Source organism: Paraburkholderia unamae (genome assembly GCF_003096875.1).
Lineage (GTDB): Bacteria > Pseudomonadota > Gammaproteobacteria > Burkholderiales > Burkholderiaceae > Paraburkholderia > Paraburkholderia unamae.
Genome location: NZ_QEOB01000006.1, coordinates 340,926 through 397,555, shown reverse-complemented (window position 1 = coordinate 397,555; position 56,630 = coordinate 340,926). Strand labels below are relative to the sequence as shown.

The window sequence follows — 56,630 nt, the reverse complement described above, 5'->3', positions numbered from 1 at the left end:
CCGAGCCAGAAGCCCGCGCGAAAGCCGTGTGTGAGCGTGAGCGAAATGATGGCGACGTTGACGAGACCGATGTCGAGGCACAGCGAAAGCGACAGAAAAAAGCCGTCGGAAAGCAGGGAGACGTGAGGCATGAAAACGATTTCTTGTTGGTATGGACTGCGCGCCGGCGCCGCCCGCGTGCGAGAACGCGGGCGATGCGCCGGTCAGTGGTTCAAGTGAATCTCAAACCCCGATGCACAGGTATTTGAGCTCGACATATTCGTCGATGCCGTACTTCGAGCCTTCGCGCCCCAGGCCCGACTGCTTGACGCCGCCGAACGGCGCGACCTCGTTCGAAATGAGCCCGGTGTTGATGCCCACCATGCCGTATTCGAGCGCTTCGGCCACGCGCCAGACGCGGCCAATATCGCGGCTATAGAAGTAGGAGGCGAGGCCGAATTCGGTGTCGTTGGCGAGGCCGATCACCTCGGCTTCGTCGCTGAAGCGGAACACCGCGGCGACCGGTCCGAAGGTTTCCTCACGCGCGATCAGCATGTCGCGCGTGACGTCGGCGAGCACGGTCGGCTCCACGTAGCGGCCCGAGCTGACCTTGCCGCCCGCTACGAGCTTCGCGCCCTGGGCGGTCGCATCGGCAATGTGCTGCGTGACCTTCGCGACGGCTGCGTCATCGATCAACGGCCCCTGATTCACGCCATCCTCGAAGCCGTTGCCGACCTTGATCTTGCGCGAGGCGGCGGCGAGCTTTTCGACGAAGGCGTCGTAGACCTTCTCGTGCGCGTAGAAGCGGTTCGTGCAGACGCAGGTCTGTCCCGCGTTGCGGTATTTCGAGATCATCGCGCCTTCCACGGCGGCGTCGAGATCGGCGTCGTCGAACACGATGAAGGGCGCGTGGCCGCCCAATTCCAGCGCGACCTTCTTGACCGTCGGCGCGCACTGCTCCATGAGGATCCGGCCCACCGGCGTCGAGCCCGTGAACGACAGATGGCGCACGACGTCGCTCTCGCACAGCGCTTTGCCAATCGCGATGGAGTTCGCCGAGTCGGCCGTGACCACGTTGAACACGCCCTTGGGCACGCCTGCGCGCTGGGCGAGTTCGGCGAGCGCGAGCGCCGATAGCGGCGTTTGCTCGGCCGGCTTCACGACGATCGTGCAACCCGCGGCGATGGCGGGCGCGACCTTGCGCGTGATCATCGCGATCGGGAAATTCCAGGGCGTGATGGACGCGCACACGCCGATCGGCTGCTTGAGCACGACGAGCTTGCGGTCGGCGGCCGGGCTCGCGAGCACGTCGCCGTTCACGCGCTTGGCCTCTTCGGCGAACCACTCCAGGAACGATGCGCCGTACAGCACTTCGCCGCGCGCTTCGGCGAGCGGCTTGCCTTGCTCGGCGGTCATGATCGCGGCGAGGTCGTCGGCGTGCTCGATCACGAGGTCGAACCAGCGGCGCAGCACCGCTGCGCGCTCCTTGCCCGTTTTCGCGCGCCACGCGGGCAGCGCGGCGTTCGCGGCGGCGATGGCGCGCTGCGCCTCGTCGGCGCCGAAGTCAGGCACGCGCGCGATCTCGGCGTTGTCGGCGGGGTCGAGCACGGCGAACGTGGCCGCACCGCCGCTCCACTCGCCGTCGATATACGCGCGCGTCTTGAAGAGGGCGGGGTCGTTCAGTTGTGTCAGGCGCTCGGATGCGGACAAGCTCATCTTCGTGTCTCCTCAGGTTCACTGGCATCGCGCCTCGTGCCTGGCACGGGCCGCGATGCGGGAAGCGCGGCGTCGCGAATAGGGCGTCGCGGATGATTCGGCCGGCGCGCCGGGTCGCAAGCCGCATGCGATGGCTAGCCGCGGCCGAGGCCAAGCTCGTCGTACAGGCGATCGACGCGCGTCTTCACGGCCGCGTCCATCTCGATCGCGCGGCCCCATTCGCGGTCCGTTTCGCCGGGCCACTTGTTGGTCGCGTCGAGCCCCATCTTCGAGCCGAGGCCCGCCACCGGCGACGCGAAATCGAGATAGTCGATCGGCGTGTTCTCGACGAGCACCGTGTCGCGCGCTGGGTCGATACGCGTGGTGATCGCCCAGATCACCTCCTTCCAGTCGCGGATATCGACGTCATCGTCGACCACCACGATGAACTTTGTATACATGAACTGGCGCAAGAAGCTCCACACGCCGAACATCACGCGCTTGGCGTGCCCGGCGTAGCTCTTCTTCATCTGCACGATCGCCATGCGGTAGCTGCATCCCTCGGGAGGCAGATAGAAGTCCGTGATCTCGGGAAACTGCTTTTGCAGGAGTGGCACGAACACTTCGTTCAGCGCCACGCCGAGCACCGCGGGCTCGTCGGGCGGTTTGCCCGTATAGGTCGAATGGTAGATGGCGTCGCGGCGCATGGTAATGCGCTCGACCGTGAACACGGGAAACCACTCCTGCTCGTTGTAGTAGCCCGTATGGTCGCCGTACGGGCCTTCGAGCGCGTGCTCGTAGGCGGCGCTCGCGCCCTTCGCGGGGCGCGGCGGTGCGCCGGCGGGCGCGGGGCCCGGCTCGCCCGCCTGCGGGTAGATGAAGCCTTCGAGCACGATCTCCGCGCGCGCGGGCACCTGGAGCGTGTCGACGCCGGGCGTCAGGCACTTCGCGAGCTCGGTGCGGCCGCCGCGCAGCAGGCCGGCGAACTGGTACTCCGACAGCGTGTCGGGCACGGGCGTGACGGCGCCGAGAATGGTGGCCGGATCGGCGCCCAGCACGACCGCCACGGGGTAGGGCTTGCCGGGATGCTTCAGGGCGAATTCGCGAAAATCGAGCGCGCCGCCGCGATGCGCGAGCCAGCGCATGATGAGCTTGTTGCGGCCGATGAGCTGCTGGCGGTAGATGCCAAGGTTTTGGCGGGTCTTGTTGGGGCCGCGCGTGACGGTCAGTCCCCAGGTGATGAGCGGGCCGGCGTCGCCGGGCCAGCAGGTCTGGATGGGCAGTTTCGCGAGATCGACGTCGTTGCCTTCCCAGACGATCTCCTGGCAGGGCGGCGCGCTCACGGTTTTTGGCGCCATGTCCCAGACGGCCTTGGCAAGCGTGAAGAGCTTGCCGGCATCCCGCAGGCCGCGCGGCGGCTCCGGTTCCTTCAGCGCCGAGAGCAGGCGCCCCACGTCGCGCAGCGACTCCAGCGCGGCGCTATCGTCACCTTTGCCGCCGTCGTCGCTGCCGGGCGCGTCGATGCCCATGCCGAGCGCGACGCGCCGCGGCGTGCCGAACAGATTGCCGAGTACCGGGAACGCATGCGTCGAGCGGTTCTCAAAGAGTAGGGCCGGTCCGCCCGCGCGCAGGACGCGGTCGCACAGTTCGGTCATTTCCAGCACGGGGGAGACGGCTTGCGGGACGCGGCGCAATTCGCCGAGCGTCTCCAGGCGACCAACGAAGTCGCGCAGGTCTTTGTATTTCATCGGGAGCCAGTCGTGGGCAACTCGGTGGACAACTCGGTAGCCTGCCCGCGTGGCCAACTTGAGGGCCGCATCGGGCGGCTGCGGGATCCGCGGCCGGCGCGAAAAGCCGGACGAAACGCGGTGTAACGATTGTCGATTTTACCTGTGTTGGCTGGCACACGCTGGCGGCTAATCCGCATAACCGCCGCAGACGTACTTGGCGCGCGGTTTCCAACGGAATGAACACCGTTCATCATTACAATTAGTTATAGTTTTGACATTCTATAGTATTGACGATCTATAAAACGCTGATAGAATCCGTCCACACTGGTTGCAGGGCTTGCAATTTTTAGCCACTTCCCGGTCCTTCAGACGCAACGCGTCGCCGTATAGCCGAATCCCTGCACGGCTTGTTCACGGTCTAGATTGGCTGTTCTCGCCAGCGCCTCTTTGCGCTGGCTGTTCGCGTGAGAACTCCGTGTGCGCACATCGCGTGCCTGGTCATACCAAAGGAGTTCCACACACGGCGTACTTGCCGTTTTCCCGACACCGCTGCCGCACCAGCCAGGGCGCGCGGTGTCTTGATCCTGCGATTGGCCGTCAGCTTCGCGCCGACCCCACTGCCGGATCATGCAACATGGGGAGATCTGTAGATGAATACCTGGTTATCGTGGTGGCGCGCCGACGAGCGTGTAGCTCTTGGCCTACGTGCGCTGCTGCGCCGTGGCACCCGCCTGAGCCATCACCTGTTTAGTATTGTTGGTGGTTGTGCCGTTCTGCTCGCGCTGGCCCTTTGGCTGTTGCCCACGTGGCGCGGCACGCTGGCCGCGCGTCTGATGCCGTTCGTCTCGGCGGCCGTTCAGGCCGGTCCGGCGCGTCTGCTGCAAGGCAACCCGCTGCCTTCGTTCACGCCTCCGGGCGTGACCACCAACGACGACAACGCCGACGGCGCGACGCTGCCCACAGCGCTCGTGCCCGAAGCGGGCAACGCCGGTGTTTCGCCGGCCGGCTCCAACGGCACCGTCGCCAAGGTCGCGACCTCGGTTTCGAACGGCGGCATCGCCACGCTCGACGCGGTCACGCTCAATGGCCTCGACCCGCGCGCGCTGCCGAGCGTCGGCTCGCTCGCCCGCATGATCCCGCCGCAGCGCATCACCCCTGACGCCCGCGACGACCGCGTGCTCGTCTCGGCGCGCGAACAAGCGCTCGTCGCCACGTATCTGGCGCGCCGCTACCGCGTGGCGCAGGAACCCGTTGGCGAACTCGTGAAGGCGGCGTTCGACACCGGCCGCGAAGTGGGTCTCGATCCGCTGCTGCTGCTCGCCGTGATGGCGATCGAATCGGGCTTCAACCCGTACGCCGAGAGCGGTGTGGGTGCGCAGGGCCTGATGCAGGTCATGTCGAAGGTCCATTCCGACAAGTTCCGGTACTTCGGCGGCCAGAGCGCGGCGCTCGATCCGCTCGCCAATATCAAGGTCGGCGCACTGGTGCTGAAGGATTGCATCGCGCGTGGCGGTTCGCTGCCCGGCGGCCTGCGCCTCTATGTCGGTTCGACCTCGCCGGACGACGGCGGCTACGGCGCCAAGGTGATGGCCGAGCGCGGACGTCTGCGCGACGTGGCCCGCGGCCGCAACGTGCCGATCAACGCGCCGCAGGCGCCCGTCACCTCGACGGCCAGCACGTCCGCGCCGCAGAAGGTTGCAAGCATCAACGGCGACAAGCGCGTGCATGTGACGCTTGACGGCGCGCATGCGCTGGAAGACAAGGCGTCCGCCGCGAAGGGTGCGTCCGACCAGGACGACGCCAGCGCGAGCACGACCGCCCAGAAACACGGCTCGTCCGAACTCGGCGCGTGATCGATGTGACGCGGTGACGTGACGCGTTGACGTGATGCGTTGACGTGATGCGTTGACGTGATGCATGCGTAGCGGCAAGCCCGCACGCAACAAAAAAGGCACCCTCGGGTGCCTTTTTCTTTGTCTGTTGCCCGGCCCGCGGCGATCAGCGGCCGAAGAACGTATGCAGCCGGGTGACCGCTTCCTCCAGACGCTCGTACGCCGTCGCATACGACAGCCGCACGTACTGGCGCGGCGCGGCCACGCCGAAGTCCATGCCCGGCACCATCACCGTGCCCGCGTCGTGCAGCATCGCGCGGGTGAGCGCGTCGCTGTCGCCGGCGGCGGGGTGCGCGACGTTCGAGCAGTCGGCGTAGACATAGAACGCGCCATCGGGCATCACGGGCACCGTGAAGCCGAGCGATTCGAGCGCGGGCGCAATGAAGTCGCGGCGGCGCTTGAATTCGAGGCGGCGCGCTTCGTAGATCTTCAGCGTGTCCGGCTCGAAGCACGCGAGCGCGGCGTGCTGGGCGAGCGCCGAAGCGCAGATGAACAGATTCTGCGCGAGCTTCTCGAACGCGCCGACGAGCGAAGGCGGCACCACGAGCCAACCCAGACGCCAGCCGGTCATGTTGAAGTACTTCGAGAAACTGTTGACGGTCACCACGTCGTCACCGAACGAGAGCGCGGAGACGGGCGGCGCGTCGTACGACAGCCCCTGGTAGATTTCGTCCACGATCGTGAAGCCGCCGCGCGAGCGCACGCTCTGCACGATGCGCTTGAGTTCGTCGGGTTCGATCGAGGTGCCGGTGGGGTTCGACGGCGAGGCGAGCAGCACGCCGCGCGTGCGCGCCGTCCACAGGCGCTCGACATCGGCGGCGGTGAGCTGGAAGCGCGCCTGCGGGCCGCTCGGCACGAGCACCGGCTTGCCCTCCGCGGCGGCCACGAAGTGCCGGTTGCACGGGTAGCAGGGGTCGGGCATCAGCACTTCGTCGTCACGGTCGACAAGCGCCGTGCACGCGAGCAGGAGCGCCGCGGAGGCGCCAGCCGTCACGACGATGCGCGCCGGATCGACCGTGAGGCCGTACGCGTGCTGGTAGTGGGCGGCGATCGCTTCACGCAGCGCGTGAATGCCCAGCGCGCTCGTGTATTGCGTGACGCCGCTGCGCAGCGCGGCGGCCGCGGCCTCGACCACGGGCTCGGGCGCCGTGAAGTCCGGCTCGCCGATGCCCATGTGGATGATGTCGCGTCCGGCGCGCTCGAGCCTGGCGGCTTCCTTCGCCAGTTCCATGACGTAGAACGGCTGAATCTCGTCGACGCGCGCGGCAAGCCGCAGCAGCGGTTCGGCAACGGTGTTCATGCGGGTGTTTCCAGTACAGGCAGATCACGCGGCGCGCGGGGCGGGGCGCTGTGCTTCAGGGCGCCCGGTTGCCCCGGCGGCTCGCGCTATTACGACTTGCGGGCGTTTTGAGCTTCGGTGGCGCGCAGTTGCGCCGCGAGCTTGTCGAGCACGCCGTTCACATACTTGTAGCCATCCGAGCCGCCGAAGGTCTTCGTGAGCTCGACCGCTTCGTTGATCACGACGCGATACGGAATGTCGACGTGATGCTTGAACTCGTAGGTCGCGACGAGCAGCACCGCGCGTTCGACGGGCGAAAGCTGCTCGATCGGACGGTCGAGGCACGGCGTGATGGAGGCGGACAGTTCGTCCGACTCGCGAATGACGCCGTGCAGGATCGCGTCCAGATGCTCGTGATCGGCCTTGTCGTAGCCCTGCGAACCGCGCAGTTGCGCGTCGATCTCGCCGGCGGGCACACCCGACAGCAGCCACTGATACAACCCCTGCGTGGCCAGTTCGCGGGAGCGGCGGCGCGCGCTCTTCATTGCTGTTCCTCTTCGTCTTCCTCGTCTTCTTCATCGTCGTCGCCGCCGTCGAGCTGCTCCAACGCCACCGTCAGGTTCGCCATTTCCACGGCGACGCGCGCGGCGTCACGACCCTTTTCGGTCATGCGCGCCACGGCCTGTTCGTCGTTCTCGGTGGTGAGCACGGCGTTCGCGATGGGCACGTTGAAGTCGAGCGAGACACGCGAGATGCCCGAGCCGCTTTCGTTCGAGACGAGTTCGAAGTGGTACGTCTCGCCGCGCACGACCGCGCCGAGCGCGATCAGGGCGTCGAACTGGCCGCTTTCGGCGAGCTTTTGCAGCGCGAGCGGGATTTCGAGTGCGCCCGGCACGGTGACGAGCAGCACGTCTTCGCCCGTCACGCCGAGGCGTTCGAGTTCTTCGATGCAGGCGTCGGCAAGGCCGTTGCAGACGGGTTCGTTAAAGCGCGACTGGACGATGCCGATGCGCAGTCCGTCGCCGTCGAGGTTCGGTTGGTATTGTCCGATTTCCATGTGGTGTCCGTAGGTTCGGTTGAGCGTGGTGACGCGTAAAAGGGGCGCGATGCGACTTCAGCCGCGCGACGACGTATGGTCAGCGGTTTCGGGCGCGCAGGGCGCTTGCGTGTCGCCGCCTGGCATCGGCACGAAGCCCGTGACTTCCAGGCCGTAGCCCGACATGCTGCCAAGACGGCGCGGCTTCGAGAGCACCTGCATGCGGCCCACGCCGAGTTCGCGCAGGATCTGCGCGCCGATACCGTAGGTCTTGAAGTCCACGGGCCGGCGGGCGAGCGCCTCCGCGCGCTCTTTCTGGTCGAACGCCTTGAAGACGTCGATCAGGTGTTCCTTGGGTTCGCCGCAGTTGAGCATGACGATCACGCCCACGTCGCGCGAAGCGATCTCGCGCATGGCGGCGTCGAGCGTCCACGAGTGCGTGGACGAGCCCGTTTCGAGCAGGTCGAGCACCGAGAGCGGCTCGTGCACGCGCACGGGCGTGTCCTCGCCGGGCTTGGGCGTGCCGCGCACGAGCGCGATGTGCGGCGTGCGCGTGGGGTGGTCGACGTACATGACCGCGCGGAACGGGCCGTGCGCGGTATGCATGGTGCGCTCGGCCACGCGCTCGACGATCGACTCGGTGCGGCTGCGGTAGTGGATCAGGTCGGCGATGGTGCCGATCTTCAGGCCGTGCTCCTTGCCGAACTCGATGAGGTCGGGCAGGCGCGCCATCGTGCCGTCGTCCTTGATGACTTCGCAGATCACCGCGGCCGGCGTGAGGCCCGCGAGCGCCGTGAAGTCGCAGCCCGCTTCGGTGTGGCCCGCGCGCACGAGCACGCCGCCGGGCTGCGCCATGATCGGGAACACGTGGCCCGGCTGCACGATGTGCTCGGCACGCGCGTCGTGCGCGACGGCGGCCTGGATCGTGCGGGCGCGGTCGGCGGCGGAGATGCCGGTCGTCACGCCTTCCGCGGCTTCGATGCTGACCGTGAACGCGGTGCCGTACTGCGTGCCGTTGCGGTAAGTCATGAGCGGCAGGTTGAGCAGCTTGCAGCGCTCCTGGGTGAGCGTGAGGCAGATCAGGCCGCGGCCGTACTTCGCCATGAAGTTGATGGCTTCGGGCGTGACGAATTCCGCTGCAATGACGAGGTCGCCCTCGTTTTCCCGGTCTTCTTCGTCGACGAGGATGACCATCTTGCCGGCTTTGAGTTCGGCGATGATCTCAGGGGTGGAGGCGAGCGTCATGTTGGGATTCTGGCTGGAAAGCGCACATTTTACGCCACGCGGGCGGGCGCGTCGCCCAGAACGCGGGAGCGCGCAATGCCTTTTGACCGGTGGGCCTGTCTACCGGTGCGCCGGCGCGGCGACGCGCGGCTGCCCGTGTTGGCCGAACGGCTGACTGGTGCGTGAATCGCACATATTTCACATTGGTAACGCTTGACGTTAATAACGTGAGACGTTACTATCCATGACGATTACTTCCTTTGCTTGCCGCGAGACCGCGGCGCTCTTTGCGGGGCGGCGCATTGCCCGCTTCATCGCCATTGAAACGGTCGCAATGCGCAAGCTTCAGCAGATCCATGCCGCCGCTACGCTCGCGTTCCTGAGGGCGCCGCCGGGCAACCGGCTGGAGAGCCTCAGCGGGGAGCTGGACGGCTGGTACAGCATCCGCATCAATGCGCAGTGGCGCATCTGCTTTCATTTCGCGGGCGACGAGGCATCGGACGTACGCATCGTGGACTATCACTGAGGAGCAAAATCATGGCACGTGAAGTACCGCTTGCCACACCAGGCGAGATCCTGAACGAAGAATGGCTCAAGCCGATGGGCGTCAGCCAGTACGCGCTTGCCAAGGCCATTGGCGTGCCGCCTCGCCGTATCAACGAGATCGTGCTTGGCAAGCGCGCCATCACGGCGGATACGGCCGTGCGCCTCGCGGTTTATTTCGGCACCGACGCACGCAGCTGGATGGCGCTCCAGACGCATTACGACACCGAGATCGCGAACGAGGCGCTTGCCGAAGTGCTCGCGCGCATCAAGCCTCACCCGCGCGCCGTTCCCGCCTGAGCCTGCCTCGGGCGGGAGGGCGCGGCGGTTCAGCGCAGGATCACGTCGTCGGCGAGCCCCTTCGTCAACTCCAGCGCCTGGCGCTCGAACAGGCGCCGGTAGAGTCCGTTCGCGCGCCGCACGAGCGCGTCGTGCGTGCCTTCCTCCACCACGCGCCCGCGCTCCAGCACGAGCAACCGGTCGAGCGCGCGCACGGTGGAGAGCCGGTGCGCGATCACGACGGTCGTGCGGCCTTCCATCAGCCGCTCCATGGCCTGCTGGATCAGCACTTCGCTTTCGCTGTCGAGGCTCGAGGTCGCTTCGTCGAAGATCAGGATCGGCGCGTTCGCGAGGAACGCGCGCGCAATCGCCACGCGCTGGCGCTCGCCACCCGAGAGTTTCACGCCGCGCTCGCCAACCAGTGTGTCGTAGCCGTGCGGCAGCGCCGCGATGAAGTCGTGCGCGCTCGCGAGCTTCGCCGCGCGCTCGATTTCGGCATGCGTGGCGCCGGGCCGCGCGTAGGCGATGTTCTCCGCGAGCGAGCGGTGAAACAGCACGGGCTCCTGCTGCACGATGGCGATCTGCGAGCGCAGCGACGCCTGCTGCACGCGCGCGATGTCCTGGCCGTCGATCGTGATGCGGCCGTCCGATATGTCGTACAGGCGCTGGATCAGCTTGACCAGCGTGGTCTTGCCGGACCCCGAGTGCCCGACGAGGCCCACGCGCTCGCCAGGCGCGATGCGCAGCGAGAGGTTTTCGTACAGCGCTCGATCTTGCGCGCCATAGCGGAACGTCATGTTCTCGAAACGGATGTCGCCCTGATCGATCACGATGGGCGGCGCGCCGGGCCGGTCGTCGATGCCGAGCGGCTCGGCGTCGAGCGTCACGAGTTCTTCCATGTCGTTGACGGAGCGTTGCAGGTTGCGCACGTGCATACCCACGTCGCGCAAATAGCCCTTGAGCAGGAAGAACAGCGTGAGCGCGAACGTGATGTCGCCCACGCTCGCAAGACCGCGTGCCCACAGCAGCAGCGCCGCGCCGAGGATGGCGGCCTGCATGCCCACGAGCAGCGCGCCCTGCACGCCGCCGTTGAGCGTGCCGCGCTGCCACGTGCGCCGTGTGCGGCTGTTCCACTTCGAGACGACGCGCGCAAGCCGCGCTTCCTCGCGCGCTTCCGCGCCGAAGGCCTTGACCACGGCGTTGCACGAGATGGCGTCGGCCAGCGCGCCGCCCATCTTCGTATCCCACTGGTTCGCGAGCCGCGCCGAGGGGGCGACGTAGAACAGCGAGAGCGAGACGGTGATGGCGAGGTACAGCGCCGAGCCGACTCCGACCACGAGACCCATGACGTGCCACTGGAGCGCGAGCAGCAGCGTCGAGCCGACCAGCATCACGAGCGAGGGAAAGAGGGCGACGAGCAGCGTGTCGTTGAGCAGGTCGAGTGCCCACATGCCGCGCGTGACCTTGCGCACCGTCGAGCCCGCGAAGCTGTTGGCGTGCCAGTCGGTCGAGAAGCGCTGCACGCGGTGAAACGCCTGCGTGGCGATGTCGCTCATCATGCGCAGCGTGAGCACGATGATGTTGCGATACGCCGCCTGGCGCATGATCGTGCCCCCAAGCCCGAGCGCCGTGAGTGCCCAGAACGCGACGACGGCCGCATGCCATGCGCTGCCGCTGGCGGCTGCGCCGTCGCGGGTGAGGGCGTCGACGAGCTGGCCCGCGTAATGCGGCGTGAGCACGTCGGCGAGCGCGCCGAGCAGCGAGGCGAGCGCCACGGCCGTGACGCGTACCGGCTGGCGCGACCAGTGCCGGAAAGTGAAGCCGAGGACCTTGCGGAACGTTTGTCCGCCCGAGTCGGGTTTTTTGTTTGGCTCTGTCATGGACAGCGTGCTCCGGGCGCGACGCCCGAAGACTCTCCTGAATGAAGCGTTAAGTGTTGAGGCCGAAAACGGAATGCGCGCGCCCGGGCAACCATTGCCGGACGGCTCGACCTCGAAAAACGCGGGAACAAACGCGGGAACTACAGAACGGCGACGGCGCGGCGCTGGAAAACAAGCCGCGCGGGACGCGCTATGGCTGTGCCGGAAGCGGGAAGGTTGCGTAGTGACACGCAACATGCAACATCACCCGGATCGGCATGGCGGCGCTCGTGTCAATTGTTGCCAACTGTGCCTCCTTGTTCGATGCGGGTGAGGGGAACGCGGCGCGCCGTGTGGCGTTCGCGTGGGGAAAAGCTAGATTCTAGCAGCGCCCCGGCGCGCGTGCTTGCGCACGCACGGGGCTTGCCTTGCGCTGCTGGCTCAGCGGCTTTTAGTCTTGCGCGGCCTGATTGCCTGCTTTCTCGGCGGAGAGCATGCGCTCCACGTAGCGCGCAATCAGATCGATCTCCAGATTCACCTTCGTGCCCGCCCGAAGATGCTTGAGCGTGGTGACTTCCACCGTGTGCGGAATCAGGTTGATCGAGAATTCGCAGCCGTCGGCGCGGTCATCCACCGAATTGACGGTCAGGCTCACGCCGTTCACCGTCACCGAGCCCTTGTAGGCGAGATAGCGGCCGATCTCGACGGGCGCGAGAATGCGCAGCTCGTGCGACTCGCCCACGGGCGCGAAGCGCGTGACCGTGCCGAGGCCGTCCACGTGGCCCGAAACGATGTGGCCGCCGAGGCGGTCATGCGCGCGCAGCGCCTTTTCGAGGTTCACCTCGCCCGTTGCCGCAAGGCCCACGGTGCGGTTCAGGCTTTCGCGCGAGACGTCGACGTCGAAGCTCGTCGCCGACTTCTCGATGACGGTCATGCACGCGCCCTGGATCGCGATGCTGTCGCCGAGCTGCACGTCGTCGAGGCCGAGACCGCCCGCGTTGACGGTGAGGCGCACGCCGGCGTCGGCTTGCGTGCCGAGCGGCTTGATCGATTCGATGCGGCCCACTGCCGCGACGATTCCGGTAAACATCGTGCTGTTCCTTGTGTTCAGGTGCATCCGTGAGTGTCAGGCGTCTTGCGTCGTGACAACGCGCGCGAGGATGCGCAGGTCGTTGCCGAGACGATCGACGGAATGAAAAGCGAGGCGCGTGCGCCCTTCGAGCGTCGTGGGCGCGGCGATGTCGATCATGCCGAGCGCGTTCGTGCCGAGCAGCGAAGGCGCCACGTACACGAGCAGCTCATCGACGCAGCCTTCGCGCAGCAGCGACCCGTTGAGCTTGTAGCCGGCTTCCACGTGCAGCTCGTTCACGCCGCGCGCGGCCAGTTCGCCGAGCATGGCGGGCAGGTCGACCTTGCCGTGCTCGTTGCCGAGCGCGACGATCTCCGCGCCGCGCGCGCGCAGCGCTTCGGCGCGTTCTTCGTTGGCGGCGTCGAGCGCCGCGCAGAACACCAGCGTGGGCGCGCCCACGAAGATCTGCGCGAGCGGCGAGGCGTCGAGGCGGCTGTCGATCAGCACGCGCCTCGGCTGGCGCGGCGTGTCCACCGCGCGCACGGTCATGCGCGGATCGTCCTCCTTCACCGTGCCGATGCCCGTGAGGATGGCCGAGGCGCGCGCGCGCCAGGCGTGGCCGTCGGCGCGCGCGGCTTCGCCCGTGATCCACTGGCTTTCGCCCGAAGGCAGGCCCGTGCGGCCGTCGAGCGACGCCGCCACTTTCATGCGCACCCACGGGCGCTTGCGGGTCATGCGCGAAACGAAGCCGATATTGAGTTCGCGCGCCTCATGGGCGAGCAGCCCGCAGCGCACGTCGATGCCCGCGTCGCGCAGGATCGACAGGCCGCGCCCCGAGACGAGCGGATTCGGATCTTCCATGGCCGCGATCACGCGCGCGACTTTCGCGTCGATCAGCGCGTTCGCGCAAGGCGGCGTGCGGCCGAAGTGGCTGCACGGCTCGAGCGTTACATAGGCGGTCGCGCCGCGCAGATCGTGGCCGCGCGCGCGGGCGTCCTTCATCGCCTGGATTTCGGCGTGATCCTGGCCGGCCGGCTGCGTGAAGCCTTCGCCGATCACCACGCCGTCCTTCACCAGCACGCAGCCCACGCGCGGGTTCGGGTCCGTGGTGTAAAGGCCGCGCTGCGCGAGGGCGAGCGCACGCTCCATGTGAACGAAATCGGATTGCGAAAACATCGTTGAGCTTTCTCTTCGGCGGCGTTCGGGGTGGTGCGGGCGAGGCGGGGCGCGCCTCGCGTGCGCGGGTGTTTATTGACCGGCGGCGAAGGCGCGGCGTGCCGCGGCGATCGTCTCGTCGATGATCGCGTCGTCGTGCGTGCTCGACACGAAGCCGGCCTCGTAAGCCGAGGGCGCGAAATACACGCCCGCGTCCAGCATCTGATGGAAGAAGCGGTTGAAGTGCGCGATGTCGCTCTTCGTGACTTCGGCGAAGCTGCCCGGCACCTTGTCGGCGAAATAGAGGCCGAACATGCCGCCCACCGAATCGGCGACGAATGGCACCTTGGCTTCGCGCGCGGCTTCCGAGAGACCCTGGGCGAGACGCGCGGTTTTGGCCGTGAGCTGCTCGTAGAAGCCGGGCGCCTGGATCAGTTGCAGCGTCTTCAGGCCCGCCGCCACCGCGATCGGGTTGCCCGAGAGCGTGCCCGCCTGGTAGACGGTGCCGTTGGGCGCGAGGTGATCCATGATGTCGCGACGGCCGCCGAACGCCGCCGCCGGCATGCCGCCGCCGATCACTTTGCCCAGACACACGAGGTCGGCCTCGACACCGTAGAGCGCCTGCGCCCCGCGCAGGCCCACGCGGAAGCCGCACATCACTTCGTCGAAAATCAGCACGCTGCCGTGCTTCGCGGTGAGGCTGCGCAATGCGCCGATGAACTCGGGCGTGGCCTTCACGAGATTCATGTTGCCCGCGACCGGTTCGACGATCACGGCGGCGATCTCGTCGCCGAACGCCTTGAACGCTTCTTCGAGCGCCGCGACGTTGTTGTATTCGAGCACCGTGGTGTGCCTGGCGATGTCCACCGGCACGCCCGCCGAAGTCGGGTTGCCGAACGTGAGCAGGCCCGAGCCGGCCTTCACGAGCAGGCTGTCGGCGTGGCCGTGGTAGCAGCCTTCGAACTTCACGATGCGGTCGCGCTTCGTGTAGCCGCGCGCGAGACGCAGCGCGCTCATGGTCGCTTCGGTGCCGCTCGACACCATGCGCACCTGCTCCATCGACGGCACGATCTTGCAGATTTCCTCGGCGATCTCGATCTCGGCCTCGGTCGGCGCGCCAAACGAGAAGCCATTGGCGAGCACGCGCTGCACGGCTTCGAGCACGTCCGGATGCACGTGGCCGACGATCATCGGGCCCCACGAGCCGATGTAGTCGATGTAGCGCTTGCCTTCGGCGTCCCAGAAGTACGGCCCTTGCGCGCGCTCGATGAAACGCGGCGTGCCGCCGACCGAGCGGAACGCGCGCACGGGCGAATTCACGCCGCCCGGAATGGTGCGCTGGGCGCGCTCGAAGAGGGCTTCGTTGCGGTTCTGCGTGCTGGACTGGGTGTTGGACATGAGTGCTGGACCTGCGAAAGTGGTGTGGCGGGTGCCGGGCGCGGCGCTTGACGGACGTGGCCGGCGGGCGGACCCATGCGGCGCCGCAAGGGCGCGGGCGATGGGGCTATTCTGTCGAAATTGTACCGGACTCGCGCGGATCGGGCCGGGGGGCCAGGACCGGCCCAGCCGGGCTGAAACGCGCCGAGGCGCGTCGAGCCCGCGTCACGCGGCAGGGCGTCAACGCGACGGTGAGCGACGCCTCGTGGTTCCCGGCGCGGGATGCGGCTTCGTGTCGCGCGCGGCCCCCGGCGCCGGGTCGGCCGCCGCCGGTGGTGGCGCCGCCAGTTGCGCTTCGTGCAGCGCCTGCATGGCCGCGAGCGCCGGCGCGGGCATCGGCCGGCGGCCGGTCAACTCCGCCCAGCGCTTTTCGAGCGCGCCTTGCGCGATGGGCTTGATGAGGGTGCCCGAACTCTGTGCGTCCCAGGTTTGTACCGAAAACGGATGAACCCGCAAGTCGTCGCGCGCGATCACGACTTGCTCGCCCGCGTCGGCAAGCCAGTCATAGACGAAGTCGATGCACAGCCGGTAGCCGCGCTTGTACGCGGCGTCGGGCACCTCATAGGGCGCGCGCGTGACATAGCCCGAGCCGAACAGGCCGCGCGGCTCGGCGGCCACCCGGTGCAGGAACACGCGATCGCCCGGCAGGATGCCGCGCGCGAAGCCGCAGCCCCATGTATCCGCGACGGCTTCCCCCGCGCGCACGCGCCGTGCGAACTCCGGCAACTCGGGCCAGGGCCACTTCTTGGGGCTCCAGATCAGCAGGAAGGCGGTCATGTCGGCGGGGCGAGGGTGGACGAAAGCGGGCAGCTTAGCGCAAAGCGCAGGAAAAGCCGCATGCGGGGCGGCGCAAGGCGGCCGATGGGCCTCAGGTACAATGCGGCGGCAGCGTTAGCGCTTTTTTCGCCGCTTTCTTGCCGCTTTCTTGCCGCCTTCTTGCCTCTTTTCGCCTGCCCGATGCTGCCAGTTCGTCGCCAGTTCGCGGCCAGGGTGCAGAGGTGGCCCAGAGCACCGGCGCAGGAAAGCGGTCCATGACATTGAGATCGCGCCAACCGCGCGCGTTCCGCCGCCATCCACATCCATGTCCCATTCTCCGCGCCGCCGGCCCGATGGCCGGCTGATCCTGTTGCTCGGCGCACTGGCCGCCTGCGGCCCGCTCGCCACCGACATGTACCTGCCGAGCCTGCCGGCCATCGCGCAGTCGTTCGGCGTGAGCGCCGCCGCGGCCGCCTCGACGCTCACGAGCTTCATGGCCGGCTTCTCGATCGGCATGCTGCTCTACGGTCCCGTTTCCGACGCTTACGGGCGTCGCCCCGTGCTGCTCGGCGGCATCGCGCTCTTCACGGTGGCGAGCATCGCCTGCTGGTTCTCGTTCTCGGTGGGCGAACTCGTGATCGTGCGGTTTCTCCAGGCGCTCGGCGCGGGCGCGGCCTCGGTGCTCGCGCGGGCCATCGCGCGCGACGCGCACGAGCCGTCCGACGCCGCCAAAGTGTTGTCGATGGTCGCCATCGTCACGTCGATCGGGCCGCTGCTCGCGCCGCTCATCGGCGGCCAGTTGCTGCTGATCGGCGGCTGGCGCGTGGTGTTCGTCGCGCTCACGTTGTTCGGCCTCGCGTGCGCGGTGGCCGCGTATCTGCGCGTGCCCGAGACCTGGCCGGCCGAAAAGCGCGAAAGCGCGGCCGTGCTGCGCTCGTTCGCGGCGTATGGCCGCCTGCTGCGCGACCCGCTCGTCTGGGGGCACATGCTCTGCGGCGGCATGGCGTTCGCCGCGATGTTCACCTATATCTCGGCCACGCCCTTCGTCTATATCGAGTATTTCCACGTTTCGCCGCAGCACTACGGGCTTTTCTTCGGCGTGAACGTGTTCGGCATCATGCTCGGCAATTTCCTCAACACGCGTTTCATCGGGCGCCAGGGCACCTTGCGCATGATTTCGTTTGCGTCGGCCGTCAGCGTCGTCGCGTCGTTCTTCGTCGCGCTCATGTGCGTGACGGGTTGGGGCGGTCTGTGGTCGATCGTGACGGGTCTTTTCTTCGTGGTGAGCGTGGTGGGGCTGCTCGGCGCGAACTGCGCGACCGATCTCATGTACCGCTATCCGAAGAACGCGGGTGCGGCGGCGGCCGTGTTCGGCGCGACGCAGCTTGGCCTCGGCGCGTTCGCGAGCGCCGTGGTGGGATGGTTCCCCGGCGTCTCGCCGTTCGGCATGGGCGTGACGATTGGCGTGTGCGGCGCGCTCACGTGGGTTGGGCGTGCGCTCGTGGTGAAGTGGCACGGCACGCCTGCGCCGGGCGCCACGTAAGCCGCAACGCCGTGAGCCGAACCAGTCGCTAAAGAAAAATGGGATGCCGAGGCATCCCATTTTTTTTGTCGCTCATTGTTCGTGGCTCACCACGCCGAATGAGCCGGCTTTCGCCTTCAGTCGCGCGCCGTGGATGACGCCCCGTGGCTCAGCCAGTCGAGCACGGCCGATGCGTCGTCGTCGGCATGCTCGCGCGCCTTGGCAACGGCGTTGCCCAGATCGGCGTCGGGCGAAGCGCGGCGAATCGCGACGCCCACCGCGAGGATGTCGATCATCAGCAGATGCAGAATGCGCGAGATCATCGAAAGCTGCGACTCGCGCATCTCGATGTGATCGGTTTCGAGCGCCACGGTCGCGCGCTTGGCGAGCGGCGTGTTGCTCGACGTAATCGCAATCACCTTCGCGCCCGCCTGCATGGCGACGTCGAGCACGCGCAGCAGTTCCGGCGCGCGGCCCGACTTCGACACGGCCACGATCACGTCGCCCTTGCCGAGCAGCGCGGCGGAGGCGGCCTGCATGTACAGGTCGCCGTAGGCGATCGTCGGGATGCCGAAGCGAAAGAACTTGTAGTGCGCGTCCTGCGCGACGATGTGCGAGTTGCCGAGGCCATAGAACTCGATGCGGCGCGCGCCGTTGAGCAGCGTGATCGCATTCTCCACATGCTCGAAGTTCAGGTGCTCGCGCAATTGCAGGATGGCCGACACGGTGTTGTCGAGCACCTTCGCGCCGAAGTCGGTGGCCGTGTCGCCCAGATGCACCTGGCTGTGGCTCACCGGAATCGTGCCCGTCAAGCCCGTGGCGAGCTTGAGCTTGAAGTCCGAGAGACCCTGGCAGCCGAGCGAGCGGCAGAAGCGGATGACCGTGGGCTGGCTCACGTCGGCCTTGCGCGCGATGTCGACGATCGGGTCGTTGATGATCGAGCGTGGATGGTTGAGCGCGAGGTCGGCCACGCGGCGCTCGGCAGGCGTGAGCGCGTCGCGCATCTGGCGGATGCGCTCGAACACGGCCGACGAGCCGCCGCCCGCGCGATTCGACAACTGCTCCTGGAGAATCGCGGAGACGCCGAGGAACGCCGGATACTCGGCCGTGATGACATAGGTCGGCACGTTGGCGAGATAGGTGTCGAAGCGGCCCTTCGCCTCGAAGCGCTGGCGAAACGACGAGCGCGTGAACAGTTCGCCCAGACGCGGCACGACGCCGCCGCCGATATAGATGCCGCCGAGCGAGCCGAGCGTCATCGCGATGTTGCCCGCGAAGCTGCCGAGAATGCCGCAGAAGCATTCGACGGTTTCGATCGCGAGCGGCTCGCCCTCATGCGCGCGCTTGACGACTTCCGCCGTGTCGAGCGTCGCGGGCAGCTTCTTCTTGTCGCGCGCCGCGAGCGCGCGATAGATGACTTCGAGGCCGGGCCCGGCGCACACGCGCTCGAACGACACATGCGGCCACTTCTTGCGCGCGAACTGCAAGACGAGGTCTTCGCGCTCGTCCTGCGGCGAGAAGCTGGCGTGGCCGCCTTCGCTGCCGAGCGCGATCCAGCGGTCGTCGGCGGGAATGAGGCCCGAGACGCCGAGACCCGTGCCCGGCCCGAGCAGGCCGATCACGCTGTTCTGGCGGCGCTGGCCGCCGCCCACCTGCACGCGCTGCGCATCGGTCAGGCCGGGCAGCGCCATGGCGAGCGCGGTGAAGTCGTTCACGACCAGCAGCGTGTCGAAGCCGAGCGCGCGGCGCGTGGCCTCGATCGAGAAGGTCCAGTCGTGATTGGTCATGCGCACCTGGTCGCCGTCGACCGGATTCGCAATGGCGATCGCCGCATGATTCACGCGGCCGATCTTCGTGTCCTTCAGGTATTGCTGGATCACCTCTGCCACGCCCGGATACTGCGCGCACGGATACACGCGCACCTGGCCGATGTCGCCAGGCGAGGTTTCCAGCGCGAAGCGCGCGTTGGTTCCGCCGATGTCGGCGAGCAGCCTCGGTCCGTCGGCGTGCTGGCCCGCCCCAGGGGCGTTTTTATTAGGCGCACCAGTAGACATCGAGTCTCACTCCCTTGTCGTTCGCCAGCTTCGAGATGGCGTTGTTTTGTTCGGCCGCGGCGGCCTGTTGCAGCACTTCGAGCTTGCGTTGCCCGGCGATCAGCAGGAACAGGCGATCGACCTGGCGCAGCGCCTGCATCGACCACGAAACGCGCGCATGGGGCGCCGCCTGGGGATGCACGGCCACGAACGGGCGCGCCGTCGTGATGGCCTCGTGCCATTCGGGCGCGTCGGCGAAGATCGAGGCCGTGTGGCCGTCCTCGCCCATGCCGAGCACGGCGACGTTCGGCAGCCTGCGCGCCGGGTCGGCGTTGAGCGCGGCCACGTGCGCGTCGAGATCCTGCGCGACATCCACGAGCGGCAGGAAGCGCGCGTTGGTCGCTTCGTGCGTGAGCAGCGTTTCGCGTGCGAGGCGCGCGTTGCTCGCGGCATCGGTGTCCGGCACCCAGCGGTCGTCGACCAGCGTGACGTCGATGTGCGCCCAGTCGAAGCGGTGCGTCGACAGGTTTTCGAGGAAGGGGCGCGGGCTCGTGCCGCCGGAGACGGCGAGCGTTGCACGGCGCGCCGCAGCACCGGGCGCGGCTTGCTGAGCGGCGAGCGACGCATGTAACGCGTCGCCCACGGCTCGCGCCAGCGCGTCGGATTGGACGCGCGGGTCGTCGAATACGTGAAGCTCGATCACTTCTCCTCCATGCTGCTTTTTTGTAGGTCTGCGGTGTAGTTCATCGGTCCGTTCCGGCGTCGCGCAAGCGCTGCGCGCCGCCTTGCAATCACATCAGTTCTCTTCTTCGAGCCAGCAGGTGCCGTGCTGCGCGAGCATCGCGCTCGACGCAGCCGGTCCCCACGTGCCCGCCGCGTACGGCTTGGGCGCGCGCGGCGAGGCGGCCCATTCGTTCAGGATCGGCTCGACCCATTTCCATGCCGCTTCCTGCTCGTCGCGGCGCACGAACAGCGCGAGGCGCCCGTTGATCACGTCGAGCAGGAGACGCTGATACGCCTCCATCTGCCCTTCGCGGAAGAACTGGTCGAACGCGAGGTCCAGATGCACGCTCGCGAGATTCATGCCTTCGCCGGGCTGTTTCGCGAGGCAGTAAAGGCGGATGTTCTCGTTCGGCTGCAAGCGGATCACCAGGCGGTTCGCGCCCGGTCGCAGCGCCGGCGCGCCAAGCGCCGAATGCGGCACCGGGCGGAAGTTCACGACGATCTCCGCCACGCGGTCGGCAAGGCGCTTGCCGGTGCGCAGGAAGAACGGCACGCCCGCCCAGCGCCAGTTCTCGATCTCCACCTTGAGCGCCACGAAGGTCTCGGTGTGGCTGTCGGGCTTCACACCGTGCTCGGTCGCGTAGGCCGGCACCGACTGCCCGCGGATCACGCCCGCATGGTACTGCCCGCGCACCGCGACCTTGCTGATGTCGAGCGGGTTGATCGGCTTGAGCGCGCGCAGCACACGAAGCTTTTCATCGCGCACCGAATCCGAGTCCATCGAATGCGGCGGTTCCATGGCGACGATCGAGAGCAGCTGCAACAGGTGATTCTGCACCATGTCGCGCAGCGCGCCAGTGTTGTCATAAAAATCGCCGCGCGCTTCCACGCCCAGTTCTTCGGCAATCGTGATCTGGATGCTCTCCACCCACTCGCGGCGCCACAGCGGCTCGAAGAGCGCGTTGCCAAAGCGCAGCGCGAGCAGGTTCTGCACCGGCTCCTTGCCGAGGTAGTGGTCGATCCGGTAGATCTGGCCTTCGGTGAAGATTTCGCCCACGGCGTCGTTGATCGCGTTGGACGACTTGAGGTCGTAGCCGAGCGGCTTTTCCAGCACGATGCGCGAGTTCTCGTTCAGACCCACGGCCGCGAGCGCGCGGCAGATCGGCACGAACAGCGACGGGCCCGTGGCCAGATAGAACACGCGGATGCCGGGCAGCGACGCGATGCCGTCGCGCAGGTGCGTGAAGTCCTCGGCGCGCGAGAGGTCGAGCTTCACATAAGCGATGCGTTCGAGAAAGCTTGCCCATGCGTTTGCATCGAGACCGCCGTTCTTCGCGACGTGCGGCTTGACGTGTTCGTCGACCCACTGGATATAGGCCGCGCGATCTTCCTCGTGGCGCGCGACGCCCACGATCTTGCCCGACTCCGCGAGCATGCCTGAACGGTGTGCTTCATACAGCGCGGGGAGAATCTTGCGCATCGACAGGTCGCCGGTGGCGCCGAAGAGCACGAACGTGAAACCTGAATCGGTCGGGTTTTGCATGAGTCTCCGTCACTGTCCTGGGTGGCCGCAGCAGGGTACATCGGGTGCCCGCAGATGTGGGCATTCAGGCGGCCGTAGTCCGATAAAATTTTTTTTGACACTGAATTGTAGTTTAACTACAATCCAAATCAAGAGGTAACGTTCATTCGATGAAAAAAGCGTGCGGCGCAGCCACCAAGGCGGTCTTGCGCGGTTTCCCGAGCGGACGGAATGCCCCCATGTTAACGGAGAACAATGCGGGACCCTGTCCGGCTCGACACTGTGCCGGGCGACCGGTTCTCCGCGTGCTGCGGGGCGTCAAGGCCGTATGACGCAAGCGGCGCCTCGGCCGGCCAGACCGCCGGTGAAAATCAAAAGAGGAGACAGTCAGTTGCATCCCGAACCACTCATCTCTTGAGCGTCCTGCGGCCGGTAACCGGCACGCGGCCCTCGCGCATCCAACGAAAAGTACGCGCGTGTGGCACTCCGGCGCCCGTCCGTCCAGTGTTTTGCCTGTTTTGCCTGTGTAACCAACCACCGCACCCTGGCGATCAGGGGCCAATCGTTTTTTGTTCAGGTGTCTGGAGGAGATAAGCAATGAAATTCCGAGCGATCATGGGTGCCCTGTGCGCCGCAGGTCTGATGGGCGGCGTCGCCACGGCGCAAGCGGCCGAGTCTCTCGAGGTGCTGCACTGGTGGACGTCGGGCGGCGAGTCGAAGGCCGTCGGCGTGCTCAAGGACGACATGCAGAAGCAGGGCTACGTGTGGAAGGACTTTGCGGTCGCCGGCGGCGCGGGCGCGGCGGCCATGACCGCACTGAAGACCCAGGTGATCTCGGGCAACGCGCCGACGGCCGCCCAGATCAAGGGTCCGCTGATCCAGGAATGGGCGGAGCAGGGTGTGCTGGTGCCGATCGACGCGGCCGCGACCGACTGGAAGGCCAACCTTCCGCCGCAGATCGACAAGATCATGCACGCCGACGGTCACTACGTCGCCGCGCCGTTCTCGGTGCACCGCGTGAACTGGGTGTGGATCAACAAGGCAGCGCTCGACAAGGTGGGCGGCAAGCCGCCGACCACGTGGCCGGAATTCTTTGCGCTGGCTGACAAGCTCAAGGCTGCCGGCATCCAGCCGGTCGCCGCAGGCGGCCAGCCGTGGCAAGACCTGACGCTGTGGGAAGACGTGGTCCTCTCGCAAGGCGCGGACTTCTACAAGAAGGCGCTCGTCGACCTCGACCAGAAGACCCTCACGTCGCAGCAGATGGTCGGCGTGTTCGACACGGTCCGCAAGATCGAGTCGTACATGGATAACGGCCGCACGGGCCGCGACTGGAACCTCGCCACGGCCATGGTCATCAACGGCAAGGCCGGCATGCAGTTCATGGGCGACTGGGCCAAGGGCGAATTCGCGAACGCGAACAAGCAGCCGAACACGGATTACATTTGCGCGCCGGTGCCCGGCACGGCGAAGGCCTACACTTTTAACGTCGACTCGTTCGTGTTCTTCCAGCAGAAGGGCCAAAAGGCGGCAACGCCTGGCCAGATCGCGCTGGCCAAGACGATCATGAGCCCGGCGTTCCAGGAGCAGTTCAGCCTGTACAAGGGTTCGATCCCGGTGCGTCTGGGCGTGGACATGAGCAAGTTCGACGAGTGCGGCAAGAAGTCGTATGCGGATGAGCAGACCGCGATCAAGGCCGGCGGCTATGTGCCGTCGCTCGCGCACGGCATGGCTCAGGCCGACGCCACGGCGGGCGCCATCACCGACGTCGTGACGAAGTTCATGAACTCGAACCAGGATTCGAAGAGCGCGGTGGAAGCGCTCGCGAAGGCTGCGAAGACGAAGTAAGTCGGGCAGGTTGGTGAGGTAAGACGGGGTGCGCCACACGTGGCGCACCCCGGGCATGACGGTTCACCCTCTGAACCCCATCATCGTGCGAAAGCTGTTTTCGCACCGTTCCAGGAGTTGCGCAGTGACTGCTTCTCTTAGCGGCAACGGCAAGGCGGCCACGCCTGCTACCCGCCGCGCGTCGCCGATGGCGGCGCTCGCAGACCGCTGGATCCCGAAGCTGGTGCTTTCGCCCAGCATTCTGATCAGCCTTATATTCGTCTACGGTTTCATACTGATTACCGGGTATTTGTCGCTTTCGACTTCGCGACTGATGCCTCGTTATGATTTCGCGGGCCTCGAACGTTATCGCGAGCTGTTCGCGAACGACGTCTGGTGGACCTCGGCGCAGAACCTCGGCTGGTTCGGCATCCCGTTCATCGCGATCTGCGTCGCGCTCGGCCTGTTCCTCGCGATCCTGCTCGACCAGCAGATTCGTCAGGAAGGCGCGCTGCGCGCGGTGTTCCTCTATCCGATGGCGCTTTCGTACATCGTCACGGGCACGGCCTGGCAGTGGATTTTCAATCCCGACCTCGGCATTCAGCAGGTGATGCACAGCCTCGGCTGGACGAGCTTCCAGCTCGACTGGCTGAACAATCCGGACCGCGCCATTTTCTGTATCGTGGTCGCGGCCGTCTGGCAGTCCACGGGCTTTTGCATGGCGCTGTTCCTCGCAGGCTTGCGCGGCGTGGATAGCGAGATCTTCAAGGCCGCCCAGGTGGACGGCGCGACGCTGCCCACGATCTATCGCAAGATCGTGATTCCCAGCATGCGTCCGGTGTTCTTCTCCGTGCTGCTGATCCTGTGCCACATCACGATCAAGACGTTCGACCTGGTTGTCGCGCTCACGGCGGGCGGCCCGGGTACGTCGTCGTCGCTGCCGGCCATCTTCATGTACACGTTTTCGTTCAACCGCGGGCAGCTCGGTGTCGGCGCAGCGTCGTCGATGATGATGCTCGCCACTGTCGTGGCCGTGCTCGTGCCGCTCATGTATCTGGAATCGAGGAGCACGCGCAATGCAGCCTAAGATGACTGTGAGCCGCGTGGTCATTTACGCGGCGCTGATCCTGTTCGCGTTGTACTTCCTGTTCCCGCTCTACGTGATGCTGTCGACGTCGTTCAAGTCGCTCGACCAGATTCACTCGGGCACCATGCTTTCGCTGCCCACGAGCCCGACCTTCGCGCCGTGGATCAAGGCGTGGAGCGAAGCGTGTACCGGCGTGCGCTGTGACGGCATGCAGCCGTTCTTCATGAACTCGGTGAAGATGGTGATTCCGGCCGTTCTGATCTCGTCGATCATCGGCGCGTTCAACGGCTACGTGCTCACGCACTGGCGCTTTCGCGGCGCGGATGCGCTCTTCACGATGCTGCTGGTGGGCTGCTTCATTCCGTTCCAGGCCATCCTGCTGCCGATGGCGCGTCTCGAAGGCTTCTTCGGCCTGTCGAACACGATCGGCGGTCTGGTGCTGGTGCACGTCGTGTATGGCATCGCGTTCACCACGATGTTCTTCCGCAACTTCTACGTGAGCGTGCCCGCCGAACTCGTGAAGGCCGCGCGCATCGACGGCGCCGGTTTCTTCATGATCTTCACGCGCATCATGATGCCGATCTCGCTGCCCATCTTCATGGTGTGCCTGATCTGGCAATTCACGCAGATCTGGAATGACTTCCTGTTCGGTATCGTGTTCTCGGGCGTCGATTCGATGCCGATCACGGTGGCGCTGAACAATCTCGTGAACACGTCCACGGGCGTGAAGGAATACAACGTCGACATGGCCGGCGCGATCATCGCCGCGCTGCCCACGCTGCTCGTCTACGTGATCGCCGGCCGCTACTTCGTGCGCGGTCTCACGGCGGGCGCGGTGAAGGGCTAAGAAGCTCTATTCGATTAAAAGGATTCATAGCATGGCAAGCCTTTCCATTCGCGACGTCTACAAGACCTACCCGAACGGGGTGCCGGTCCTCAAGGGCGTGAACATCGACATCGAAGACGGCCAGTTCCTGATTCTGGTCGGCGGCTCGGGCTGCGGCAAGTCGACGCTGCTCAACATGATCGCGGGTCTCGAAACCGTGACCAAGGGCGAGATCATGATGGACGGCAAGGTGGTGAACAACCTCTCGCCGAAGGATCGCGATATCGCGATGGTGTTCCAGTCGTACGCGCTCTATCCGTCGATGACGGTGCGCGAGAACATCTCGTTCGGTCTGAACATCCGCAAGGTGCCGAAGGCCGAGCAGGCGCAGATCGTCGACCGCGTGTCGAGCATGTTGCAGATCCAGCATCTGCTCGACCGCAAGCCCGGCCAGCTCTCGGGCGGCCAGCGCCAGCGCGTGGCGATGGGCCGCGCGCTCGCCCGCGACCCGATCATGTTCCTGTTCGACGAGCCGCTCTCGAATCTCGACGCCAAGCTGCGTATCGAGATGCGCTCGGAAATCAAGCTGCTGCATCAGCGCGTGGGCAAGACGATCGTCTACGTGACGCACGACCAGATCGAGGCGATGACGCTCGGCGACCGCATCGCGGTGATGAAGGACGGCATCGTGCAGCAGTTCGGCGCGCCGCAGGACATCTACGATTCGCCGTCGAACCTGTTCGTCGCGGGCTTCATCGGCGCGCCGCCGATGAACTTCATCGAAGGCAAGCTGGTGGAGCAGGGCTCGGGCATCGGCATCGAACTCGACACGGGCGTGGCGCGCAACGTGCTGAACCTGCCGTTCGAGGCGAACAAGGTGCGCGGCCACATTGGCCAGAACGTGGTGCTGGGCCTGCGCCCCGAGCGCATCACCGACGCGCGCAGCTCGCACGACGGCCACGGCCACGAACTGCAACGTCACTCGGTGAAGGTCGACGTGATCGAGCCGACCGGTCCGGACACGCTCGTATTCGCGCAGGTCAACGGCAAGCGCATCGTGAGCCGCGTGCACCCGGGCGCGAATCCGCAGCCGCTCAACAACATGGAGCTGCTGTTCGACGTGTCGAAGGCCGTGCTGTTCGACCCGAAGTCGGAAGCGCGCATCGCCTGAGTTTCGCGCAAGCGAGTCGCGAAAAAAACCCGTTGACTGCGAGAGCAGCAACGGGTTTTTTCATATCGATACGGCGAAAACGGCGAATACGGCGGCGCTCAGGGCGCGTGATGCTGCCCGTGTCCCACCGTATGCGGCTGCAACAGCACGAGCACCGCGCCCGCGCCGCCGTCGTGCGGGCGCGCCTGGCAGAACGCGATGACTTCTTCCTTCTGCACGAGCCACGCGCGCACCTTGCCCTTGAGCACGGGCTCCTTGCCCGCCGAGCCGAGCCCCTTGCCGTGGATCACGCGCACGCAGCGCAGCCCGCGCTTGCCGGCCTCGCGGATGAACGTCTGCAACGCCTCGCGCGCTTCTTCGCGGCGCATGCCGTGCAGGTCGAGCTGCGCCTGCACGATCCACGTGCCGCGCCGCAGCTTCTTTACGACCTCCTCGCTGATGCCGGGGCGGTGGTAGTAGAGCGAGTCGTCGGTGTCGAGGTACGCCTCGGGGTCGAATTCGTCAGAGATCGCTTCGTGCAAGACGGCCTGCTCGTCGAGACGCGTTTGCAGCGGCAGCGGCACGGGCGCTTCGCGGCGCGGTTGCGCGCGCGGCGGCTGCTTGAGCGGCGCGATTTGGCCGATCTCGCGGCGAAAGAGGTCGCTGTCGGCGGCGGCTTCCACGCGCGCCGCCTGGGCGACCGCGCGTTCGCGCTCGCGCTGGCGGGTCTGCACCTTCAGCGCGTCGCGCAGGCTGCCGAGACCGGCAAAGCCCGTCGTCTTGCCGGTGTGGGTCTCGTCCGCCGCCGCAGCGGGGGCGGGCGCCGGAGCAGGGCGCGCGGGAGTGGGGCGCTTGGGCTCGCCCGGGTGGGGCACGTTCTTGGGCATGGCGAAAGACGCTGGTAAATCGGTCGTTTGCGTGGGCGGCTACAGGCTTGGCACGCTCGGCACGCGCGGTGGAGCGCGCCGCGGCAAAAGAAAAGGGCCGCCGGCTGGCTCGCCGCGGCCCTCGCTGCCGGTGCGCCGCCGGGTTTCAATCCGCTATTTTAGCGGCGTGACGCCCGGCTCGCTGCGCTTAGCGATCGGCTTCGGCGCTCATCACGTGCGCCTGGCCGAGTTCGTTGACGGTCTCGAGATAGCGCTGCGCGTCGAGCGCGGCCATGCAGCCCGTGCCCGCGCTGGTGATGGCCTGGCGATACACGTGGTCTTGCACGTCGCCGGCCGCGAACACGCCCGGCACGCTCGTGCCGGTGGCGTTGCCGCTCAGGCCGCCGTTCGTGATGATGTAGCCGTTTTTCATCTCGAGCTGGCCTTCGAAGATGTCCGTGTTCGGCTTGTGGCCGATCGCGACGAACAGGCCCTGCAAATCGAGGTCGGTGGTCTCGCCCGTCTTCGCGTTCTTGATGCGCAGGCCGTTGACGCCGCCTTCGTTGCCCTTCACTTCGTCGAGCACGTGATCCCACTTGATCTCGACCACGCCTTCCTTTTCCTTCTCCAGCAGGCGGTCGATCAGGATCGGCTCGGCGCGGAACTTGTCGCGGCGGTGAATGACCGTGACCTTCTTCGCGATGCCGGAGAGGTACAGCGCCTCTTCAACGGCCGTGTTGCCGCCGCCGACCACGGCCACATGCTGGTTGCGGTAGAAGAAGCCGTCGCAGGTCGCGCAGGCCGAAACGCCGCGGCCCATGTACAGCTCTTCGCTCGGCAGGCCGAGATATTGCGCCGACGCGCCCGTTGCGATGATGAGCGAGTCGCAGGTGTACTCGCCCGAGTCGCCGATCAGGCGGATCGGCTTTTCGTTCAGCTTGGCCGTGTGGATGTGATCGAACACGATTTCCGTGTTGAAGCGCTCGGCGTGCTCCAGGAAACGCTGCATCAGTTCGGGGCCTTGCACGCCGTTCGGGTCTGCGGGCCAGTTCTCGACGTCGGTCGTGGTCATGAGCTGGCCGCCCTGGGCGAGACCCGTGACGAGCAGCGGCGACAGGTTCGCGCGCGCCGCGTAGACGGCAGCCGTGTAGCCGGCGGGGCCGGAACCGAGAATCAGGACTTTGGCGTGTTTGGTTGCAGACATGATCGAATTCCGTAGAAAGGCGCTGCGTGGCGCGATATATCGGCCGCCCGGCATTGCGGCGGGGCTCACGCAGGTAGTTGGGCATCAGCGCGCAATTATAAAGGCGGGGGGAGTTCGCCGCTTGTCGATCCGAAGTTAGCGCTTCAGCGCTTACTTCGGTCCCATGCTGCGCGGCGGCCGATGAAGCTTCCTCATCGCGGCGATAGCCGCGCTCTTGCGGCGGCCCGGCGCCCCGCGCACCGGCGCATACGGCACAGCCGGACGCGGCGTGGCGTCGCGCCCCCGGCGTTGTCAGTTACCGTCATTTACAGCGAGGGGCCGCCGGGGCCGAAACAACCTGTTTACAATAGCCCGGATCGGACGACGGCGGCCGCGCCCGTCTGCCCGGGGTTTTCGGGCATACGCAAGGACTGGCAGACCGCAAACGCATCAAGAATCAGCCCAGGATCAATGGCAAAAGCTCCCTTTTCCGCGCAGGCGCAGGCATTGCCTCACCGCATGTCGCGCCTTTTCACCGAAATCCGCTGGATTTTGCAGGTCGCGCTCGGCGTGTTCCTGCTCATGGCGCTCATCAGCTACAGCCGCCATGACCCGAGCTGGACCCACGCCGCTCAGGTCGACCATATCTCGAACTGGGCGGGGCGCGTCGGCGCGCGCGTCTCGGACATCCTGCTGCTGCTGTTCGGCCTCTCCGCGTACTGGTGGATCGTGCTGCTCGGGCGCCTCATTTCGGCGAACTACCAGCGCATCACGCGCCACGAGGCGATTGCCGACGATGACGACGACAAGCCGCGCGACATCAGCTGGCTTGCAGAAGGCCTGTCGTTCGTGCTTGTCATGCTTTCGAGCTGCGGCATCGAAGCGCTGCGCATGTGGTCGCTCAAGGTGCAACTGCCCCAGGCGCCCGGTGGTGTGGTGGGCGGCGCCGTCGCGCGCGGCGTCTCGCACGCGCTCGGCTTCACGGGCGGCACGCTCGCGCTGCTGATCGCGCTGGCGATCGGCCTCTCGCTGTACTTCCGTTTTTCGTGGCTCTCGGTGTCCGAGCGGGTGGGCGAATCCATCATCAACGCCGTGACGATGGCCCGGCTGCGCCGCGAGGCGGGCCGCGACCGCAAGCTCGGCGAAGCGGCGGCCGTGAAGCGCGAAGGCAAGGTCGAGCGCGGCCGCGTGAAGATCGAGGAGCACGAGCCGGTCACGATCGTGCCGCCCGTGGTCACGCCGCAGCGCTCCGAGCGCGTGGAAAAGGAACGCCAGGTGCCGCTTTTCAAGGACCTGCCGGGGGACTCCACGCTGCCCGCGATCTCGCTGCTCGATGCGCCGCCGGTCGCGCAGGAAACCATCTCCGACGACACGCTCGAATTCACCTCTCGCCTGATCGAGAAGAAGCTCAAGGACTTCGGCGTGGACGTGGCCGTGGTGGCCGCGTACCCGGGCCCGGTCGTCACGCGCTACGAAATCGAGCCCGCGACCGGCGTGAAGGGCAGCCAGATCGTGAATCTCGCCAAGGATCTCGCGCGCTCGCTCTCGCTCGTCTCGATTCGCGTGGTGGAAACGATTCCGGGCAAGAATTTCATGGCGCTGGAGCTGCCGAACCAGCGCCGCCAGACCGTGCGCCTTTCGGAAATCCTCGGCTCGGCGGTGTATGCCGACGCGCCATCGGCGCTCACCATGGGCCTTGGCAAGGACATCGGCGGCAAGCCGGTTTGCGCCGATCTCGCGAAGATGCCCCACCTGCTCGTGGCCGGCACGACCGGCTCGGGCAAGTCGGTGGGCATCAACGCGATGATCCTCTCGCTGCTGTACAAGGCGAGCGCCGAGCAGGTCCGCATGATCCTGATCGACCCGAAGATGCTCGAAATGAGCGTCTACGAAGGCATTCCGCATCTGCTCTGTCCGGTCGTGACCGACATGCGCCAGGCCGGCAACGCGCTGAACTGGACCGTGGCCGAGATGGAGCGGCGCTACAAGCTCATGAGCAAGCTGGGCGTGCGCAATCTCGCGGGCTACAACAACAAGATCGAAGAGGCGAACAAGCGCGAGGAGAAGATTCCGAACCCGTTCAGCCTCACGCCGGACGATCCGGAACCGTGCCAGAAGCTGCCGCATATCGTGGTGGTGATCGACGAGCTCGCCGACCTCATGATGGTGGTCGGCAAGAAGGTCGAAGAGCTGATCGCGCGTATCGCGCAGAAGGCGCGCGCGGCGGGTATCCACCTGATTCTGGCGACGCAGCGCCCTTCGGTGGACGTGATTACCGGCCTCATCAAGGCCAACGTGCCGACGCGTATCGCGTTCCAGGTGTCTTCGAAGATCGACTCGCGCACGATTCTCGACCAGATGGGCGCCGAGTCGCTGCTCGGCATGGGCGACATGCTCTACCTGCCGCCCGGCACGGGCATGCCCGTGCGCGTGCACGGCGCGTACGTCGCCGACGACGAAGTCCACCGCGTGGTCGACAAGCTCAAGGAGCAGGGCGAGCCGAACTATATCGAGGGCATTCTCGAAGGCGGCGTAGGGGGCGAAGGCGACGAGGGCTCGGCTGCGGGAACCAGTGGCACCGGCGACGAGTCCGACCCGTTATACGATCAGGCCGTCGAAGTGGTGATCAAGAATCGCCGCGCGTCGATTTCGCTCGTGCAGCGGCACCTGCGCATCGGCTACAACCGCGCGGCGCGGCTGCTGGAACAAATGGAGCAGTCGGGGCTCGTCTCGGCGATGTCGTCGAGCGGCAACCGCGAGATCCTCACGCCCAACCGCGACGCCGAATAAGCCACGCCGGGCACGCCGCTTTGCGCGCCTGCGCGGCTTCCCCGCCTGCCAAAGATATTTCCTCCTGGAGAACGATAGATGCAGTATCCCGCTGGACAACCGACCCGCTTTGCGCGCACGGCGCGCCGCGCGCTTTTCGCCGTGCTCGGCGCGTCGGTCCTGATGGTCTCGCAGGCGTATGCGAGCGGCACCGATCAACTCAAGCAGTTCGTTTCCCAGGTGCATGCCGCGCGCGGCAATTTCGTGCAGCGCGAGCTGAAGGCGCCCTCGAACGCAAAGAACGCGAGCGACGCCATCGCCACCGCCACGCTGAACGCCAAGACGTCGAGCGGCACGTTCGTGTTCTCGCGGCCCGGCAAGTTCATCTGGTCGTACGAGAAGCCGTATCAGCAACTGCTGCAATCGGACGGCGACAATCTCTACGTCTACGACAAGGACCTGAACCAGGTCACCGAGCGCAAGCTCGGCGGCGCGCTCGGCGCGAGCCCGGCGGCGATCCTGTTCGGCAGCAACGATCTGGAGAAGAACTTCACGCTGTCCGACGCGGGCGTGAAGAACGGCATCGACTGGCTGGAGCTGATTCCGAAGTCGAACGACACGCAGTTCAAGAGCGTGGGCATCGGCTTTCGCGACGGCAACCTCGAGGCGATGGAACTGCACGACGTGTTCGGCAACGTGACGCTGCTCACGTTCTCCAACATCGAGAAGAATCCGTCGCTGCCGGCTTCCGCCTTCAAGTTCGTGCGGCCGAAGGGCGCCGATCTGATCACGGGCGGCTCGAACTAAACCGGCTGCGCGCCTCGCCGGAAACAAAAACGGGCGGTCCCACACGGGCCGCCCGTTTTTCGTTGTGCGTGCCTTCCGGGTGCGGCCTCAGGCCGAGAACCGCACCACGCCGTCCGCGCCGGTCGCTCGCTTGACCTTGCCCGCGAGCCAGAGCAGATGCAGGTGCGCGAGCGCCTCGCCCATCGCGAAGGTCATCTGGTGGATGTCGAGCTCGCGCTTGAACATGATCGGGACGATGTCGGCGGCGCTTTGCGGCGTGCGCTCGCAAGCCTCGACGACTTCGGCGAGACGCGCGTCGTGGTGCGCGCGCAGTTGCGCGATGCGCGTGCGCACGCCGCGGAACGGCTTGCCGTGCGAGGGCAGCACGAGCGTGTTCTCGGGCAGCGTCTCGTAGCGGCCGAGCGATTCGAGGTACAGGCCGAGCGGATTGCCTTCCGGCTCCATGTCGAACACCGAGACGTTGGTCGAGATGCGCGGCAGCACCATGTCGCCGGAGATCAGCACGCCGGTTTCTTCGCAGAACAGCGCGCAATGCTCGGGCGAATGCCCGTAGCCCGTGATGACGCGCCAGTCGCGCCCGCCAATGGCCACCGTGTCCGCTTCGCGCAGGCGGCGGTACTGGCCGGGCAGCGCCGGCACGAGGTTGCCGTAGTAGCCGCGGCGGTTGCGCAACTGGTCGAGCGAGGCCTCGTCAGCCAGGCCGTGGCGGGCGAAGTGGCGCGCTGCGCCTTCGCCGCCCGCGTTCGAGCCGTCGCCGGCGGCCATCACGCGCGCCTGCATGTATTCGCCGAGCGTGGCCCACAGCCGGACGTCCCAGCGCTTTTTATCGCCGCCCGCGCAAATCCAGTGCGCGAGGCCGATATGGTCCGGGTGGCAGTGCGTGACGATCACGCGCAGCACCGGCAGGCCTTCGAGCTGATGGTCGAACACCGCTTCCCAGCGGGCCTTGATGGTGTCGTTGGTGATGCCGCAGTCCACCACGGTCCAGCCTTGCTGGCCGTCGATTTCGTCGCGCAGCAGCCAGAGGTTGATGTGGTCGAGCGCGAACGGCAGCGGCATGCGCAGCCATTTCACGCCGGGGGCGACGTCAAAGGCGAGGCCGGGCTCCGGCAGAGTGTCGGCGTAGGGATAGTCGAGCTGGTGTTCGAGGGCGTTCATTGGGGGTGTCTTCTCCTGACTCTGATCCCGTGCAGGGATGTTGTTATCGGGCGCGATCGGGGGGCACATCGGCGCCGTCGGGCACCACCGGCCGCAACCGCCGCCGCGCCGTTCCATTGTCGCTGCATTGCGGCATTTTTGCAGGGAACGCTTACCAATGTGATGTCTCCGGGTTTTCCCGCACCGGTTGCGCAACCGCGTAGTTGACGATAACGTAAACGTCGATTCTATCGCCCCGCGCGCCGCTTTGCTGAGCGCGCCGGGCCAGCCGCACTTCGCCCACCATGACGACCCAGTACACGATTACCGAACTCGCCCGGGAATTTGACGTGACGCCGCGCGCGATCCGCTTCTACGAGGACCAGGGCCTGCTTGCGCCGAGCCGTGAAGGCGCGGGCGGTCTCAAGCGCGTATTTTCGGGGCGCGATCGCACGCGGCTGAAGCTGACGCTGCGCGGCAAACGCCTCGGCTTCACGCTCTCCGAAATCCGCACGCTGCTCGATCTCTACGAATCGCCCACCGACACGCTGCCGCAGCTTCAGGCCTTCCTCGACACGGTCGTGCATCACCGCGACATACTCGAGCGCCAGCGCGCCGACCTCGACGCGACGCTCGAAGACCTCGCGCAGTACGAGGCGCAGGCGCGCGCGCTGCTCGACAAGAACGCGGCGCGCGAGCGCGAAGCGCACGCGCACGCCGGCGCGAAAACCTGAGGCTCGCGCGCCGCACGGTCATGGCCGCCATGAAACATTTCCCGAAACTGCTTTCCTCGCAGATCGGCTTCGATGTCGCGCAGACCATGCTCGACGGTTTCAACCGCCACTACCGCAACTTTTGCGAGGCGGCGGTGCGGGCGAGGGCGTTCTTCGAGGCGGCCGACTGGCACGCCTTGCAGCGGCTCGCGCGCGAGCGCATTGCCTCCTATGACGATCGCGTGAAGGAGTGCGTGCGCGCGCTCGAAGACGAGTACGACGCCGAGAGCATCGACGACGAAGTGTGGCAGCAGATCAAGCTGCACTACATCGGCCTGCTCACGGCCCACCGGCAGCCCGAATGCGCGGAGACGTTCTTCAACTCCGTGTGCTGCAAGATCCTGCATCGCTCGTACTTCAACAACGATTTCATCTTCGTGCGGCCCGCGATCTCGACGGAATACATCGAGAACGACGAGCCTGCCGCGAAGCCGACGTACCGCGCTTACTATCCGGGTAAGGACGGGCTCGCGGCGACGCTTGCGCGCATCGTCACGAATTTCCAGCTGGAAACGCCGTTCGAGGACCTCGGGCGCGACGTGGACTGCATCATGCAAACGATGCTCGAGACCTTCGGCGTGATCGAGCCGAAGCCGAACTTCCAGATTCACGTGCTTTCGTCGCTGTTCTTTCGCCATCAGGGCGCGTATATCGTCGGGCGCATCATCAACGGCGATCTGCTTGCGCCGCTCGTCGTGCCGATCCGTCACGTGGAAGGCTGCAAGCTCGCGCTCGATACGGTGCTGCTGCGCACGGAGCCACTGCTCGTTCTGTTCAGCTTCTCGCACTCCTATTTCCTCGTGGACATGGAGGTGCCGTCGGCCTACGTGGCGTTTCTGCGCACCGTCATGCCGCGCAAGGCGAAGGGCGAGATCTATACGTCGCTTGGCTTGCAGAAGCAGGGCAAGAACCTGTTTTATCGCGACCTGCTGCACCACCTCTCGCATTCGAGCGACCTGTTCATCGCCGCGCCGGGCATCCGCGGCATGGTGATGATCGTGTTCACGCTGCCTTCGTTCCCATACGTCTTCAAGGTCATCAAAGACAGCTTTCCCGCGCCGAAGGAGACCACGCGCGAGCAGGTCGAGGCGAAGTACCGGCTCGTCAAGCGTCACGACCGCCTGGGCAGGCTTGCCGACACGCTCGAATATTCGAGTGTGGCGCTGCCTGTCGCGCGGCTCGACGACGCGCTCGTGCGCGAACTGGAGACGCTCGCGCCTTCGATGATCGAATACGAGGGCGAGAACCTCGTGATCCGCCATGTGTACATCGAGCGGCGCATGGTGCCGCTCAACCTCTATTTGCAGAATGGCAGCGACGCGGAGGTCGAACACGGCATCCGCGAATACGGCAACGCGGTGAAAGACCTGCTGCGCGCGAACATTTTTCCGGGCGACATGCTCTACAAGAATTTCGGCGTGACGCGCAACGGCCGCGTGGTGTTCTACGACTACGACGAGATCGAATACCTCACCGACTGCAATGTGCGCGCCGTGCCGCCCGCGCGTAATGAGGAAGACGAACTATCGGGCGAGCCATGGTACGCGGTCGGCCCGCACGACATCTTCCCGGAAACCTACGGCACCTTTTTGCTGGGCGACCCGCGCGTGCGGCGCGCGTTTCTCGCGCATCACGCGGACTTCTTCGAGCCCGCGCTCTGGCAGGAAAGCCGCGCGCGGCTCATGGCGGGCGAGGTGCCGGACTGCTTTCCCTACGACACATCGATACGCTTTAGCGTGCGCTACCCGGAACGCTTCGCGCGCGACGACGCGCCTGCGGTGCGCGTGGCGTGAGCGAAGCCAACACGTTTGACCCGGATTCATCAAGGAGCAGAAACATGAGTGAGACGCAAAAGCAGGACGCCATCGTGATCGTTTCGGCGGCGCGCACGCCGATGGCCGGTTTTCAGGGCGACTTCGCGTCGCTCACCGCGCCGCAGCTCGGCGCGGCGGCGATCGCGGCGGCCGTGGAGCGCGCGGGCCTGAAGCCAGAGCAGGTCGACGAGGTGGTGATGGGCTGCGTGCTGCCCGCGGGGCAGGGCCAGGCGCCCGCGCGCCAGGCGGCGCTCGGCGCGGGCCTGCCGCTCGCCGCGGGCGCGACGACGGTGAACAAGATGTGCGGCTCGGGCATGCGCGCGGCGATGTTCGCGCACGACATGCTGCTGGCGGGCTCGGCCGATGTCATCGTGGCGGGCGGCATGGAGAGCATGTCGAACGCGCCGTACCTGCTGCCGAAGGCGCGCGCGGGCATGCGCATGGGCCACGGCCAGGTGCTCGACCACATGTTCCTCGACGGCCTCGAAGACGCCTACGACAAGGGCCGCCTCATGGGCACGTTCGCGGAAGAATGCGCGGGCGAGTTCGACTTTTCGCGCGAGCGCCAGGACGCGTTCGCCATCGAGTCGCTCAAGCGCGCGAAGCGCGCCAACGAAGACGGCTCGTTCGCGTGGGAAATCGCGCCGGTGAAGGTGGCCTCGCGCGCGGGCGAGACGACCATCGAGCGCGACGAGCAGCCGTTCAAGGCGAACCTCGACAAGATCCCGACGCTCAAGCCCGCGTTCAGCAAGACCGGCACGGTGACGGCTGCGAACTCGTCGTCGATTTCGGACGGCGCGGCGGCGCTTGTGATGATGCGCGAATCGACCGCGAAGCAGCTCGGCCTCACGCCGCTCGCGCGCGTGACGGGGCACGCCACCTTCGCGCAACAACCGTCGAAGTTCACGACGGCGCCCGTGGGCGCGATCAACAAGCTGTTCGGGAAGACCGGCTGGAAGGCGAGCGACGTCGATCTCTACGAGATCAACGAAGCGTTTGCCGTGGTCACGATGGCCGCGATGAAGGCGCATGACCTGCCGCACGAAAAGGTCAACGTGAACGGCGGCGCGTGCGCGCTCGGCCACCCGATCGGCGCCTCGGGCGCGCGCATTCTCGTTACGCTGATCGGCGCGCTGCGCACGCGCGGTCTGAAGCGCGGCGTGGCGACGCTGTGCATCGGCGGCGGCGAAGCCACGGCGATGGGCGTCGAACTGCTGTAGGCTAGTGCCGGATCCGGCGCGCCGCGTTTTCAACGGCAAAGAAGTGGTGCGCCGCAACGGCTTCACGGCAGATACGGGAAAGGTGGCGAGATGAAAACAGCGTTGATCGTAGGGGCGTCGCGGGGCCTGGGTCTCGAGTTCGCGCGGCAGTATGCGAAGGCCGGCTGGCGCGTGTTGGCCACGGCGCGCGGGCCCGAAGCCCTCGAGGCCTTGCGCGAAATCGGCGCGCAGACCTTCCAGCTCGACATCGCGCGGCCCGAGGACATTGCGGCGTTCGGCGTGAAGCTCGACAGCGAGCGGCTCGACGTGGCGCTCATCGTCTCCGGCGTCTATGGCCCGCGTACCGAAGGTGTCGAGACCATCACGGCCGAGGACTTCGAATACGTGATGAACACCAACGTGCGCGGTCCAATGCAACTGATCCCGGTCCTGCTGCCGCTCGTGGACGACACTCACGGCGTGCTTGCCGTGCTGTCGAGCCGCATGGGCAGCATTGCCGAGACCACCGGCACGACGGGCTGGCTCTATCGTGCGAGCAAGGCCGCGCTCAACGACGTACTCAAGATCACCTCGCTGCAAACGCGCCGCGCCACCTGCGTCGCGCTGCATCCGGGCTGGGTGCGCACCGACATGGGCGGCGCGCATGCGGCGATCGACCCGGCGGTGAGCGTCGCGGGCATGCGCGAGGTGGTGGCCGAGGCGGCCGCGGCGCGCGATGTCTTCAACGGCCGCTTTTTCCAGTACGACGGCACCGAGCTCGACTGGTAAAGCGCCGTGCGCTTGCGCTACGCTTGCGGCCTCGCGTAGCGGGGCGATGGCGTCCCGCACGCCATGCGCTGCCGCCACGCGCTTGCAGGAGCCGCGCAAGCCCCCGCGCGGCCCGCGAACGGAGCCCTGAACCGATGATCGCTGAAATCCCGCGCGCCGCCCGGCCCGCCGACTGTCCTTGCGGCGGTGCCGCGCCCAATCAGAAACCGGGCGCCAAGGCGCCGCGCTACGCACAATGCTGTGGCCGCTTCATCGACGAAGCGGCTGTGCCCGTTACCGCTCTGGAACTGATGCGCTCGCGCTACACGGCGTACGTTCTGGGCGTCGAACCCTATTTGCGCGCGACGTGGGCACCCGAAACCTGCCCGGCCGATCTGGATGTCGATCCCGCCGCCGAAGGCGCGCCGCGCTGGCTCGGTCTCGCCATCAAGCGCCACGAGCAGCGCGACGACACGCACGCCATCGTCGAATTCGTCGCGCGCTACAAAACCGGCGGCCGTGCCCACCGGCTGCACGAAACGAGCCGCTTCACGCGCGGCGACGACGGCCGCTGGCGCTATGTCGACGGCGATGTTTCATCTGACTGATGGAGCGCCTGCCGCTGCCATAGCGTCAGTAGTAACGCCTTTGCAAACAAGCACTTACTGAACGAATCCGGCGAGTGTTGCCCGTGCGCGACGCTCGCAATCCACGTCTTTTTTATTTTTCGCGCCCCCCCGCGCTCAAGCCCAAAGCCGCGCACACGCCGCTCCAGCGGGCTTGCGCGCCGTTGGCACGCCTTATGCCGGGTTACCCCTCAATTGCACAACAATTATTTGTCGTGCGAGTATGTAATCACGGTGTCCGATTCGATACGTAAGCGCATAGTGAAAACGTGATTTTGCGTGTGCTTCTATCGATTGCAAACGGGTGCTGGCGGCGGGTCTGATCGAAGATAGCACTGCGCCGCGCAGGTATTCCGGTCGGTTTACTCCCCCGTAACGGGTCACACAAGCGCACCTGGCTTCCCGGCCAGGCGCCACGGTGTCTCGTTGTGCCCGGAAAGGGCGCTGCGGTCGGGTTGGGCCGGGTCGGACGGAAGTCGGGTTCACAGCAGGTTTTTTGCAGGTGGGTGTCGCGTATGGCGTTCAGAAAGCTCCTTACCGGGTGGGTTGTAGCCGGCACAGCGTGTCTGCTTTCGGTCGCGCACGCTGCGTCGCTTTCCGAACCGGCAAGTGCGCCTGTGAACTCGCAGCACGCGGCCAGCGCCGCGTCGACGCACGCCGCCGACGCTTCCCGCTCGAACCTCTCGGGCGGTCCCCTCGGTAACGCCAACGTGCCGCGTCTCGCGCTCGACGACGCCTATCTGCCCGCCGTGCACTCGGACATGAACGAGCAGGTGATCCGCGTTCCCGTGGACGCCGCCGGCGACGTCACGCTCGAAACCACGATTTATCGCCCGGACGGCCCCGGCCCCTTCCCGATGGTGATCTTCAACCACGGCAAGATTCCCGGCGACCCGCGCCTCCAGGCGCGCAGCGACCCGCTTTCTTTCGCGCGCGAATTCGTGAGCCGCGGCTACGTGGTCGTCGCGCCGAACCGCCAGGGTTTCGCGGATTCGGGCGGCTCGTACCAGCAGGACGGTTGCAACGTCGCGGGCAACGGGCTCGGCCAGGCGGCCGACGTCGCCGCGACCATCGCCTACATGTCGAAGCAGCCGTATGTCGACGCCAACCAGATTGTCGTGGCGGGCACGTCGCACGGCGGCCTCGCCACCATGGCCTACGGCACCGAGGCTGCGAAGGGCGTGCGCGCCCTCATCAACTTCTCGGGCGGACTGCGCCAGGACGCCTGCACGGGCTGGCAGAACAACCTGACCCAGGCGTTCGGCGACTACGGCGGCAAGGCGCGCGTGGCCTCGCTCTGGCTCTACGGCGACAACGACTCGGTCTGGTCGCCCGATCTCGTCACGAAGATGTTCGCCGCGTACCGCGATGCGCAAACGGGTGAGAATCACCCGGCCGCGCTTGCGAAGCTCGTGGACTTCGGCTCGTACAAGAACGACGCGCATCGCCTCGTGGGCGACCGCGACGGCGTGAAGATCTGGTGGCCCACGGTCGAGGCGTTCCTCGCCAGCCAGGGCCTGCCCACGGCGGTTCAGTACCGCGTGGCGGCGCCGGTCGCGCCGCATGGCACCGGCTACGCGCAGATCGACTCGGTGGGCGCGGTGCCCTTCGTCGATCAGGCGGGCCGCGACGGCTATCGCAACTTCCTCAAGCAGTATCCGAGCCGCGCGTTCGCGGTGTCGGACTCCGGCGCATGGTCGTGGGCCGAGGGCGGCGACAACCCGATGGCCGTGGCCATCGCGAACTGCGAGAAGCACAGCGCCGATCCGTGCCGCCTCTACGCCGTGAACAACGCGGTGGTCTGGAACAATGGCGGCACGCAGACCGCCCAGAACGGCGACGACGACAACGCGCACGCCACGGCGGACAACGGCAACGCCGACGTTGGCGGCCACTCGCTCGCGAGCCGATAAGACCCGTTTCCTCACCTGTTTCAGCAAAACGGCCCGATATCGGGCCGTTTTGCTTTTCATTGCCGCCCGCCGTTCTGCGCCGGTTTGAGCGTCTGCCGGCGTGCCTGCCTGAGCGCTTGCCTGAGCGCCCGCGTGGCGCCTGGTCTCGTGCTTCCCACTTGTCTCCTGTATGCCGGGCGTCGCCAAAAATGGCGTGCGCGCGGCCGCTCGTTCTGCATTTTCACACCGCGCCGCAGATTTTTTTGCATAAGGCGGGTTCACTTTGCCGTCGTCATCTCCGCGCATTTCGGGTCTTTGTTTTCGATTGGCTCCGAGCTGTCCTGAAATGCGCCAAACGTCGATCCGGCAAGGCTTTGCGGGCGATTTTCGGGGTAGTGCATTGCGGCAGCGAACAGGCTAATCTCGGTCCCGCTGTCGTATCGGGAGTCGTACTTGAATTCGCAATCGAACCTTGCCCGCGAGGAGCGCGCCGCGCACGCCGCGACCGATTGGGTCGCGCGCAGCCTGCGCGCCGTGTGGCATCCCTGCACCCAGATGAAGCACCACGAGCGTTTGCCGCTCGTGGCGGTCGCGCGCGGCGACGGGCCGTGGCTTCATGACCGCGAGGATCGCCGTTATCTGGACGCGATCAGTTCGTGGTGGGTGAACCTCTTTGGCCACGCCAATCCTTCGATCAATGCCGCGCTCAAGGCGCAGCTCGACACGCTGGAGCACGTGATGCTCGCGGGCTGCACGCACGAGCCCGCGGTGGAGCTTGCCGAGCGTCTTTCGGCGCTGACGGGTGGCGTGCTCGGCCATGCGTTTTTCGCGTCCGATGGCGCATCGGCCGTTGAAATCGCGCTGAAGATGAGCTTTCATTCGTGGCGCAATCGTGGCGAGAACGACAAGCGCGAATTCGTCTGTCTTGCCAACAGCTATCACGGCGAGACCATCGGCGCGCTCGGCGTGACCGACGTGAAGCTGTTCCGCGACGCCTACGATCCGCTGCTGCATCACGCGCATGTGGTCGCGTCGCCCGACGCGCGCGCGGCACAGCCCGGCGAAACGGCGGCGGATGTCGCGGGCCGTGCGCTCGCCGATGTCGAGCGCCTTTTCCTCGAGCGCGAAGGCCGCATCGCCGCGCTGATCGTCGAGCCGCTCGTGCAGTGCGCGGCCGGCATGGCCATGCACGATCCCGCGTACCTCAAGGGCCTGCGGGCGCTGTGCGACCGCCACCGCGTGCACCTGATCGCCGATGAAATCGCTGTGGGCTGCGGGCGCACCGGCACGTTCTTCGCCTGCGAGCAGGCGGGCGTGTGGCCCGATCTGCTCACGCTTTCGAAGGGGATTAGCGGCGGCTATCTGCCGCTTTCGATCGTGCTCTCGCGCGACGCCATCTACGAATCGTTCTACGACGACGATACGACGCGCGGCTTTTTGCATTCGCATTCGTACACGGGCAATCCGCTCGCGTGCCGCGCGGCGCTCGCCACGCTCGATCTGTTCGAGCGCGACGACGTGCTCGCCGCGAACACGCGCAAGTCGGCGCAACTGCGTGCGCTGCTCGAGCCGTTCGCGGCGCACCCGCTCGTGCGCAACCTGCGCCAGTGCGGCACGATTCTCGCGTTCGATGTCGCGCTCGCCGACCCGCAGCGCGCGGCCACGTTTTCGCGCCGCTTCTTCGAAAACGCGTTGCAGCGCGAACTGCTGCTGCGCCCGATCGGCACGACGGTCTACGTCATGCCGCCTTATATTCTGGACAACGAAACACAGGCGTTCCTCGCAACCCGCACGCGCGAGACGTTCGACGCCACCGTCGCGGAGGACCTCTGATATGACATTGCTCCACACCCTCGAACAAGGCCTGCGCGAGATCGACGCGCGCGGCCTGCGCCGCCGCCGCCGCACCGCCGACACGCCTTGCAGCGCCCATATGCAGGTGGACGGCCGCGCGACCATCGGCTTCGCGAGTAACGACTATCTCGGTCTCGCCGCGCATCCGCAACTGGCCGCGGCCATTGCCGAAGGCGCCCAGCGCTACGGTGCGGGCAGCGGCGGCTCGCATCTGCTGGGCGGCCACTCGCGCGCGCACGCGCAACTCGAAGACGATCTCGCGGCGTTCGCGGGCACCTTTATCGACGCGCCGCGCGCGCTGTACTTCAGCACCGGCTACATGGCGAATCTCGCCGTGCTCACGGCGCTCGCGGGCCGCGGCACGACGATCTTCTCAGACGCGCTCAACCACGCTTCGCTGATCGACGGCGCGAGGCTCTCGCGCGCCGAGATCGCGATCTATCCGCACGCCGACATGGCGGCGCTCGCCGCGATGCTCGAAGCCTCGGATGCCAGCGCGAAAGTGATCGTGAGCGACACCGTGTTCAGCATGGACGGCGATGTCGCACCGCTCGCGCGCCTCGTCGAGCTGGCGGAACAGCATGGCGCATGGCTCGTGGTGGACGACGCGCACGGCTTCGGCGTGCTCGGCCCGCAGGGTCGCGGCGCGCTGGCGCAAGCCGCGCTGCGCTCGGAGCATCTCGTGATGGTCGGCACGCTCGGCAAGGCGGCGGGCGTGTCGGGTGCGTTCGTCTGCGCGCACGGCACCGTGATCGAATGGCTCGTGCAGCGCGCGCGGCCGTATATCTTCACGACGGCTTCGTCGCCGGCGGTGGCGCACGCGGTGTCCGCGAGCCTGCGTCTGATCGAAGGCGAGGAGGGCGATGCACGGCGCGCGCATCTGAAGCATCTCATTGCTCGCACGCGCTCGCTGCTCAACGATACTTGCTGGCAGCCGGTGGATTCGCATACGGCCGTGCAGCCGCTCGTGATCGGCGCCAACGAGGCGACACTCGCTCTCCAGGCCACGCTCGAACGCGACGGCCTCTGGGTGCCCGCGATCCGGCCGCCGACCGTGCCCGAGGGCACCTCGCGCCTGCGCATTTCGCTCTCGGCGGCGCATTCGGATGCGGATCTCGACCGCCTGAACGCTTCGCTGCAACGCGCGAGCCTTGATGCGCTCGATGCACGCACAAACGCGCGGGAGCTTGCGGTATGACGGTTTCGCTGTTCGTCACCGGCACCGATACCGAGATCGGCAAGACCTTTGTGAGCGCGGCCTTGTTGCGCGGCCTCACGCATGCGGGGCTGCGCGCCACGGCGCTCAAGCCCATCGCCGCGGGCGCGTACGAGCGTGACGGCGTCTGGCACAACGAGGACGCCGATCAACTCGACGCCGCCGCGAGCGTGCTGTTGCCGCCGGAGATGCGCACGCCCTTCCTGCTCAAGGAGCCCGCCGCGCCGCATATCGCCGCGGCACTGGAAGGCGTGACGCTCGACATGGCGCGCATCGTCAGCGCTCACGCGCAGGCGTGCGAGCGCGCGGACGCGGTTGTCGTGGAAGGCGTGGGCGGGTTTCGCGTGCCGCTCACGGCGACCGAAGACACCGCCGATCTCGCCGTCGCGCTCGGCTTGCCCGTGGTGCTCGTGGTGGGCATGCGGCTTGGCTGCATCAGCCACGCGCTGCTCACCGCCGAGGCGATCGCCGCGCGCGGCTTGACGCTCGCGGGCTGGGTCGCGAACCGCATCGATCCGGCCATGACGTTCCCCGAGGAAAACATCGACGCGTTGCGCGAGCGCCTCGCCGCCCAGTACGGCGCGCCGCTCATCGGCGTCGTGCCGCACATGCGCGGCGCGAGCGCCGACGATGCGGCAGGACACCTGAACATCGACACGTTGCTCGCACGCCTGCGCGTGCGCGCCGCTTAATGTACGCGCTTAGTGTACGAATGGCACTGACCGCCCAGTCATAAAGAAGGACCACGACACCATGACGCAAACCCACATCGACCTCACCGCGCTCAAGCAAACCGCGCCGAGCGCGCAAGCCGCCGCAGAAGCGAACGCACGCTGGCGCGTCGCCGACGTCGCCGCGCTCTACGAGCTGCCGTTCAACGATCTGATGTTCCGCGCGCAGCAGGTGCATCGCGAGCATTTCGACGCGAACGCGGTGCAGCTTTCCACGCTGCTCTCGATCAAGACCGGCGGCTGCGAGGAAGATTGCGCGTACTGCCCGCAGTCGTCGCATCACGACACGGAACTGGAGGCCGGCAAGCTGATGGAAGTCGGCGCCGTGCTGGACGCGGCGCGCGCGGCCAAGGCCAACGGCGCGACGCGCTTTTGCATGGGCGCGGCATGGCGCAATCCGAAGGATCGCCACCTCGAGCCGATCAAGGACATGATTCGCGGCGTGAAAGCGATGGGTCTGGAGACCTGCGTGACGCTTGGCATGCTCGAAGACCACCAGGCGAAGGCGCTCGCTGAAGCCGGCCTCGACTACTACAACCACAACCTCGACACGTCGCCCGAGTTCTACGGCAAGATCATTTCGACGCGCACCTACGACGACCGCCTCGAGACGCTCGAGCGCGTGCGCGACGCGGGCATCAACGTGTGCTGCGGCGGCATCGTCGGCATGGGCGAATCGCGCCGCGAGCGCGCGGGCCTGATCGCGCAGCTGGCGAACATGGAGCCGTACCCGGAGTCGGTGCCCATCAACAATCTCGTGCAGGTGAGCGGCACGCCGCTCGAAGGCACCGAGCCGATCGACCCGTTCGAGTTCGTGCGCACAATCGCGGTCGCCCGCGTCACGATGCCCAAGGCGATGGTGCGCCTCTCGGCCGGCCGCGAGCAGATGGACGACGCGCTTCAGGCGTTGTGCTTCATGGCGGGCGCGAACTCGATTTTCTACGGCGACCAGTTGCTCACCACGAGCAATCCGCAGGCGGAAGCCGACCGCAAGCTGTTGCAGCGTCTGGGCATCAGCGCGCAGGCCGCGCAGCATCTGCCTGCCGATGACCACGCGCATCACGAGCATCACGCGCATCATGGCGGCTGCGGCCACTGCGAGTGACGCCTGACACGTCGCCAGGAAGAAAAAACGCCACGATTCGTGGCGTTTTTTTATGGCGCAATCGAAGTCCGGCGCCTCAGGCGTAAGCCGCGCGCCGACGACCCGTGAGCACGAGATAGCACAGCGCGCCGACCACGAGCGCGGGCAGCGTCGCGCCGAGATTCGGCAGCCACTGGTTGAGCGCATGATACGCGCCGATGCCGAGCGCCCATGCGATGAACGCGCTCACGTGCCAGCCGCCCGAATAGCCATACGCGCCGTTCAGATCGGCCAGCGCCTGCGCGTCGATGCGGCGGCGGCGCACGATGAAGTGATCGGCGAGCACGACGCCGAAGAGCGGCGCGAACACCGAGCCGATGAAAAGCAGGAAGTTCTCGTACTTCGCCATCGGCACGATCAGACCGATCAGCGTGCACAGCGCGCCGAACGCGGCCGAGAGCCAGGGGACGCTCGCACGCGTCCAGAACGTGCCGGTCGAAACGGCGGCCGAGTGGATATCGGCGAAGGCGTTGTCGATTTCGTCGATCAGCACGAGCAGCAGCGCGAGGCCGCCGCCGGCCTGGGCGAGCGCCGTGGTGAGCAGCGCGTCGCCGCCGCCTGCCGCGAGGCCGTAAATCGCGCCGAGCGCATAGAACCACAGGTTCGCGATACCGTAGCCGAACAGCGTGCCGCGGAAGGTTTCGCCCGCTTTGCGGCCGAAGCGCGTGTAGTCGGCGATGAGCGGCAGCCACGAGAGCGGCATGGCCACCACGAGGTCGATGGCGCTGCCAAACGGCATTTCGCCCGTGCCGGGGCGGCGCATCAGCGCGCCAAGATCGTGCTTCACGAGCAGGCTCCACGTGAGCCAGGCCGCGCCCGCGAGCAGCAGCCAGATGCCCCACGTGCGCAGGAAGCGCCGCACGAACGAGAGCGGGCCGCTGATGGCAAGCAGTGTCGCCAGAAGGCCGAAGATCACGGTCCAGACGAGCGGCATCGACAGATTGAGGGCTTGTTTGGCGAGCGCGTCGGCGGAGTCGCGCATCACGATGATCTCGAACGAGCCCCAGCCCACGAGCTGCACCATGTTGATGACGGCCGGAACCGACGCGCCGCGAATGCCGAGCGTGGGGCGCAGCGACGACATGGCCGCGAGTCCCGTGTCCGTGCCGATCACGCCCGCGAGCGCGAGCAGCACGACGCCGATCACGCTGCCGATCGCGATGGCCGTGAGCGCGTGCGGCAGCGAGAGGCCGGGCACGAGCAGCGCGCCCGCCTGCGCGACCAGCAGGCCGATGCCGAGCGAGAACCACAGCGCGAAGGCGTCGCCGGTGCGGAACTGGCGGCGCGCGTCGGGCACAGGCACGTTCGGTGCGTAAGTGGAGCCGGCGTCGCCGGCGTGCGAATCTTGAGTCATGTGGAACGCTTCCCTGGGTTTTGTCTGTTTTATCCGGTTCCGTCAGCCTGAGCGATGGAGCCCGCGTCTCGCGCCGCGGCGCACGCTGTCATAATGCACGACTGCATCCGGTGCGGCAGGCCGCTTTGCGGCGACGGGACTGTGTCCCCGAATTCGCCGCAAGCGCTTGGCCTGCCGGAAAGCCGTCATTATCGCGAAAACGTCATGTTTGAAGAAACCCGTGCCAACGTCCCCCTCGCCGAACGGCTGCGCCCGCGCTCCATCGACGAGGTCATCGGCCAGAAGCATCTGCTCGGGCCCAACAAGCCGCTGCGCGTCGCGTTCGAGTCGGGCGAAGCGCATTCGATGATTCTCTGGGGCCCGCCGGGCGTGGGCAAGACCACGCTCGCGCGCCTCATGGCCGACGCCTTCCACGCCGAATTCATCGCGCTCTCGGCGGTGCTCTCGGGCGTGAAGGATATCCGCGAGGCCGTGGAGCAGGCGCAACTGCATCGCGCGCGCGGGCACCAGACGCTCGTGTTCGTCGACGAAGTCCATCGCTTCAACAAGAGCCAGCAGGACGCCTTCCTGCCGCACGTGGAGTCGGGCCTCTTCGTGTTCATCGGCGCGACCACGGAGAATCCGTCGTTCGAGGTGAACAGCGCATTGCTCTCGCGCGCGGCGGTGTACGTGCTCAAGAGCCTCGACGAGGAGGAGCAGGGCGAACTGCTGGCCCGCGCGAGCGCGGAACTGGGCGGCCTCACGTTCACGGACGAAGCGAAGAAGGCGCTGATCGGTTCCGCCGACGGCGACGGCCGCAAGCTCCTGAACAACCTCGAAATCGTCGCGCGCGCGGCCGCACAGCAGAAGAAGACCGAGATCGACGGCGAACTGCTCGGCAGCGCGCTCGCCGAAAACCTGCGGCGCTTCGACAAGGGCGGCGACGCGTTCTACGACCAGATCAGCGCGCTGCACAAGTCGGTGCGCGGCAGCAACCCGGACGGCGCGCTCTATTGGTTCTGCCGCATGCTCGACGGCGGCGCCGACCCGCGTTATCTCGCGCGGCGCATCGTGCGCATGGCGTGGGAGGACATCGGTCTGGCCGACCCGCGCGCCGGGCGCATCACGCTCGACGCCGCCGAGACCTACGAGCGCCTGGGGTCGCCCGAAGGCGAACTCGCGCTCGCGCAGGCCGTCATCTATCTCGCCGTGGCCCCCAAATCGAACGCGGGCTACAACGCCTATAACGAGGCGCGGCGCTTCGTGAGCAAGGACCAGTCGCGCGCGGTGCCCATCCATCTGCGCAACGCGCCCACGAAGCTCATGAAGGAACTGGGCTACGGCCACGAATACCGCTACGCGCACGACGAACCCGACGCGTATGCGGCCGGCGAAACGTATTTGCCCGACGGCATGCGCGAGCCGCGCTGGTATCAGCCCACGCCGCGCGGACTCGAAGGCAAGATCGGCGAAAAGCTCGCGCGTCTGGCCGACCTCGACGCGCGGTGGCGCGAAGACCACCGGGAAGAAATCCGCGAGAGAAAGCGCAAGGGCTGAATCGACGTAAATCACGGTGACGCCCGTCACGCCGGGATGCCCCGGCCGGTGCGCTAAAATCGTCCCTTCACACAACGAAACTGCGTCTCACAATCCCATGCTCGACATCCAGCTGCTGCGCAAAGACCTCGACGGCGTCGCGAAGCGCCTCGCCGACCGCGGCTATACCCTCGACGTCGCGGCTTTTTCCGCGCTCGAAGCGGAACGCCGCGCCATCCAGACCCGCACCGAAGAGCTCCAGGCGCGCCGCAACAGCCTGTCGAAGCAGATCGGCGCGATGAAAGGCCGCGGTGAGGACACCTCGGCGGTCATGGCCGAAGTGGGCGGTATCGGCGACGAGATGAAGACGTCGGCCGCCAAGCTCGACGAAATCCAGTCGAAGCTCTCCGACCTGCTGCTCGGCGTGCCGAACCTGCCGCACGAAAGCGTGCCGGCCGGCAAGGACGAAAGCGACAACGTCGAAGTGCGCCGCTGGGGCACGCCGCGCGCGTTCGACTTCGAGGTGAAGGACCACGTGGACGTCGGCACGCCACTCGGTCTGGACTTCGAGACGGGCGCGAAGCTGTCGGGCGCGCGCTTCACGATGCTGCGCGGCCAGATCGCGCGCCTGCACCGTGCGCTCGCGCAGTTCATGATCAACACGCATACGCTCGAGCACGGCTACACGGAAACCTACACGCCCTACATCGTCAACCCGGAAATCCTCTACGGCACGGGCCAGTTGCCCAAGTTCGCCGACGACATGTTCCGCGTGGAGAAGGGCGGCGGCGAGAACACGGTTACGCAGTACCTGATTTCGACCTCGGAAATCTCGCTCACGAACACGGTGCGCGAGAGCATCGTGGAAGGCAGCGCGCTGCCGATCAAGCTCACGGCGCATTCCCCGTGCTTCCGCTCGGAGGCCGGCTCGTACGGCCGCGACACGCGCGGCATGATCCGTCAGCACCAGTTCGACAAGGTCGAAATGGTGCAGATCGTTGCCCCGGAAACGTCGTATGACGCGCTGGAGCAGATGGTCGTCCACGCGGAAACCATCCTCCAGAAGCTCGGCCTGCCGTACCGCGTCATCACGCTGTGCACGGGCGACATGGGCTTCTCGGCCACCAAGACGTACGACCTCGAAGTGTGGCTGCCCGCGCAGAACACCTACCGGGAAATTTCGAGCTGCTCGAATACGGAAGCGTTCCAGGCGCGCCGCATGCAGGCACGCTATCGCAACGCGCAAGGCAAGCCGGAGCTCGTGCATACGCTCAATGGTTCGGGTCTCGCGGTGGGCCGTACGCTCGTGGCCGTGCTCGAGAACTACCAGGAAGCGGACGGCTCGGTCACGGTGCCGGAAGTGCTGCGGCCGTACATGGGCGGCGTGGCGCGTCTCGAAGCGGGCGCCTGAAACAGCGCTGCACGGCGCGGAACATGTGATGCGCTTGCCCTCGAAATTTTTTAAAAAAGGGCTTGCGTAACGCAAAATATGTTCTATAATCTTCGCTTCTCTGGTCGCCGACCAAGACCGGAGAAGCAGTAAAAATGCAGTAGCCCGGAGAGGTGGCAGAGTGGTCGAATGTACCTGACTCGAAATCAGGCGTACGGTTTCCCCGTACCGTGGGTTCGAATCCCACCCTCTCCGCCAAATTCAGAAAACCCCCGCATGCTTAACCGCTGCGGGGGTTTTTGCTTTTCGGCGCTCCGGCACGGCTCGCATGCCGCAGCGCACGTTCACTTGCCCTCACTTGCGCATGTGTCCGCGCATTTCCAGCGCGCGCAGGTACGTGCCCGAGATCGACGATCCGCCGTGATGCACGATCTTCTCGTCGACGAGCGCCCACACCGACTTGCCCGCCGCGCGCACGCGCCGGCAGAACGACAGATCCTCCGACAGATACACGCCCTTTTCACCGACCGTGTCGAAGAACGCGTAGAACTTGCCGTCCGGCAGATAGCCTGCGTACTGGGCCGGCGGGCGGTAGAGCTCGGTGTGCGGCAGGATGGCCTCCAGCGCGTCGCGGCGCACGAGGAAAATGCCCGTGCCGATGTGGCTCACTTCCGCCCAACCGCCGGATACGATGCTGCCGCCCGCTTCATTGGCCAGAATCGCCGTGTTGTAGTCCACCGTTTTCTCCTGCCATTCGCGCAGCGTGAGCCCCACGTCGGCGCTCGTGATCTGCTTTTCCCGGTCGAAATAGCGGTACGGGCAGGCGACGCCCGCCACGGGCTTGTCGCCGGCGATGAGGCGCTCGATGGCTTCGCGCGAGAAGTCCATGTCCGTGTCGAGAAAGAGGAGATGGGTGAACTCGGGATGGCTCAAGAAATAATTCGCGAAAAAATTGCGCGCGCGAATGATGTGCGACGAGGCCGTATGAATGTACTCGTAGCGGATGCCGCGCTCCTTGAGCGTTTCCATCAGCCGCGCGAGCGCCATGGCGAAGTCGAAGTGCACCGAGTTGTCGTACGTGGGTAGCGCAATCAGGAGGTTGAGCGCCGCATTCGTTGCGGCGGCGGAGGGATTACTTGAGGTCATGATCGGATTGGCAGCTTGCGATGTAAGATATTTCCCATTCTTGACGGCGGCTTGTGCTCGAACAATCGGAGATATCTGAAAATTCCGCGCGCAGCGGCGGAGGACTGCCGCGCCGCCAAAGCCACGGCGCTGGTACAAGGCGGCACAGCCGGTACAATCGCACCTTTGAATTTGCGGCGAAGCGCTCTCGCGCGCCGCCGCGCCCACCTCGGTCCACCGATGCCTATCACCTACAAGTCTGCCGACGATCTCGCCCGCCTGCGCATTTCGGGCCGGCTCGCCGCCGACGTGCTCGCGATGATCGGCGAGCACGTGAAGCCTGGCGTCTCCACCGACGACCTCGACGCCATCTGCAACGATTTCATCGTCAACACGCTCAAGGCCGTGCCGGCCAATGTTGGCTACCTCGGCTTTCCGAAGACGATCTGCACCTCGGTCAACTCGGTGGTCTGCCACGGCATTCCGAACCGCAACGAGGTGCTCAAGGACGGCGACATCATCAATATCGACGTGGCCGTCATCAAGGACGGCTATTTCGGCGACACCAGCCGCATGTACTGCGTCGGCACGCCGAGCACGGTGGGCCGTCAGTTGATCGACACGACCTACGAGGCGATGCTGGCCGGCATTCGCGAGGTGAAGCCGGGCGCGACGCTCGGCGACGTGGGGCACGCCATCCAGAAGCGTGCCCAGGCCGATGGTTTCTCGATCGTGCGCGAGTATTGCGGCCACGGCATCGGCAAGGTGTATCACGAGGAACCGCAGGTGCTGCACTACGGCCAGCCGGGGCAGGGCGCGCGCCTGAAGCCGGGCATGGTGTTTACGATCGAGCCGATGGTCAACGCGGGCCGCGCGGGTACCACGGTGCAGCGCGACGGCTGGACGGTGGTCACCAAGGACCGTTCGCTTTCCGCGCAGTGGGAACACATGGTTGCCGTGACTGACGAGGGCTACGAACTGCTGACCCCCTGGCCGGACGGCACGGGCGCCTACGAGGCCCCGTGAGCGCGGTTGTGCGGGTTCCCGGGCCGTCTGTCAAGGCTGTTGCGCGCGGCGTCGCGCGCGCGTTTTTGTCAAATAAGGATTTGACTCTCAAGCCAGTTCGGTTAAAGCTACGCGTTAGCGCTTTATTGGGGTTTACGACTGCATGAGTCCGTCACTGACCGTTCGCCGTATCGCCGCCGATCAGGGTGCCGTGCTCCGCGAGCTTCGAACAGCTTCGCTGCGCGACGCGCCTTATGCATTCGGCGACACGCTCGAAGACGCGCTATCCGCCGATGCCGCTGTCTTCGACGCAGCGGCGGCCCGGCATGCGGTCTCGCACACCGGTACGTCGTTCATTCTCTATACCGAGGGCCATCCGGCCGGCCTGATCGGCGCGAGCTTCGAAAACGCGCCGGCGCGGCGCGCGTTCGTCTCGGCGCTGTGGGTCGCGCCCGCCGTGCGTCATCTGAGCGGCGGCGAGCTGCTGCTCAACAGCGCGATCGACTGGCTCGTGAGCGAGGGCGCCACGCAGGCCTACGCGTGGATCACCGACACGAACACCACGGCCATGCGCTTCTATGAGCGCCTCGGCTTCGTGGCCACCGGCGATCACGCGCGCAGCCAGCAGCAGCCCGAGCAGTGGGAAACGCTGCTCATGCGCAGCCTCGGCGAGCCCACGAAGTCCGCGACCTCCGCGTGAAAGAGGGCCGCGCGCCTGCGCGTGCGGCGCCGTCCTTCATCGCTCGCCACGAGCGGTGTCCCATGCAGTGCCCAATCGAAACGATGTGCGCTTGCGCACGGCGTCGTTGTGCGCGGTTTTGCTTCATTTGAAGGCGCCGCGCGTTGCGCGCCTTTTTTCATGCATTTTTGTTTGCGCAATTCTGGCGGAATGCACCGTTAAAAATGATGGCCGTGCGCGTCGACGCCTGTAAAATACGCAAAATTTTTAGCCGAACGCCATGTCGCCCAGGAAATCGCCATACTTTGAACTGAAGAGCGGTTCAGTCGATACGCTTCTGTTCGTGGTCAAGACAACCGAGCTCGATGCCATGCGCGCCGAGCTCACGCGGCGCTTCGAGGCGACGCCCGAATTCTTCGCTAACGACACCGTCGCGATCGACCTGCGGCGTCTCGCCGACGGCGAGCAGGTGGCCTTGGGCGAGATCGCGCGCCTGCTGGAAAGCGTGCGCATGCGCCCCGTGGGCGTGGTCGCGCAGCCCGCGCAGCATGGCTGGGCCGCAGCGGCGGGCCTGCCGTTTCTCGAAGCGCGCGACCGCCGCGGCGCAAACGCGAAGTCGTCCGCGGACGAAACGGCGGCCGTGAGCGAGCCACACAGTGCCGCGAACGCGCCGGCAGCCGAGCCGGCTGCACCGCAGGCCGCCGCGCAGCCCGAACTCTTTTCCACCGATACCGACGCCGCTGCCACCGCCGAAATCACGGCGACGCTGGAAGCGGCCGAGTCGCGCGGCGCGCGCACGGAACCCACGCTCGTGGTCGACCGTCCGCTGCGCTCGGGCCAGCGCATCTACGCGAAGGGCGACGTGGTCGTGCTCGGCCTCGTTTCCAACGGCGCGGAAGTGATCGCCGAGGGCAACATCCACATTTACGCGCCGTTGCGCGGCCGTGCGCTCGCGGGCGTGCACGGCAACCACGATGCACGCATTTTCTGCACGAGCCTCGAGGCGGAACTGATTTCGATTGCGGGCATCTACCGTACGACTGAAGTGCCACTCGCCGAGGACGTGCGGGGCAAGCCGGCGCAAATCCGGCTCGAGGAAGAAAAGCTGTTGATCGAACCGTTGAGGCTCACCTGAGTCGCTGCCCGGGCGTCGGAGCGGCGCCCATGCAATGCGTGAGTGCCAGAGCAGCGCGCGATGAGACCAAACTGAGAAACTGACGAACGCAAGGTAAGGGAATGGCAAAAATCATTGTGGTGACTTCGGGCAAGGGTGGTGTCGGCAAGACGACCACGAGCGCGAGTTTCGCATCGGGCCTCGCGTTGCGCGGCCACAAGACCGCGGTCATCGACTTCGACGTGGGCCTGCGCAATCTCGACCTCATCATGGGTTGCGAGCGCCGCGTCGTGTACGACCTGATCAACGTGATCCAGGGCGAGGCGAACCTCAATCAGGCGCTTATCAAGGACAAGAAGTGCGAGAACCTCTTCATCCTGCCCGCTTCGCAAACGCGCGATAAAGACGCGCTCACGAAGGAAGGCGTGGAGAAGGTGATCGAGGATCTGCGCAAGATGGACTTCGAGTACATCGTGTGCGACTCGCCCGCGGGCATCGAGTCGGGCGCGCTGCTCGCGATGCACTTCGCCGACGAAGCGCTCATCGTGACGAACCCGGAAGTGTCTTCGGTGCGCGACTCGGACCGCATTCTCGGCATGCTGTCGTCCAAGACCAAGCGTGCGATCGAAGGCAAGGATCCGATCAAGGAGCACCTGCTCATTACGCGCTACAACCCCAAGCGCGTGAGCGAAGGCGAAATGCTCTCGCTGTCGGATATCTCGGAAATCTTGCGCATCGAGCTGATCGGCGTGATTCCGGAATCGGAAGCGGTGCTGCACGCATCGAACCAGGGCCTGCCCGCGGTCCATCTCGACGGCACCGATGTTGCCGAGTCGTACAAGGACGTGGTCTCGCGCTTTCTCGGCGAAGACAAGACGCTTCGATTCACCGATTACCAGAAGCCGGGCCTGCTCCAGCGCCTCTTCGGTAGCAAGTAAGGGAGGCGTACGTCATGTCGTTTCTTTCGTTCTTTCTCGGCGAGAAGAAGAAGTCCGCCTCGGTAGCGAAGGAACGCCTGCAGCTCATCATTGCTCACGAGCGAGCAGGCGGCCATCCGCCCGCAGACTATCTGCCGGCCCTGCAACGCGAACTCGTCGCGGTTATCTCGAAATACGTGAAGATTTCCGACGAAGATATTCGCGTGAGCCTCGAACGTCAGGATGATCTCGAAGTGCTCGAGGTCAAGATCGAGATTCCGCAGGCCTGAGTGTCAACGCGCGCGGCCAGGGTGTCGCGCGCGCCGTCTCGCGGCTCGCGCGAGACGCTGTTTCCCTGTGCGTTTTTTTCCTCGCTTCCCTGCGTTTTCTCGCCATAAGCGCCGCGCCTTGCCGTGGCCGTCGCCTTACCGAAATATTCCGTTTCACTTCACCCTTGGCCGTTACACCGCCGCTGTCAGCGCAACGGCGGGCTTGCGCATTGATCCGGTAACGCCAATCCAGGCGTCCAACATCAAGGGTGATCAACATGAACAACTCCATTCGCCTTCTCATCGCCAGGGCCGCCATCGTTGCTGCCGGTACGTGCGCGGTCGCGGCGCCCGCGTTCGCTGAGATCATCGTCGTCGAGCCGAGCGCGGCGCCCCCGGTCGAGCGCGTGGAAGTCGTGCCCGCGCCGCGCGTGGGCTACGTGTGGGACAAGGGCCACTGGCGCTGGGATCACGGCCAGTACGTGTGGGCCGCGGGCCACTGGCAGGCCGAACGCGTGGGCTACCACTGGGTGGCCGGCCACTGGATCGCTCACGGCCCGAACTGGCACTGGGTCGAAGGCCACTGGGCCGCTTGATGCGCGCGCCAACGAACGTGTTCGAAGCGCCATCGAGGAGAACATCATGAGCAGGAAACTGCTGGCGGTCGCGGCACTCGCGATCATCCTGGGCGGTTGCATCGTCGTGCCCGCGCGGCCCATGTATTACCGGCCCGCGCCCGTCGTCATCTACTGACGCGAGCGCGTGCGTGCCTGCGCCCGGCGCGCGTCAGCGGCGCGATTCGTCCGCTGCCGCGCCGTCGGGCGCGTTGTGTTCGAGCGCCGCGGGCACGTCGTCGGCGCCGGTTTCGGGCGTCGCGGGCGCAACGCTCGCGGGCGCCGGCGCGAGATAGCGCAGCGACAACGTTTCATACAGCGGCGGTGCGAAGAGGCGCGAAATGCGGCTCGAAAGGAGCGCCGTCGCCATCAGCGAGATCACGAGCGCGTGGCCGTTGATCATCTCCATCACGATCACGAACGACGTGATGGGCGATTGCGTGACCGCCGCGAGATAGCCGACCATCGCGAGCGCAATGAGCATCGGCAACTGCATGCTGCCGAACACCTCGTGCAGCAGATTGCCGAAGCCCGCGCCGATCGACAGCGAAGGCGCGAAGATGCCGCCCGGAATGCCGGGCAGGTAAGACCCGACCATCGACGCCATCTTCAGGAACGGATACGCAAGCGAGAGGTGCTCGCGCCCGTCGAGCAGCCCGCGCGCCTCGGCATAGCCGCTGCCGAAGGTCGTGCCGCCCGATACGAGGCCGATGAGCGCGATTGCGAAGCCGCAGAGTGCGGCGAACGCGACAGGCCGCTCGGCGTGCAGCTTGCGCAGCGGCGCGGGAATCCAGCGCGCGGTGTTGATGAGCAGCCAGCCGAACACGCCGCCCGCGATGCCGGTGACGATCGCTGTGAGCACCACGGCCGCCGCGAGCAGGTCGGGGAAGTGCGCGCCTACCTCGATCGTGCCGAAATACGTGTAGTTGCCGTTGATCCCGAGCGCGATCACGCCCGCGATGATGATTGCCGTGATCACCACGCCGCTTGCGCGCGCCTCGAAGGTGCGCGTGAGTTCTTCGATGGCGAACACGATGCCGGCGAGCGGCGTGTTGAACGCGGCGGACAAACCGGCAGCGGCGCCCGCGAGCACGAGCTTGTGCTCGATGAGCGCGTTCGAGCGTGGATAGAGGCGGCGCATGTTGAACATCAGCGCGGCGCCCACCTGCACGGTCGGACCTTCGCGGCCGATGGTGAAGCCGCCGAGTATGGCGAGGAACGACACGGCGATCTTGCCCACGAGCAGACG

Annotated in this window: 49 protein-coding genes and 1 tRNA gene (2 of these 50 cut by a window edge); 29 read left to right on the top strand and 21 right to left on the bottom strand. The window is 66.3% G+C overall.

Annotated elements, in window-relative coordinates:
- The 3 genes from C7402_RS15595 to C7402_RS15585 form a co-directional block, all read right to left on the bottom strand.
- Window positions 1–131 carry the 5' end (the start) of a LysE family translocator gene (locus tag C7402_RS15595; RefSeq protein WP_112171442.1) on the bottom strand. It extends 544 nt beyond the left edge of the window, so only the first 131 of its 675 coding nucleotides appear in the window; it begins with the start codon at window positions 129–131; its stop codon lies off the left edge, out of view.
- 91 nt (window positions 132–222) lie between these two features.
- Window positions 223–1,695, bottom strand: a complete 1,473-nt coding sequence (locus tag C7402_RS15590; RefSeq protein ID WP_116611216.1) for an NAD-dependent succinate-semialdehyde dehydrogenase — start codon at window positions 1,693–1,695, stop codon at window positions 223–225.
- A gap of 134 nt (window positions 1,696–1,829) precedes the next feature.
- A complete protein-coding gene (locus tag C7402_RS15585; protein ID WP_116611215.1) occupies window positions 1,830–3,422 on the bottom strand; it encodes a UbiD family decarboxylase in 1,593 nt (530 codons plus the stop codon).
- A 632-nt stretch (window positions 3,423–4,054) separates the two neighbouring features.
- Between C7402_RS15585 and C7402_RS15580 the strand changes: the two genes are divergently transcribed.
- Window positions 4,055–5,257, top strand: coding sequence for a transglycosylase SLT domain-containing protein (locus tag C7402_RS15580; protein WP_116611214.1), 1,203 nt, complete (start codon window positions 4,055–4,057; stop codon window positions 5,255–5,257).
- Between the two features lie 145 nt (window positions 5,258–5,402).
- On the opposite strand, the gene C7402_RS15575 is transcribed toward C7402_RS15580, so the two are convergent.
- The 4 genes from C7402_RS15575 to ribBA all read right to left on the bottom strand — a co-directional run bounded on the left by C7402_RS15575 (window position 5,403) and on the right by ribBA (window position 8,856).
- Window positions 5,403–6,596 (bottom strand): pyridoxal phosphate-dependent aminotransferase, encoded by a 1,194-nt coding sequence (locus C7402_RS15575; RefSeq protein WP_116611213.1) that lies wholly within the window; start codon window positions 6,594–6,596, stop codon window positions 5,403–5,405.
- 89 nt (window positions 6,597–6,685) lie between these two features.
- Window positions 6,686–7,120 carry a transcription antitermination factor NusB gene (gene nusB / locus C7402_RS15570; RefSeq protein ID WP_028205233.1) on the bottom strand — a complete coding sequence of 145 codons (435 nt, stop codon included), beginning with the start codon at window positions 7,118–7,120 and terminating at the stop codon, window positions 6,686–6,688.
- The gene (ribH, locus tag C7402_RS15565) at window positions 7,117–7,632 is read right to left on the bottom strand and encodes a 6,7-dimethyl-8-ribityllumazine synthase (RefSeq protein ID WP_112171437.1); all 516 of its coding nucleotides are present in this window, start codon (window positions 7,630–7,632) and stop codon (window positions 7,117–7,119) included. Before ribH ends, nusB begins: the two co-directional genes overlap by 4 nt.
- 57 nt (window positions 7,633–7,689) lie before the next feature.
- Window positions 7,690–8,856 (bottom strand): bifunctional 3,4-dihydroxy-2-butanone-4-phosphate synthase/GTP cyclohydrolase II, encoded by a 1,167-nt coding sequence (ribBA, locus tag C7402_RS15560; protein ID WP_112171436.1) that lies wholly within the window; start codon window positions 8,854–8,856, stop codon window positions 7,690–7,692.
- Window positions 8,857–9,079: 223 nt separating this feature from the next.
- On the opposite strand from ribBA, the gene C7402_RS15555 reads away from it, so the two are divergent.
- Both C7402_RS15555 and C7402_RS15550 read left to right on the top strand, forming a co-directional pair.
- The gene (locus C7402_RS15555) at window positions 9,080–9,361 is read left to right on the top strand and encodes a type II toxin-antitoxin system RelE/ParE family toxin (protein ID WP_112171435.1); all 282 of its coding nucleotides are present in this window, start codon (window positions 9,080–9,082) and stop codon (window positions 9,359–9,361) included.
- Between the two features lie 11 nt (window positions 9,362–9,372).
- On the top strand, window positions 9,373–9,678 hold the full coding sequence (locus C7402_RS15550) for a HigA family addiction module antitoxin (RefSeq protein ID WP_112171434.1): 306 nt from the start codon (window positions 9,373–9,375) through the stop codon (window positions 9,676–9,678).
- A 29-nt stretch (window positions 9,679–9,707) separates the two neighbouring features.
- On the opposite strand, the gene C7402_RS15545 is transcribed toward C7402_RS15550, so the two are convergent.
- The 5 genes from C7402_RS15545 to C7402_RS15525 form a co-directional block, all read right to left on the bottom strand.
- Entirely contained in the window at window positions 9,708–11,537 is a 1,830-nt protein-coding gene (locus C7402_RS15545; RefSeq protein WP_116611212.1) for an ABC transporter ATP-binding protein, read from the bottom strand.
- Between the two features lie 430 nt (window positions 11,538–11,967).
- On the bottom strand, window positions 11,968–12,606 hold the full coding sequence (locus C7402_RS15540; protein ID WP_116611211.1) for a riboflavin synthase: 639 nt from the start codon (window positions 12,604–12,606) through the stop codon (window positions 11,968–11,970).
- Between the two features lie 36 nt (window positions 12,607–12,642).
- The gene (gene ribD / locus C7402_RS15535) at window positions 12,643–13,761 is read right to left on the bottom strand and encodes a bifunctional diaminohydroxyphosphoribosylaminopyrimidine deaminase/5-amino-6-(5-phosphoribosylamino)uracil reductase RibD (protein ID WP_112171431.1); all 1,119 of its coding nucleotides are present in this window, start codon (window positions 13,759–13,761) and stop codon (window positions 12,643–12,645) included.
- Between the two features lie 72 nt (window positions 13,762–13,833).
- Window positions 13,834–15,138 carry a glutamate-1-semialdehyde 2,1-aminomutase gene (gene hemL, locus C7402_RS15530; protein WP_116611210.1) on the bottom strand — a complete coding sequence of 435 codons (1,305 nt, stop codon included), beginning with the start codon at window positions 15,136–15,138 and terminating at the stop codon, window positions 13,834–13,836.
- Window positions 15,139–15,357: 219 nt separating this feature from the next.
- Window positions 15,358–15,954, bottom strand: a complete 597-nt coding sequence (locus tag C7402_RS15525; RefSeq protein ID WP_244314857.1) for a hypothetical protein — start codon at window positions 15,952–15,954, stop codon at window positions 15,358–15,360.
- A 304-nt stretch (window positions 15,955–16,258) separates the two neighbouring features.
- On the opposite strand from C7402_RS15525, the gene C7402_RS15520 reads away from it, so the two are divergent.
- Complete coding sequence (locus C7402_RS15520) at window positions 16,259–17,476, top strand: Bcr/CflA family multidrug efflux MFS transporter (protein WP_116611209.1); 1,218 nt, start codon at window positions 16,259–16,261, stop codon at window positions 17,474–17,476.
- 116 nt (window positions 17,477–17,592) lie between these two features.
- On the opposite strand, the gene C7402_RS15515 is transcribed toward C7402_RS15520, so the two are convergent.
- The 3 genes from C7402_RS15515 to zwf all read right to left on the bottom strand — a co-directional run bounded on the left by C7402_RS15515 (window position 17,593) and on the right by zwf (window position 21,754).
- Complete coding sequence (locus C7402_RS15515) at window positions 17,593–19,509, bottom strand: bifunctional transcriptional regulator/glucokinase (protein WP_112171428.1); 1,917 nt, start codon at window positions 19,507–19,509, stop codon at window positions 17,593–17,595.
- Window positions 19,490–20,191: a 6-phosphogluconolactonase gene (pgl, locus tag C7402_RS15510; protein WP_116611208.1), complete on the bottom strand. Its 702-nt coding sequence runs from the start codon at window positions 20,189–20,191 to the stop codon at window positions 19,490–19,492. Before pgl ends, C7402_RS15515 begins: the two co-directional genes overlap by 20 nt.
- Before the next feature lie 93 nt (window positions 20,192–20,284).
- A complete protein-coding gene (gene zwf / locus C7402_RS15505) occupies window positions 20,285–21,754 on the bottom strand; it encodes a glucose-6-phosphate dehydrogenase (RefSeq protein ID WP_116611207.1) in 1,470 nt (489 codons plus the stop codon).
- Window positions 21,755–22,330: 576 nt separating this feature from the next.
- Between zwf and C7402_RS15500 the strand changes: the two genes are divergently transcribed.
- The 4 genes from C7402_RS15500 to C7402_RS15485 all read left to right on the top strand — a co-directional run bounded on the left by C7402_RS15500 (window position 22,331) and on the right by C7402_RS15485 (window position 26,641).
- Window positions 22,331–23,578: an ABC transporter substrate-binding protein gene (locus C7402_RS15500; protein ID WP_116611206.1), complete on the top strand. Its 1,248-nt coding sequence runs from the start codon at window positions 22,331–22,333 to the stop codon at window positions 23,576–23,578.
- 124 nt (window positions 23,579–23,702) lie between these two features.
- Window positions 23,703–24,644, top strand: a complete 942-nt coding sequence (locus C7402_RS15495; RefSeq protein WP_112171424.1) for a carbohydrate ABC transporter permease — start codon at window positions 23,703–23,705, stop codon at window positions 24,642–24,644.
- Entirely contained in the window at window positions 24,634–25,491 is an 858-nt protein-coding gene (locus C7402_RS15490) for a carbohydrate ABC transporter permease (RefSeq protein ID WP_181565545.1), read from the top strand. Before C7402_RS15495 ends, C7402_RS15490 begins: the two co-directional genes overlap by 11 nt.
- 31 nt (window positions 25,492–25,522) lie before the next feature.
- The gene (locus C7402_RS15485; protein ID WP_112171422.1) at window positions 25,523–26,641 is read left to right on the top strand and encodes an ABC transporter ATP-binding protein; all 1,119 of its coding nucleotides are present in this window, start codon (window positions 25,523–25,525) and stop codon (window positions 26,639–26,641) included.
- Window positions 26,642–26,739: 98 nt separating this feature from the next.
- On the opposite strand, the gene C7402_RS15480 is transcribed toward C7402_RS15485, so the two are convergent.
- Window positions 26,740–27,507, bottom strand: coding sequence for a Smr/MutS family protein (locus tag C7402_RS15480; protein WP_112171421.1), 768 nt, complete (start codon window positions 27,505–27,507; stop codon window positions 26,740–26,742).
- Window positions 27,508–27,694: 187 nt separating this feature from the next.
- Window positions 27,695–28,690, bottom strand: a complete 996-nt coding sequence (gene trxB / locus C7402_RS15475; RefSeq protein ID WP_116611205.1) for a thioredoxin-disulfide reductase — start codon at window positions 28,688–28,690, stop codon at window positions 27,695–27,697.
- 450 nt (window positions 28,691–29,140) lie between these two features.
- On the opposite strand from trxB, the gene C7402_RS15470 reads away from it, so the two are divergent.
- On the top strand, window positions 29,141–31,459 hold the full coding sequence (locus C7402_RS15470; protein WP_112171419.1) for a DNA translocase FtsK: 2,319 nt from the start codon (window positions 29,141–29,143) through the stop codon (window positions 31,457–31,459).
- 78 nt (window positions 31,460–31,537) lie between these two features.
- Window positions 31,538–32,245 carry an outer membrane lipoprotein chaperone LolA gene (lolA, locus tag C7402_RS15465; protein ID WP_112171418.1) on the top strand — a complete coding sequence of 236 codons (708 nt, stop codon included), beginning with the start codon at window positions 31,538–31,540 and terminating at the stop codon, window positions 32,243–32,245.
- 87 nt (window positions 32,246–32,332) lie between these two features.
- Here lolA and C7402_RS15460 read toward each other — a convergent pair whose 3' ends face one another.
- Window positions 32,333–33,403: an MBL fold metallo-hydrolase gene (locus C7402_RS15460; RefSeq protein WP_112171417.1), complete on the bottom strand. Its 1,071-nt coding sequence runs from the start codon at window positions 33,401–33,403 to the stop codon at window positions 32,333–32,335.
- 284 nt (window positions 33,404–33,687) lie between these two features.
- Between C7402_RS15460 and C7402_RS15455 the strand changes: the two genes are divergently transcribed.
- The 10 genes from C7402_RS15455 to bioB all read left to right on the top strand — a co-directional run bounded on the left by C7402_RS15455 (window position 33,688) and on the right by bioB (window position 45,360).
- Window positions 33,688–34,116, top strand: coding sequence for a MerR family transcriptional regulator (locus C7402_RS15455; RefSeq protein WP_112171416.1), 429 nt, complete (start codon window positions 33,688–33,690; stop codon window positions 34,114–34,116).
- Between the two features lie 29 nt (window positions 34,117–34,145).
- A complete protein-coding gene (gene aceK / locus C7402_RS15450; protein ID WP_116611250.1) occupies window positions 34,146–35,948 on the top strand; it encodes a bifunctional isocitrate dehydrogenase kinase/phosphatase in 1,803 nt (600 codons plus the stop codon).
- A gap of 44 nt (window positions 35,949–35,992) precedes the next feature.
- Window positions 35,993–37,189, top strand: coding sequence for an acetyl-CoA C-acetyltransferase (locus C7402_RS15445; RefSeq protein ID WP_112171415.1), 1,197 nt, complete (start codon window positions 35,993–35,995; stop codon window positions 37,187–37,189).
- 90 nt (window positions 37,190–37,279) lie between these two features.
- Window positions 37,280–37,957 (top strand): SDR family oxidoreductase, encoded by a 678-nt coding sequence (locus tag C7402_RS15440; protein ID WP_116611204.1) that lies wholly within the window; start codon window positions 37,280–37,282, stop codon window positions 37,955–37,957.
- Between the two features lie 134 nt (window positions 37,958–38,091).
- The gene (locus tag C7402_RS15435) at window positions 38,092–38,544 is read left to right on the top strand and encodes a YchJ family protein (protein WP_116611203.1); all 453 of its coding nucleotides are present in this window, start codon (window positions 38,092–38,094) and stop codon (window positions 38,542–38,544) included.
- A gap of 533 nt (window positions 38,545–39,077) precedes the next feature.
- Complete coding sequence (locus C7402_RS15430; protein ID WP_112171412.1) at window positions 39,078–40,475, top strand: dienelactone hydrolase family protein; 1,398 nt, start codon at window positions 39,078–39,080, stop codon at window positions 40,473–40,475.
- Between the two features lie 432 nt (window positions 40,476–40,907).
- Window positions 40,908–42,287, top strand: a complete 1,380-nt coding sequence (gene bioA / locus C7402_RS15425) for an adenosylmethionine--8-amino-7-oxononanoate transaminase (protein ID WP_116611202.1) — start codon at window positions 40,908–40,910, stop codon at window positions 42,285–42,287.
- 1 nt (window position 42,288) lies between these two features.
- Complete coding sequence (gene bioF / locus C7402_RS15420) at window positions 42,289–43,506, top strand: 8-amino-7-oxononanoate synthase (RefSeq protein ID WP_116611201.1); 1,218 nt, start codon at window positions 42,289–42,291, stop codon at window positions 43,504–43,506.
- Entirely contained in the window at window positions 43,503–44,216 is a 714-nt protein-coding gene (gene bioD, locus C7402_RS15415; protein WP_112171409.1) for a dethiobiotin synthase, read from the top strand. Before bioF ends, bioD begins: the two co-directional genes overlap by 4 nt.
- Before the next feature lie 61 nt (window positions 44,217–44,277).
- Window positions 44,278–45,360: a biotin synthase BioB gene (gene bioB / locus C7402_RS15410; protein WP_116611200.1), complete on the top strand. Its 1,083-nt coding sequence runs from the start codon at window positions 44,278–44,280 to the stop codon at window positions 45,358–45,360.
- Window positions 45,361–45,436: 76 nt separating this feature from the next.
- On the opposite strand, the gene cytX is transcribed toward bioB, so the two are convergent.
- Window positions 45,437–46,753, bottom strand: coding sequence for a putative hydroxymethylpyrimidine transporter CytX (gene cytX / locus C7402_RS15405; protein ID WP_116611199.1), 1,317 nt, complete (start codon window positions 46,751–46,753; stop codon window positions 45,437–45,439).
- A 204-nt stretch (window positions 46,754–46,957) separates the two neighbouring features.
- Here cytX and C7402_RS15400 point away from each other — a divergent pair, with 204 nt between their 5' ends.
- The 3 genes from C7402_RS15400 (at window position 46,958) to C7402_RS15390 (ending at window position 49,916) form a co-directional block, all read left to right on the top strand.
- Window positions 46,958–48,289: a replication-associated recombination protein A gene (locus C7402_RS15400; protein ID WP_112171489.1), complete on the top strand. Its 1,332-nt coding sequence runs from the start codon at window positions 46,958–46,960 to the stop codon at window positions 48,287–48,289.
- A gap of 97 nt (window positions 48,290–48,386) precedes the next feature.
- The gene (serS, locus tag C7402_RS15395) at window positions 48,387–49,679 is read left to right on the top strand and encodes a serine--tRNA ligase (protein ID WP_112171406.1); all 1,293 of its coding nucleotides are present in this window, start codon (window positions 48,387–48,389) and stop codon (window positions 49,677–49,679) included.
- A 146-nt stretch (window positions 49,680–49,825) separates the two neighbouring features.
- Window positions 49,826–49,916, top strand: a tRNA-Ser gene (locus tag C7402_RS15390).
- Between the two features lie 96 nt (window positions 49,917–50,012).
- Here the strand turns inward: C7402_RS15390 and C7402_RS15385 are convergent.
- Window positions 50,013–50,804, bottom strand: coding sequence for a glycosyltransferase family 2 protein (locus tag C7402_RS15385; RefSeq protein WP_116611198.1), 792 nt, complete (start codon window positions 50,802–50,804; stop codon window positions 50,013–50,015).
- A gap of 219 nt (window positions 50,805–51,023) precedes the next feature.
- Here C7402_RS15385 and map point away from each other — a divergent pair, with 219 nt between their 5' ends.
- The 6 genes from map (at window position 51,024) to C7402_RS15355 (ending at window position 55,363) form a co-directional block, all read left to right on the top strand.
- Window positions 51,024–51,809 carry a type I methionyl aminopeptidase gene (gene map, locus C7402_RS15380; RefSeq protein ID WP_116611197.1) on the top strand — a complete coding sequence of 262 codons (786 nt, stop codon included), beginning with the start codon at window positions 51,024–51,026 and terminating at the stop codon, window positions 51,807–51,809.
- Between the two features lie 142 nt (window positions 51,810–51,951).
- The gene (locus C7402_RS15375) at window positions 51,952–52,488 is read left to right on the top strand and encodes a GNAT family N-acetyltransferase (RefSeq protein WP_112171403.1); all 537 of its coding nucleotides are present in this window, start codon (window positions 51,952–51,954) and stop codon (window positions 52,486–52,488) included.
- 259 nt (window positions 52,489–52,747) lie between these two features.
- Window positions 52,748–53,602 (top strand): septum site-determining protein MinC, encoded by an 855-nt coding sequence (gene minC / locus C7402_RS15370; protein ID WP_116611196.1) that lies wholly within the window; start codon window positions 52,748–52,750, stop codon window positions 53,600–53,602.
- A 101-nt stretch (window positions 53,603–53,703) separates the two neighbouring features.
- Window positions 53,704–54,519 (top strand): septum site-determining protein MinD, encoded by an 816-nt coding sequence (minD, locus tag C7402_RS15365; RefSeq protein WP_112171401.1) that lies wholly within the window; start codon window positions 53,704–53,706, stop codon window positions 54,517–54,519.
- A gap of 14 nt (window positions 54,520–54,533) precedes the next feature.
- Window positions 54,534–54,788, top strand: a complete 255-nt coding sequence (gene minE / locus C7402_RS15360; protein ID WP_027795398.1) for a cell division topological specificity factor MinE — start codon at window positions 54,534–54,536, stop codon at window positions 54,786–54,788.
- A 257-nt stretch (window positions 54,789–55,045) separates the two neighbouring features.
- A complete protein-coding gene (locus C7402_RS15355; RefSeq protein WP_112171488.1) occupies window positions 55,046–55,363 on the top strand; it encodes a YXWGXW repeat-containing protein in 318 nt (105 codons plus the stop codon).
- A gap of 190 nt (window positions 55,364–55,553) precedes the next feature.
- Here C7402_RS15355 and C7402_RS15350 read toward each other — a convergent pair whose 3' ends face one another.
- Window positions 55,554–56,630, bottom strand: partial view of a chloride channel protein gene (locus C7402_RS15350; RefSeq protein WP_372460461.1) — the 3' portion only. The gene runs 321 nt beyond the window's last position; only the last 1,077 of its 1,398 coding nucleotides appear in the window; its start codon lies off the right edge, out of view; the stop codon is at window positions 55,554–55,556.

Bases quoted from the DNA above. Each gene is read 5' to 3' on its own strand.
- C7402_RS15375 (WP_112171403.1), top strand. From the start codon at position 51,952: ATGAGTCCGTCACTGACCGTTCGCCGTATCGCCGCCGATCAGGGTGCC.
- minD (WP_112171401.1), top strand. From the start codon at position 53,704: ATGGCAAAAATCATTGTGGTGACTTCGGGCAAGGGTGGTGTCGGCAAG.
- minC (WP_116611196.1), top strand. From the start codon at position 52,748: ATGTCGCCCAGGAAATCGCCATACTTTGAACTGAAGAGCGGTTCAGTC.
- bioD (WP_112171409.1), top strand. From the start codon at position 43,503: ATGACGGTTTCGCTGTTCGTCACCGGCACCGATACCGAGATCGGCAAG.
- C7402_RS15575 (WP_116611213.1), bottom strand. From the start codon at position 6,596: ATGAACACCGTTGCCGAACCGCTGCTGCGGCTTGCCGCGCGCGTCGAC.
- C7402_RS15500 (WP_116611206.1), top strand. From the start codon at position 22,331: ATGAAATTCCGAGCGATCATGGGTGCCCTGTGCGCCGCAGGTCTGATG.
- C7402_RS15445 (WP_112171415.1), top strand. From the start codon at position 35,993: ATGAGTGAGACGCAAAAGCAGGACGCCATCGTGATCGTTTCGGCGGCG.
- C7402_RS15470 (WP_112171419.1), top strand. From the start codon at position 29,141: ATGGCAAAAGCTCCCTTTTCCGCGCAGGCGCAGGCATTGCCTCACCGC.
- C7402_RS15590 (WP_116611216.1), bottom strand. From the start codon at position 1,695: ATGAGCTTGTCCGCATCCGAGCGCCTGACACAACTGAACGACCCCGCC.
- ribBA (WP_112171436.1), bottom strand. From the start codon at position 8,856: ATGACGCTCGCCTCCACCCCTGAGATCATCGCCGAACTCAAAGCCGGC.
- bioB (WP_116611200.1), top strand. From the start codon at position 44,278: ATGACGCAAACCCACATCGACCTCACCGCGCTCAAGCAAACCGCGCCG.
- ribH (WP_112171437.1), bottom strand. From the start codon at position 7,632: ATGGAAATCGGACAATACCAACCGAACCTCGACGGCGACGGACTGCGC.
- ribD (WP_112171431.1), bottom strand. From the start codon at position 13,761: ATGTTTTCGCAATCCGATTTCGTTCACATGGAGCGTGCGCTCGCCCTC.
- map (WP_116611197.1), top strand. From the start codon at position 51,024: ATGCCTATCACCTACAAGTCTGCCGACGATCTCGCCCGCCTGCGCATT.
- C7402_RS15430 (WP_112171412.1), top strand. From the start codon at position 39,078: ATGGCGTTCAGAAAGCTCCTTACCGGGTGGGTTGTAGCCGGCACAGCG.
- C7402_RS15580 (WP_116611214.1), top strand. From the start codon at position 4,055: ATGAATACCTGGTTATCGTGGTGGCGCGCCGACGAGCGTGTAGCTCTT.
- trxB (WP_116611205.1), bottom strand. From the start codon at position 28,690: ATGTCTGCAACCAAACACGCCAAAGTCCTGATTCTCGGTTCCGGCCCC.
- C7402_RS15485 (WP_112171422.1), top strand. From the start codon at position 25,523: ATGGCAAGCCTTTCCATTCGCGACGTCTACAAGACCTACCCGAACGGG.
- C7402_RS15540 (WP_116611211.1), bottom strand. From the start codon at position 12,606: ATGTTTACCGGAATCGTCGCGGCAGTGGGCCGCATCGAATCGATCAAG.
- C7402_RS15460 (WP_112171417.1), bottom strand. From the start codon at position 33,403: ATGAACGCCCTCGAACACCAGCTCGACTATCCCTACGCCGACACTCTG.
- zwf (WP_116611207.1), bottom strand. From the start codon at position 21,754: ATGCAAAACCCGACCGATTCAGGTTTCACGTTCGTGCTCTTCGGCGCC.
- serS (WP_112171406.1), top strand. From the start codon at position 48,387: ATGCTCGACATCCAGCTGCTGCGCAAAGACCTCGACGGCGTCGCGAAG.
- C7402_RS15440 (WP_116611204.1), top strand. From the start codon at position 37,280: ATGAAAACAGCGTTGATCGTAGGGGCGTCGCGGGGCCTGGGTCTCGAG.
- C7402_RS15555 (WP_112171435.1), top strand. From the start codon at position 9,080: ATGACGATTACTTCCTTTGCTTGCCGCGAGACCGCGGCGCTCTTTGCG.
- C7402_RS15480 (WP_112171421.1), bottom strand. From the start codon at position 27,507: ATGCCCAAGAACGTGCCCCACCCGGGCGAGCCCAAGCGCCCCACTCCC.
- bioF (WP_116611201.1), top strand. From the start codon at position 42,289: ATGACATTGCTCCACACCCTCGAACAAGGCCTGCGCGAGATCGACGCG.
- C7402_RS15525 (WP_244314857.1), bottom strand. From the start codon at position 15,954: ATGACCGCCTTCCTGCTGATCTGGAGCCCCAAGAAGTGGCCCTGGCCC.
- hemL (WP_116611210.1), bottom strand. From the start codon at position 15,138: ATGTCCAACACCCAGTCCAGCACGCAGAACCGCAACGAAGCCCTCTTC.
- C7402_RS15385 (WP_116611198.1), bottom strand. From the start codon at position 50,804: ATGACCTCAAGTAATCCCTCCGCCGCCGCAACGAATGCGGCGCTCAAC.
- C7402_RS15545 (WP_116611212.1), bottom strand. From the start codon at position 11,537: ATGACAGAGCCAAACAAAAAACCCGACTCGGGCGGACAAACGTTCCGC.
- lolA (WP_112171418.1), top strand. From the start codon at position 31,538: ATGCAGTATCCCGCTGGACAACCGACCCGCTTTGCGCGCACGGCGCGC.
- C7402_RS15355 (WP_112171488.1), top strand. From the start codon at position 55,046: ATGAACAACTCCATTCGCCTTCTCATCGCCAGGGCCGCCATCGTTGCT.
- C7402_RS15435 (WP_116611203.1), top strand. From the start codon at position 38,092: ATGATCGCTGAAATCCCGCGCGCCGCCCGGCCCGCCGACTGTCCTTGC.
- aceK (WP_116611250.1), top strand. From the start codon at position 34,146: ATGAAACATTTCCCGAAACTGCTTTCCTCGCAGATCGGCTTCGATGTC.
- C7402_RS15550 (WP_112171434.1), top strand. From the start codon at position 9,373: ATGGCACGTGAAGTACCGCTTGCCACACCAGGCGAGATCCTGAACGAA.
- C7402_RS15585 (WP_116611215.1), bottom strand. From the start codon at position 3,422: ATGAAATACAAAGACCTGCGCGACTTCGTTGGTCGCCTGGAGACGCTC.
- cytX (WP_116611199.1), bottom strand. From the start codon at position 46,753: ATGACTCAAGATTCGCACGCCGGCGACGCCGGCTCCACTTACGCACCG.
- C7402_RS15455 (WP_112171416.1), top strand. From the start codon at position 33,688: ATGACGACCCAGTACACGATTACCGAACTCGCCCGGGAATTTGACGTG.
- minE (WP_027795398.1), top strand. From the start codon at position 54,534: ATGTCGTTTCTTTCGTTCTTTCTCGGCGAGAAGAAGAAGTCCGCCTCG.
- C7402_RS15520 (WP_116611209.1), top strand. From the start codon at position 16,259: ATGTCCCATTCTCCGCGCCGCCGGCCCGATGGCCGGCTGATCCTGTTG.
- C7402_RS15490 (WP_181565545.1), top strand. From the start codon at position 24,634: ATGCAGCCTAAGATGACTGTGAGCCGCGTGGTCATTTACGCGGCGCTG.
- C7402_RS15515 (WP_112171428.1), bottom strand. From the start codon at position 19,509: ATGTCTACTGGTGCGCCTAATAAAAACGCCCCTGGGGCGGGCCAGCAC.
- nusB (WP_028205233.1), bottom strand. From the start codon at position 7,120: ATGAAGAGCGCGCGCCGCCGCTCCCGCGAACTGGCCACGCAGGGGTTG.
- C7402_RS15400 (WP_112171489.1), top strand. From the start codon at position 46,958: ATGTTTGAAGAAACCCGTGCCAACGTCCCCCTCGCCGAACGGCTGCGC.